The following is a 57,671-nucleotide window of genomic DNA, read 5'->3' as shown; positions in this document are numbered from 1 at the left end:
TGCGCTCTAAGGTATACTTCTGCTTCCGTATACGCTTGCTCACGGGTGTGTGCCAGCAAGTACTCTTGTGCACCTACCCAGGTCTGTTGCTGTGCTGTCTTATCCATCAGGAAGGTCGTTACCTCATCGACTCTTCGTCTGTTCTCATCCAAACTGATGGGTTCGTTCCAGTCAATCTTGCACACCATCGCTACCTCAGAGGTTTCTGGCATTTGTCTTTTCTCCAACACATTAATCAGGAGATAATCTACTCCGATCAATGAGATAAATACCAAGAAGGCTGCTGCCTTATGACGAAATACCCAATAGTATACCTTCTCGTACAGTCCTTCATAATCTGGCAGCCAGATCATTTTTTTCAGGTTGGCACTTAGCCAACGGATGGCAAAGCGCACGCCATATTTCATCCACGATAGTCCAAAAGCAACCCATCGGTATACCCATACAAACGGCAAGAATACCTTCTTGGCTTTCGCTGGCTTTTTTGTTGGTGTCAATAACTCTTTACCTCTGCTCTTATGCGTCAAGCGATAGTAAACCGGCAATACAATCACCGCTACGGCCAAGGATACAGAAAGACCGATAGTTACCGTCAAGGCCTGATCATAGAACAATGCTCCTGCCATACCACTTAGGAAAATCAAAGGCAAGAATACAGCTGTAGTCGTTAACACGGAACTAATCAATGGACGAATCACTTCATTGGTTCCCCTCACACAAGCTTCTCCCAGACTATACCCTTTTTCTTTATATTGCGTGATATTGTCAATTACAATAATGGAGTTATCCACCATCATACCAGCTCCCAGAATCATTCCGGAAAGAGATATAATATTAATAGAAATATCAGCCCAGAAAATAACGATCAAACTCAATACGATAGAGAAAGGCAACGTGATCCCCATCAGCATAGGTGCACGGAAACTCTTCAGGAAGAAGAACATAACAAAGAATGCCAGGAATCCCCCTACCAATAAGCTGTTCATCAAACTACTCATCGTCACTTCCAGGAAAGTCGCCTGATTGATGCTATAATCGAAAGCGATTCCCTTATGGGTATTTTCCCAATGGTTTACTCTCCCCTCTACCTCTTTCTTCATATTATCCATACGGGCACTACTCTGCTTGATCAGTGCCAAGCTAATGCATCGCTTGCCATTATAGGTGGTGATCCCTTCCGGCTCCTGGTTACGAAATTCCCATTGGCCCAGTTCTTTTAGTTGCAAGGAACGACCATCTACAGAGATATACGTATCTTTCAAGCTTTGCAATCCTTCAATGGACTTGCTCAGTTTCAAGACTTTTTCGTAACGCCCTTCCTTCACTGAAAAGGATGTGGCTGAGATCTCCTGAGCCTCAATTTTCTGTTTTAGATCTGCTAAGGTCAATCTCAAAGAAGCCATGATCTTCTCATCAGGAGTAAAGACAATCTCTGGTTCGTCCATACCACTGACATCTACCATCGCTACCGACTCCAACATCTCCAGCTGACGGCGGTATACATTATCCACCAATTCACTAAGTTGCAAGAAGCCTTCTTCTGTCTGATAAATGGCACTATCCGGGGTTATATTCAAATAGAATACGGGAATGTCCGATGCCTTGGTCTTCATCACAATAGGACGCTCCACCTCATTAGGCATCTCACGAATGGCGCGATCAATCGCTTCATTCACCTCCAGAAAGGCGATATCTACATCCGTATCGTGCTTGAAACGCAAACGTAGTACGCCAGAGCCATCCTTGGTTTCTGAGTACATTTCTTCAATAGCAGCCAGTCGTGACAATCCTACACGCAACTGCTCTGCCATCTGCTCCTCTAGTTGTGCGGCACTTTTATCAGGGTCCTGGTATTGCACCAGAATCTCCGGTACCGCAATATCCGGCATTAGAGATACCGGTATAGAATTAAAGACCACCACTCCGAGCATCAGGAACCCGATGAGCACGGTGGTCACGGCCACTGGCCGGTTGATTAAAAACTTTACCATAATATGGGGATAAATAGTTCTTTTATGGTTTGAATAAGTAACTATCGTACTACCTAACCGCTTTGTTGAATCGTTGAGGTAGCTTACGCTACTTGTTGATTCGTTGATTCGAGTTGAATTGTTGGTTGATATATATGTACTCATACAACATATCAACTCGAATCAAGACGCCATGTAATGGAGCGAAGCTCAATTCAACTCAATACGAAGTATTGAAATTCAACGATTCAACAAAGCGATTTAGCAGTGTGACAGCTATTCATTCAAACTTAATTAGCTTACAGATTGATTAAGTGACTTGAGAACAAAGCAACTGCTTACTGCTGCTCTTCTGTTTTCACTTCCAGTTTTGTGGTAATCACTTCTGTGGTAATCTTGCTGCTATCTCCCAAGTTGAAAAGCCCCTTAACGATCAACTCCTCTCCTTCTGCCAAGCCTTCGGTCACGATATATTCACTGGCATTCTCTTCTCCCAGTTGAATAGGCTTCCACAAAGAAATCGTTTGATCTATACTATCTTTTCCTGCGACAAAAACACCTTGTTTATTGTCTCTAAGTACAATCGTGTTTTTCGGAATGGTAATCTTGTTTGGTAGTTCTTTAGCGATCACAACACTGGCATTCATGCCCTCCATCAGGCGATTTTGCTCATTGACAATAACGGCCGTAACACCTACCATACCCTTTTCAGAAATCACGGGGTTGATTTCCGTAATCTTACCGGAAAAGCCTTGTTTCAAGGCAAATGGGGTCACTTCTACCTTCTGTCCTAAAGCCAAATCTTTCAGTTCAGACTCCATCATCTGGAATTCCACCTTTAGTCGATCACTGTAAATCACATTACAAAAGTCGCCCGAAGGGTAGTTTCCTTCCTCTAGCTTAATATTCGCTACGACACCTGTAAATGGCGCAAACAACTTACAATCTTTAACTCTACGCTTGGCATCGTTATACTCCAGGATAGCATCATCATACCCCTGACGAATCTTTGCGGTACGCAACACCTCCGCTGATACTTTGTTAGTATCCTCTAAGGTCTTGATATCCGGATCAAAGGCGATAAGATAATCCAAAAGGTTCAGTTCTGCCTTTTCCAGATTGCTTTTGGCTCTTTCCAAGGCCAGGTTTGCTTGTGTCGCATCTAGCTCAGCAATTAACTGTCCTTTGGCTACGCGCTGTCCATTGCGTACATGTACCTTTGTGATGGGTTCTGTTTCCTTAAAGCGCAAGGCCACATTACGGTAAGCCTTTAATTTGCCATTGCTCAATAGCTGTCGCTCAAACACAGATAATTGCACAGGGGATAACTCCACCTGAAATACTTTATCCTCTACGACTTCCTTTTTTTCTTCCTCTTGCTCCTTACCTGCTCTTCCTTTCATTCCCTCTTTATTGCAAGAGGTAGTTGTTGACACTAGGGTTGCTCCCAATAATAACGGAAACAACGCTTTCTTATTAAAATCCATAGAATTGGTGTAAAAATTAGCTTGTTTATTGAGATACGATTGATTTATTCTGAATTAGATCCAAAAATTAAAATAAATAATCCTTTTTAGCTATAAAAAGTCTAATCAGCTATCCATAAGACTACCAAGTTACTGATATACAATCAAATAACCATTATTTTAATTTTAAAAAATTGAACTTTGGGGGTATTGATGAAAATTAGAGTTTGTTCATTTCCGTACAAATCACTCAGTATGGTTATTAATGCTTTACTTTAAGAGCTTGTTTGGAATACTGATTCAGAAAGAAAATTCCTCTAATCACTGCTCAAATCAACTCATATTTTACTACGTACGTCATCAAATAGAACCACTATTATCACTGCGTGCGCCTTAAATCTGACTTGATTTGAACAGGTTATAGAAATTTTCTCTATCTAAATCAGTATTCCAAACAAGCTCTAATTACAACGCTATATTCTTCATATGTGTCTTTTAAAAAGATAATCCACCTATAATCGCTTATGAACATGAACTATTCTATCAAATCTCTTTTTACTTCCACAACTATTACTTCATTATTATTTCTTTGCGCTTGCGATTCCTCTACTGAGCCCTACACACTGCCAGACCTCAGCAGTAATCAACGGATTGTACTCGAAGGGTCCAACACTTTTGCCTTAGACTTGCTCAAGACAGTGATTCAAGAGGAAAATCAAAATGTCTTGATCTCTCCTTACAGTGCTGCTGTTGCGTTGGGAATGACAGCTAATGGAGCCATCAATGAAACGCAGCAACAAATCCTCAATACCATCGGTACAAACAACCTTTCCATTGAAACCTCCAATGAAAGCCAGCAATCACTCGCGAACCTATTAAAAGATGCTGACCCATCCATTGATTTCCTGCAAGCCAACAGCATATGGTCTAATGATCAGTATACGATCAACCCCTCTTTTCACACTACGGTACAGCATTACTTTGATGCTGAGGCAAAAGCGCTGGACTTTAGCGATGGAGAGAAAGCCAAGAGGGAGATCAACCGTTGGGTGGAAAATAAGACAAACGATAAAATCAAAGATCTTATTAAGGACGTAACGACTGACCATGTAATGTTTCTGGTCAATGCAATCTATTTCAAGGCAGATTGGACTACGGAATTTGATAAAGACGCTACCTATATGGGGACTTTTTATAAAGAAGATGGAAGTACTTCCTCTACCAAAATGCTCACCGCAGACAATTATCCGTTCTACGTAAGCCATAAAGAAGGTATGATGTATTATCAACTGCCTTATGGCAACGAGCAATACCGCTTAAGCATCTTGATGCCCACAGATGGAAAAAGTTTACAGGAACTTGCTGAAATGCTCACCAAGGAAGATCTGGAATATCTTAACAACAACGTAACTATGCAATCACAAACGTTGCACCTGCCTCTCTTTGAAATTGAATATGAAAAGCAACTGAATAAGGTATTGAGTAAACTGGGTATGCCATTGCCTTTTTCTCAAGATGCTGCTGAATTTGACCAACTTGTACTTGGTAACCATCAACTCTTTATTTCTGAGGTCATCCAAAAAACCTATATGAAAGTTGATGAGGTAGGCACTGAAGCCGCCGCCGCTACTGCCGTTGAAATTTGGACATTATCAGCCACCGAGCCAACTACCGCGATTAACCGCCCTTTCTTGTTTTTCATTTCTGAGCAGCATACGGGGGCTATTCTTTTTGAAGGAATGTTGCAAGATCCTTCTTTGTGATTGTTTTGAGCGTGGACGCTCAAATGATGCTTGGGGTCGGAGCGTGGACGCTCCGACCAGTGCTAGAATTCTTCACTTTTCATTCTTCATTCTTCATTAAAAGCTCCCGCTGCGGTACCTGCCAGGTACCCTGTCGTCCAAGCGGCCTGGAAGTTAAATCCGCCCGTAATTCCGTCAATATCCAATACCTCTCCGGCAAAAAATAAGCCCGGAAGTTGTTTACTTTCCATGCGCTTGACGTTAATTTCCTGAAGGGACACGCCTCCACAGGTTACAAACTCCTCTTTGAAAGTTGTCTTTCCTTTGACTTCATATTCATCAGCCAATAGGGTATTGATTAGACGGTTAAGGCTTTTCTTGGAAAGGTCATTCCAGCGAGCCTCCGCATCCAGTTCTATTTTTTCTAATAAATGGTTCCACAAACGAGACGGTAATTGGAAGGGGTTTTTATTCACCACCTTACGATTCCCCATTTCCTGTTTTACTTGCTGAATATAGGTTCTTAGTTCTTCTTCCTTACGGTCAGTGACCCAACTGACCGCCACTTGAAAATGATATTGTCGATCAGACAACTCTCTTGCCCCCCAGGCAGACAATCGCAATACAGCCGGTCCACTCATCCCCCAATGGGTAATCAACAACGGGCCTTCCGCTGCCAATTTGGAACCAATCACCTTTACGCGGGCTTGGGGAACGGATAAGCCCATCAACCCACGGATAGGGTCTCCTGGCATATTAAAAGTAAATAAGGAAGGTACTGGCGACTCCACAGCCAACCCTAGATTCTTCAACCATTGTAAACCTGTAATCTTAGGACTTCCTCCTGTTGTGATGATTACACGATCGAAATAAGCTTCCTCCCCAGCCTTGAACTGCAATTGGTATCCTCCGCCTTCTTGGGGTGTCAATTTTGTCACTTCGTATTTATGGCGGATCATAACTCCTAGCTTTTTGGCTTCTGCCATCAAACAATTGATAATTGTTTGAGAATCATCTGTCGTAGGAAACATACGTCCATCTTCCTCAGTTTTAAGTTCCACTCCCCTATCCTCAAAGAACTTTATGGTATCCTTGGTCATAAAGTGCCCGAATGCTTTCTTAAGAAACTTCTCTCCCCTAGGATAGTGCTTACTCAATGCTGAAGCCTGAAAACATGCATGCGTCACATTACAACGCCCTCCTCCAGAGACTTTTACCTTTGCCAGTAACTGTGATGACTTTTCAAAAATCGTCACTTGTGTTCCTTCTTGATAGGCTGCATGTATCCCCGCAAAGAACCCAGCTGCTCCCCCTCCGATAATTGCTACTTTCATATATGATTATGATGCTATTTCTTGTCTTATTCCAGTATAACCTGTACTTTATTATATCTCACAAAAGTACTAAAAAGAGGGAAAAGGTATAAGGTATAAAGTAAAAGGTTAAAGGGAAAAGGTAAGAGCGCCCCTCGTGGTCGCCTCCAAGAAACTTAATTCTTCATTCTTCATTAAAACTGCCCATGGGTGACTTACACATCAACAGCATCGATCTAAAACAACATAGAAGTAGCTTTACCCGTCATCTCCTGGAAGACCTTCAAGCACTGGAGCGTATGCTGTCGGAGGGGTTGATTGAAGAAGGTGTTCGCCGTATAGGTGCGGAGCAAGAGTTTTGCTTAACCAAGTCGGACTTCCGTCCTTCCCTGAAAGCGCCCGAGATTCTCAAAGCCATCGATGACCCACATTTCACGACTGAACTGGCCAAATTCAATTTAGAAATTAATTTAGATCCTTTACCTCTTGAGGGAGATTGTTTTTCCCGAATGGAAGAGCAATTATACCTATACCTTCAGCATGCCCGAAATATCGCCCAGCAGCATGACAATAAGATTATCTTAACGGGTATCCTTCCTTCGATTACCAAAAAGGAACTGGTGATGGATTACATGACTCCTAACCCAAGGTATTGGGCGCTCAACAAGGTGATGAGCGATCGGAAGGGAGGACATTTTGATCTACATATCATGGGGGTAGATGAATTGAGTGTACAGCATGACTCTGTGTTATTTGAGGCTTGTAACACCAGTTTTCAAATGCACCTGCAAATAAGCCCATCCGACTTTGTGCAAAGTTACAACTGGGCACAAGCCATCACTGCTCCATTGATGGGAATCTGTACAAACTCCCCTTTACTCTTGGGCAAGGAGTTGTGGCATGAGACCCGTATTGCCTTATTTAGGCAGAGTATTGATACGCGCACCTCCTCTATGGCTGTGAAAAACCAACATGCCCGTGTTACCTTTGGGAATGACTGGGTTAGAGGTAATGCGGCTAGTCTCTTTCAGGAAGACATTAGTAACTACCCTATTATCCTTGGAAAGGAAATTTCAGAAGATACCTTGGACATATTGAATAAGGGAGGTACTCCAAAACTCAAGGCTTTGAGCTTGCACAACGGGACCATCTATCGATGGAATCGCCCTTGTTATGGCGTTAATGAAGGAAAGACACACCTTAGAATTGAAAATCGATACATTCCTTCAGGGCCAACCGTACTGGATGAAATGGCTAATTTCGCCTTTTGGGTAGGACTAATGGTAGGGCGTCCCAAACTATACGACAATATCGCTGAGCGAATGGACTTTCGGGATGTGAAAGCTAATTTCACCAAAACAGCCCGCTATGGTATTGACACCACTATCCTATGGATGGATAAAGCGATCAATTGCCGAGAACTTATCGAAAAAGAATTATTGCCTATTGCCTATCAAGGACTAGAAAGTATGGGAGTCGCACCTGAAGATATTCAGCGTCTTTTACAAGTAGTTGAAGGCAGAACCTCCTTGCATACTGCTTCCCAGTGGATGGTAAAAAGCTATCGTCACCTGGGCGATACACTTCCTACAGATGCTGCCTTAATTACCTTAACCAAATCCATACACGACAATCAGCAAACAGGTCTTCCGATACACCAATGGCCTCTTCCCTTGGCAGAGACCATGGAAGAATATCAACCTAAACGGGTAAGTCATTTAATGTCTACTGAACTCCTCACAGTCAATGAATACGATTTACTGGATATGGCTATGGAGATTATGCGATGGAAAAACATTCGTCATCTTCCTGTAGAGAATCACAAGGGAGAACTGGTAGGCTTACTCTCCTCCCGACATATAGAAAAGGTATTAACGACAAAAAATACTCAAGACGCTGCATGGAATATCTGCGATATAATGGAAAAAGACCCTATCACAATTTCTCCAGATACCCTATTACCTGAAGCAAGGAAAGTAATGCAGCAAAATGGATTTAGTTGCCTGCCTGTAGTAAAGGATGGGCAATTGGTAGGGATTATTACGGAAAAAGATTTTTAAGGTAAAAGGTAAAAGGGAATAGGTAAAAAGTATAAGTCTATAGTAACCATGGAATGGATTTATAGTCATGCGTTTCAACAAAGCCTTCCGGCCAAACGGATTATCGGCGAGGTAGGTGACCCAACCCAAGGCCCTGCCCTCTTGTTTTTTGGAGGGATACATGGGAATGAGCTTTCTGGTCTATTTGCCTTGCAGCAAGTATTTAAACAACTAGAAAGTCAGGCTATCTCTTTTAATGGATATGCAGTGGGGATTACTGGAAACCTTGCCGCAATAAGAAAGACAAAGCGATTTGAGGATGAAGATCTCAATAGAATTTGGACGAAAGAAAAAATAGAGCAACTTAACTCCCCTACTTACCAACCCATCAGTGAGGAAGAAAAGGAGCAAAAAGAAATCTACGAAGTTATTCAAGAAGTACTTCAGAACAACCCCGGCCCATTCTACTTCTTTGACTTGCATACCACTTCCAGTGACACGATTCCTTTTATTACGGTCAATGATAATTTACTCAATCGCTCGTTCACCCAACATTATCCTGTTCCTATTATACTGGGTATTGAAGAGTACTTGGAGGGGCCATTATTGAGTTATATCAACCGGCTTGGATATGTCGCTTTTGGGTATGAAGGAGGGCAGCATACCTCTGAGATAGCATTAGACAATCATATAGCCTTTATCTATCTGTCGATAATCCTGACAGGGAGTATTACGAACAAAGAATTCTTTTCCTCCACCTATTATCAACATCTATTGAAGCAAACAGCTTCTTTTGCAGGCTTCTATGAAATCACCCATCGACATGCCTTACTGCCTACTGATCTATTTCAAATGCAAGAAGGGTTTGTCAACTTTGAACGGATACGTAAAAATACTCCTTTGGCCCTACATAATCAGCGAAAGGTTACAGCGCCCAAGTCAGGGTATTTATTTATGCCCCTATATCAACCACAAGGAGAAGATGGCTTTTTTGTGATACAAAAAATAAATCCTTTTTTCCTGAGACTCTCCGCCAAACTTAGAAAATGGAAGCTAGACCAATGGATTGTCCAACTACCTGGAATTGAATGGGATCAAAAAGATCCCGAAACGCTGATTGTCCATCAAAAAACAGCTCATTTTCTAACCAAAAAAATCTTTCACCTACTAGGGTATAGACGTCGAAAGGTTAATCAAAACACCTTGCATATCCATAACCGGGAAAAGAGGGCCAGGTACGGGGATTATGAGGGGGCTTCCTGGTTAAACATTTGACACAGGGCGATGCCCTGTGCTATTTTGGCGATACTCCTGTGCTATTGTGGCGATGCCCTCTGCTATTGTGGCGGTGCCCTGTGCTATTGTGCTATTATATTCGTATACCAATCACTGTAATATCGTCCCGCTGAGGAGCCTCCTCTCCTTTGTAATCCTCAATAAATTGCTCTAGATAAACCTTTTGCTCCTGCATGGACTGACTGTTAATTGAAGAAAGCAAGGTCTTGATTTTAGCTGTTCCTATTTTCTTTCTTGCCCCATTATGTTGATCAGCCATTCCGTCTGTGAGGATATAAATCGTATCTCCAGGGGATAATAATAACTCATGGCTTACAAAAGGATCTTTATTCTTCTTTTGCTTTCCTCCAATGGAACGCCTAGTGCCTTTAATCTCCAGGAATTCCCCTTGTTGTATATAGTACAGTGGTGTTTTGGCTCCTGAAAAAGTTAGCTTACAGCTTCCATCATCCTGATACTCAAACTTACATAATCCCATATCCATACCATCCGTATTTCTCGCTTCATCCTGTCTGAGTTTCATACGAATCATATCGTTCATTTGCTCTAAAATCTCTTCGGGTGCTGACAGCTCATTGACATAGATTAAGTTGTTCAAAGTAGAGATTCCAATCATGGACATGAACGCTCCCGGCACTCCATGCCCTGTACAATCTACTACTGCCAGATATCCTACACGATCCACCACATTAAACCAATAGAAATCACCAGAGACGATATCTTTAGGTTTCCAAAGGACGAAAAAGTCCTTCAGGATATTTCTCATTAACTCAGAGGAAGGTAATCCTGCTTTCTGAATGGTCTCAGCATAACGAATACTATCCGTCATCTGCAGGTTCTTTTCCTTCAAGGTTTTATAAGTTCCCGCATTAGAAAGAGCTATCGTTACATAAGGCACTAACGTATTGAGTACTTGTAATTCGATATCCCCAAAGGCAAAAGGTTCAAAACTCTGCAAGGTCATCACCCCTAGCTTCTTGCCTTCCATCACAATCGGCAAGAATACCATTGACTTGGCCTTTTCAATTGTATATTGTTTTATTTCAACTCCCTCTTTTTCTTTTTCCTTAATATCACGAATTAATATTACGGTATTTTCATTCAAGCACTCTCCTGCTATACTGTCTGACGATGTTACGATATCTGTGAAAGAGCGTGGTGACTGATCAACCTCTATAAATCCAGAATAACTTAATCGGCTATACATCTCATCATATACCCCTATACCAAAAGCTTCTACATTCATAAACTCCTTCAACTGATAATAAAGGCGCTCGACCAAATCTTCTTTTTCCAGGGCTGCCATTACTTTCTTACCCATATCCCCTATTTGTTGCACATCCCGGTAGGCTTTTTCTATGGTATTCTTCTGGCTGGCAAGTTCGGCAGTTCGTTGCTCTACTTCCTCTTCAAGTTTCTGGTTACGACTCTTCAGTAAATAAGTATTCCACCTTACGACAGCAAACATTCCTCCACCTAAAAGAAACACATAAAGAAAATAGGCTGCATAGCTTTCATACCAAGCTCCTTGTACATGAAAACGATACACCGCTTCCTGTCCTATATTCCCGTACAGATCCTTTGCTCTTACATAAAAAGCGTATCCTCCTGCCTTAAGGTTAGCATAAGTATGTTTAGAAGAAGAGGTCCATTCCGACCAACTATTATCATGTCCCTTCAACTGATACTGAAACTCCGTTTGCCCTTGTCCACTATAAACGGGAGCGGCAAAGGAGAACGTAATATCATTGTTTTCCATTTTTAGCTCAGGCTCTTGTCCTTTTAATTGCCCCACTAGAATGTTTCCATTACGTTCTGTACCTGGAACACGGTAAGCACCATTGAACAGTTCCTTTCCATCAACGGCCACTTGTCGTATCAATGTTTTAAAGGTACCCGAAAATAGCCCTTCTTGTGTTCGATTATAGAAAAACACTCCTTCTGCACCTGCAATCAAAATTCCCTCATCAACAAACTGAGCGTCATTGATGTGCATCGCAGGCAATAAACGCATTTGCTCGTCTTTCACCTCCCACGTCTTACTTTCCTGATGGTAATCCACCAACACAATAGGATGCTCTACCGTGTTATAGGGCACTAGTAAGTAATCTTCCTCTGTTGACAATATTTGTTTTGGGCGATAATTCTTCTCTTGAATAATCTTTGACAAAAGATGTTGGGAAGGTGTTAATGTTTTATTTTGCGCATCTACATCAAACAAGTACCCTTTAGCACTTACCAGTACCTCATCTCCAAACTCATGTACTGTAATCTTTCCAACCTCTTGTCCCAAGGACGCTACAATTGGAGAGTGCAACAAAAATGAATTATCTTCTTGTTCAACCTTAATATACCTGATCCCACTAAAAGAAGATGATACCCACAAGTCCCCCTCTCGGTCTTCTGCCATTCCTGTAACCTCCTCTAGCCCTGTATCTACAGCATCAACTACTTTCCATTTTTTATGATTGGAGATATCCAAAAAGTATATTCTTCCTCCTTGATCAATCCCATATACCTTATTTTCATAATAACGAGAAGGGTGTAAGGAAATAATTCTGTCATTAGCAAAGCACTTTTCTGCTTTCATTCTATTTAACCAATACACTCCATCCTCTGTATTCACATAAAGACGGTTGACTCCCCCAGAGGTGATGCGCTCCATCCCCCAAACCTTCACCAAACGATCGATCCCCTTTATTTGGATATTGTCTCCGTTATCATAGTATTCCACACCATAGGACGCAGTATATACCCCCCCTTCCTCAAAGGTCAAGGCTACCACTTCTTCACCTTCCTGATTTTTCCAATTAAGAAAAGGGGAGCTTAACTCTATTCTGGTCAATCCATTAAACTGCATCGCCCACAATCCTCCTTGTTGGTCCTGATACAATTGGTTAATATCATCACTAAGCAACCCTGTCGTCTTCTGTAAACGCACCATGATATCCCCCTCTTCATCCAAGATGAATAATCCCGCTGTTTTGGTGGCTACCGCATAATTATAAACTCCTTTCAAGGGTATAATCGCATTCATTCCTCCTTTGACTACTTCTGAAGGAAGCCTAAATCTTTTCACCTTGCCTTTATGATCCCAATACCAATTTCCTGAACTGCTCACATATAGCAAGTCCTCTCCTTCTGCCGGTAAAATATCACGAATCACTTCCCGTACTGGCAATTGAAAAAGGTCTGTAAACTGTCCATCTAGTAACTCCTTCCACAACAACTCTCCATCTTCCCTGTAACGAACAAACATACGATCATGGGCCACCGCATATCGATCTACTATAATATCCTGATCACCAAGAGACTTCACTTGTGAGAGTACTCCATTCTGATAATAAAGAATCCTTTTATTACTGAAAAAATAGATCCCTTTTCCTGCTGCATCAACGCCAGTAATACGCTCTCCCCTATGCGTAGCCATCTTAAACTCATCCGCCTGCAATGAACGGTAGTATAATTCATTGTCGCTAGAGGTAGACAATACTCCAAAATCCCAAGCCGAAGCAGCGTAGATAGCACCATCCCTTCCCTTGCTCATTCCCAATACGGCCTCCTGTCGCTTCATAGGAATCAGGCTCCATATTTTGCCATCAAACTCCAGTATCCCCATCTCATTGGCAAAATACATCACGCCTCGTTCATCCTGCACGGCATCATAATTCAGTCCATCAGCATGATACTCTACGGGTGAAATATTACGTAAGATAGGTTGCCCCTGTTGTGACCAGGCAGTGGTAGTAAATAATAAAACAGTTAGAAAGATAAATACTCTCATCCTTAAATAGTTATGCGTTTGGGAATTGCATGAGAAACGAATAGTCGCTCCCTTTTAACGTAATGCTTTAAAAAAATGATATTCTCAACAAGGAAAAATAATAGTCTAATGTACAAATATTACACAAGGAATACGTCATCAAAAAACAAAACACTGTGTACACTTAGATTCTTTTTTATATGCCTGTGTAGAGACCTTCCCTTTAGTATTGCTAAAAACAGGAAAAAATTATGATTAATGAATATTTATTTAGATAATTATCTAATTATTAAATTAACTAAATATCTACAGGAGATGATATGAATAACATTTTCAAGGCATTGAATGATGCTACCCGAAGGGAAATACTCGAAATGCTGAAGGAAAGGGATATGACTGCCGGTGAAATTGCTGAACAATTTTCTATTTCCAAGCCCAGTATTTCCCACCACTTGGATATCCTGAAACGGGCCGATCTGGTCTATAGTGAGAAGAAAGGTCAATTTGTGTATTACTCTATCAACACGAGTATTGTCGAAGATCTACTACAGTGGGTTATCAATTTAAAATCATCCAAATCATGAAACATTTTATCAAGAAAGAGCTACCACTCATTATCATAGCACTTATACCATTGGTATATTTATTGGTTATTTGGGAAAAACTGCCAGAAAAAGTGCCTTTGCATTGGAATATATCTGGAGAGATTGATCGGTGGGGAAGCAAAATGACCTTGGCAGGACTGGTACTATTACTCAATCCCTTTATGTATCTATTACTCTGGGTAGTTCCTAAAATAGATCCAAAACGAAAAGTCAATAACATGGGTGGAAAGTATTATCAGCTCCGTGTATTGATGGGCTTGTTTTTCTCAGCATTGGCAATATTCATTCTTATCGCATCCCAAAAGCAAGAAATGAATGACGGAGGTTTATTGGCTCTAATCGGACTACTATTTGTAGGAATGGGCAACTATATGAAGACCATTCGTCACAATTACTTTATTGGCATACGAACCCCCTGGACACTGGAGAGCGAAGAAGTTTGGAAGAAAACCCATGCCCTAGGAGGCAGAATATGGTTTATAGGAGGTTTATTGATTTTTGTGAGTTGCTTACTGATTCAAGACAAGCAAACTCGTTTTACTATATTTCTTGGACTTACTTTAATCATTAGTTTTATCCCCATGATCTATTCATATTTTTTGTATAAAAAAGGGTAGTTAGAAGGGAAATACATTGATAGTATTTATGTCTCCCAAACAAAAATGAAGAATGAAGGACGATTCTTCATTCTTCATTCTTCATTCTTCATTCTTCATTAAATCAAAACTTCCTCCTGCTCTCCTCCTACCACACGCACGTAGAAATTCGCCAAGAAAGCATATGCAAATGGGCCAAACAGTAAGCCTACTAGCATACTGAACGCCATGTAAGGTCCCATAGCCATATAACCTCCAATAATATCTCCGTTCATCATCTGCTGCTGTACCGCCTCCTGATCCAACAGGATAAGGTTAAATGGTAGAAGCACCGCATACAAAGCAATATACCCCAGGAAGGCATAAAGGAAAAGCTTGCGTTTTTTCCCTTTCATGATCTCGTGACTTTCCTTCAAGGTATCCATTACGCCCAACTCTGGTTTGTCCAGCATCACAAAGTATACTTGAGAGAATGCCAAAGCTGCAATGATTCCAGGAATGAAAAACAGGACCATTCCTACCATAATTACCATAATCATAATAAGGGTGACACCTAAAGCCTTACCAAATTGGTTAAACCCATTAAACAGTTGAGAAACACTAGCCTCTTTACCTCTGGCTAGGGTTAGGAAAAAATCTGACATTCCTAGATAAATCGCTCCTATAATGAATAAAGGACCAATAATTGTCATCGCTGAGACCATATACAGCATTCCTGCCAATAGTAGCATTCCAATTGCCTTCAACCAGTTTCCTGATAAAGAACTCAAAGTTTGTGAAAGTAGCATTTTTAATGTGCTCATAGTCAAAAGTATTAAATGAAAAAATGGATATGATTATTAAATTCTCATCATTCAATATACAATTTTTCCTAAGAATAATCTCATGCAATGACAAAAGTCAATCCCTTAATGAACCCTCACATACTTCTCAATGATCTTTCGATTTATACCTTCCTCCTCTACCACTTCCTCTCCTGATTGAATCAACGTATCGCCTTTTACTTCCATCTGAAAAGTAAAGCTTAGCCCTTCCCAGCTTTTAGCAGAACAATAGTCTAATTTCTCTTCGTAGGTATTCCCCTTCAACGTATAAGGCCCCGATCCTGCCGTAAAAAAGCGTACACTGTCAGGAATATGCCCTTTACTATGATTAAAGAAAGCAAAATGATCCTCGTTAAACATCTTGATCATCTCATTGTCTTCTAGTGAATGTACTTTTACCTCTTCTCCTTGGATGATAGTATTGCTCACCAATTTCCAGGTACCCTTCAACAACACCTGATCTGTTTGTTGGGTATTTTTCGACACATCACAAGCGATAGTAGCCATAAAAAGTGTCAATGCTGTAATCAATCTTAATATTCTCTTCATGTTCATTTTAGTTGTTTTTTTCAATTGACAAGAAATTCAATCAGAAAACAAAAAATATAGCTGAACACTGTACCCAATGCCCTGAACGGCAGAAAACTATCGTTTGTTACCGGTTATCGGTTATCCAAATGGAGAAAGGATAAAGGAATAGGATCCTATGGATAATAATCCTTTATCCTTCCTCCTTAAACCCCTTAAAATTAGCACTTAACTATAAGTTTACTTGGCGTTCAGTTCACTAGTAATACCTTCCCATTAAACTTTTTAGTACCTTAACAAGAAATAATAATAACTTAAACCATATCTATCATGCTAAAGCTTTGGAAACCCTGTATAGGTATATTACTGACGACAGGCGTATTCTCCTGTTCAGGAGAGCAACAGAAAAAACTGGATTATCCCGAAAGTAAAAAAGAAATGATTACAGACACCTACTTTGGTACGGAAGTACAAGACCCCTACCGTTGGCTGGAAGATGACCGATCAGAAGAGACGGCAGCATGGGTCAAAGCACAAAATGAAGTCACCGATCAATACCTCAGCCAGATTACCTTTAAAAAGGAAATCGTAGATCGAATGACGGAGCTATGGAACTATGAAAAAGTCTCTGCGCCTACGCGTTATGGTGATTGGCTTTACTATTACAAAAATGATGGCCTTCAAAATCAATTTGTTCTCTATCGTAAAAAAGAAGGTAGTAGCAAAGAAGAAGTATTTCTGGATCCTAATGCATTTTCTGAAGATGGCACCACTTCCCTTTCTGATATCAGCTTTACCAAGGACGGTAAGTTAGCCGCTTACTCTACCTCAGAAGGAGGCTCGGACTGGAGAAGCATTTATGTGATTGATACAGAAACGAAGAAGATGGTAGGAGACCCTATCAAGGATGCTAAGTTTACCGCTATTGCCTGGAAAGACAAAGAAGGTTTTTTCTATAGCAGCTATGACAAACCTAAGGAAGGCTCTGCCTTATCAGGAATGACACAGCACCATAAGTTGATGTATCACAAATTAGGTACACCTCAGTCTACCGATGTGCTGGTATTTGGTGGTGAAAAGATACCTAGAAGATATATCGGTGGAAGCGTTACAGAGGATGGGCACTACCTGATTATCTCTGCCGCAGAGGCGACCTCTGGCAATGAGCTGTACTTGAAAGACCTTAAAAAAGAAGATAGTCCTATCGTTCCTATTGTAGAAGGGTTTGACAACAATCACGGAGTGGTCTATGCCAAGGGAGGCACCCTGTACATAGAAACCAATTACAAAGCACCAAACGGACGCTTGATCAAAGTGAAAGCGAAAAAGCCTACACAAGAACACTGGAAAGAAGTGATCCCTGAAACAGAGAATGTTTTGAGTGCTTCCTCTGCCGGTGGAAAGCTATTTGCCAACTATATCGTAGACGCAGTCTCCAAAGTATATCAGTATTCTCTTGATGGGGAACAAGAAAACGAAATCCAATTGCCAGGTTTTGGGTCGGCCAGCGGATTCTATGCCAAGGAAGAAGATAAAGTTCTTTACTATACCTTTACTTCGTATATCTATCCTCCTACGATCTTCGAATATAATATTGAGGAAAAATCCTCTAAAGAGTATATGGCTTCCAAGGCACAATTCAATCCTGAAGATTATGTGTCAGAGCAGGTATTCTATACCTCCAAAGACGGCACGAAGGTTCCGATGATTATCACCTACAAGAAAGGCCTTAAGAAAGACGGAAGCAACCCTACTATTCTATACGGATATGGAGGATTCAATATCAGCTTACTTCCAAGCTTCCGTATTTCCAATGCCGTGTGGCTAGAAAATGGCGGAATCTATGCTGTTCCAAATATTAGAGGAGGTGGTGAATATGGAGAGAAATGGCACGTAGCCGGTACCAAAATGCAAAAGCAAAATGTATTTAATGACTTTATTGCTGCCGGCGAGTACTTGATCAAGGAAGGGTATACCTCCTCTGAAAAACTGGCCTTAAGAGGTGGTTCCAATGGTGGATTATTGGTAGGAGCTGTAATGACACAGCGCCCTGATCTTGCCAAAGTAGCCTTACCGGCTGTAGGCGTACTAGATATGCTACGTTACCATAAGTTCACTGCTGGTGCAGGATGGGCTTTTGATTACGGTACAGCCGATGATTCCAAGGACATGTTTGAGTACCTATTGGGTTATTCTCCAGTACATAACGTAAAGGAAGGCATTGCTTACCCTGCGACTATGATTACTACTGCAGACCATGACGACCGTGTAGTCCCTGCCCACTCCTTTAAGTTTGCCGCAGAGCTACAAGCGAAGAATGCGGGCAATAACCCTATGTTGATTCGTATCGATACCAAGGCCGGACATGGTGCCGGAAAACCTACGGATATGATCATCGATGAATATGCTGACATTTATGCCTTTACTTGGTATAATATGGGGGTAAAAAGCCTTCAATAGTTGTTGAACCGTTGAATCGTTGAATTGAGCTTCGCTCGTTGATTCGAGTTGATATGTTGTATGAGGATCAATATAGATCAATCAACAGTTCAACTCGAATCAACGAGCGAAGCTCAATTCAACTCACCGAAGGTGAAATTCAACGATTCAACAATACGATTAAGCAGAGTAGAACATCCGTTCGTGATCCGCTACTTTTCCATATTGATTCTTATAAGGCGATTTTACCTTATACTTCACCTTGAAGCCTTTTCTGCTATAAAGCGCTTTTGCCCTCGGGTTCTCTACAGAAACGTCCAAGCCAATCGGATGATGTACTTTTAGACGTCTTAATAGCTGCTCAATCATCCACCCTCCTACTCCTTTTCCACGGTGATCAGGATGCACACCTAAATGTACCAATAATTGCTCCTCACCTTTAGGAGGTTTGATTACGGTTTCAGTACGAAGACCTCTTAACATGACCTTTAAGCCTGTCCATATCCCGTAAAATGATATAATCTGAAAAATAGCAGTTTGTGTCATTTGTGCAGTCTCTGCTCCCGTGAGAACAGCGGCACTACCAATTACTTTTCCACGCTGCTCCACCGCATAATGATTTCGATAACCAAACTCTCCCTTTCCACTCTCAAAGGCATATTTCAAAAAATCCTGGGCAGCATACTTATTTGTTTTAAAAACATAGTCAAAGGAATCAGGTCCTGAACTATAAATCAGGGGGATCATTTCATGGACATCTCCCTTTGTAGCTTGTCTTAGTTGTACGTTTAGCATTGGTTATATGGTATAATGGTTGAGATTGAAACTGTCGAATGATAAATATTTAGAGATGCCATGTAATGGCTTATTGTTTAATTAAGTTTGAAAAATAACCGACACAATAGTTATCTCCATCCTCGCCTAGCATTACATGCGTGGTAAAACCCCAGGCTCTTTTAGAAATACCGCTACGCGGTGATCTATACTACTGTTTTTCTATCTAATAAATAATATACGTTGATATAATAGATCGCCACAACGTGGCAATTCTAAAAGAGCCTGGGATTTTAATCCTAGGCGGAGTTGAGGGAAGCATTTATGACGCTTAATTATTCAACCTTAATTAAACAATAAACAATAAACGGCATATAATTCCGTAGACAGCGACAGGATTACTTCTAAAATATATCCTATAAATTTCATCAAATGTAATGAAAAAAGGTTCGTCACCCATAGGCAACGAACCTCAAAACTATTACATATCACTCTTTCTTAGTCCTCAGAAAGTACGGCTACTTTCCCTACGATTTTTTTCCAGGCAGTAAATCCACCGGCGATGTTACGTAGCGTAGAGAAGCCATTGTGCTCCAGTATTCTGGTTGCCAGGTATCCTCTAAGCCCTTTTGCACAGTACACAAAAGTCTCTTTAGAAGAATCCAGCTCATCCAAACGGTCTCTCAACTGATCCAATGGAATATTGATCGCTCCTTCTACCATACCTTGCATTTCCAGCTCCTTAGGATTACGAACATCCAGAATCACATAGTCTTTATTTTCTTCTGCCGTAAAATAAGCCTCCGCTTGAGCGACATTCCACTCCTCATAGCCATTGTTCATGCTATTGCCAGCGACATATCCTGCGACCACCACGGGGTCTTTCGCCGGAGAGAATGGAGGTGCATAAGCCAAGTCCAGACGAGGCAAATCATCAATCGTCAACTTCGCATAGATCGCTGTCGCCAGAACATCCACCCTTTTATCGACTCCTCTTTCACCAAACAACTCTGCTCCCAGTAGTTGCCCCGTTTCAGGATTATAATAAATCTCTATAAAGATATCTTTTTGGTCGGGATAGAATCCCGGTGTTGTTCCTGCAATGATAAAGGTCGAGGCATAAGCAATCCCCTCTCTATCCATTTGCTTCGTACCTAATCCAGTACGGGCAATCGTATAATTAAAGGCTTGCATAATTGCCGTTCCATACCCACCATCGAAGGTCTCATTTCCTCCGGCAGCATTTGCTCCGGCAGCACGGCCACCTTTATTGGAGTGTGTTCCCATTGGGAACCAAGCCGTTTCCTTGGTTACTACGTTTGGAATGGCAGCACAGTCACCGGCTGCATAAATATCAGGCAAGGAAGTCTCCATTTTCTCATTCACTACCAACGCACCATTTCCGATATGCTCTGCTCCTTTAGCCGTCAGCATCTCCGTATTTGGCTTTACACTGATACCAATCAAGGTATAATCAGTCGTCATGGTAGAACCATCTGTTAAGGTCAACACATTGGTCGCTGGATCCATCGACTTCACTGCTACTCCCAGACGAAGCTCAATACCATTTTCTTTCAGTACCTCAGCTGTCATGCGAGCAAATTTCTCGTCCCAAGGCGTTAGGATTTGTGGCGCCAACTCTACGACAGTCACCTTCAATCCTTTTGCTACCAGGTTCTCAGCCGTTTCCAAGCCTATCAGCCCAGCACCTACGATCGTAATATGCTTAGCCGTATCCAGGATACCACTGTTCATTACTTGGTCAAAATCCTCAATAGTTTTGGCATACGCCCATTTATCGGAAGCATCCAGGTTTTCAATCGGTGGCTTCACCGCTCTACCTCCTGTTGCAAAAACTAATTTATCATAAGAATAAACATCTTTTGGGGTATAAACTACATGAGCATCCGGATCAATATCCGTTACCGGCTCATTAAGGTGTACATCAATACCAAAGCGAGTCTCTAACAACTCCGGCTTTACCACCATTAGTTTATCTCTTGATTGTATTTTTCCTCCCATAGCGTATGGGATACCACAAGTCGCATAACTAATGTTCTCAGTTTTTTCAAAAAGGATAATTTCAGCTTGTTCGTTAGTTCTTCTTGCTTTAGCAGCAGCTGATGGGCCTGCAGAAAGTCCACCGACAATAATGATTCTTTCTTTATTCATAATGCTAATTCTAGTGTTTATCTGTTCCAGTTTATACAGATGTGACTATTTGTTCAATTGCTACACTGCAAAGATGCAGGATTGTAGCAGAACAGAATGTGACTGTGATCACATGGATTATAGAAAAGGAAAGGAACTATTTGGAGGTAAGAGGTAAAAAGTAACTGGTCGTAGCGTCCTCGCTACGACCTAAAAGCATTTTGGAGGCTCCAGCCTCCAGTCATAAAACAACTAATATGTCTCCTGCAGAAAGTAATGATGAATATACGCACAAGCTGCCGCTTCTGTCGAAAACTGCTGCTCATCGTGCTTATGTCCTTTTTCATCCAAGTAAAAAACTTTCCAATAGCCCTTATCCTTGGTTAGAATAATTGCATCCGGTATAAGCTCTCCCTGAAGGGAGTAGTGTGTAAATGGAACGGCTAAAACCCTCAACCGCTCTTGTAAAGCAAATCTGTCCATAGTCATTAGGAAAAAAGTTAATATTAGGGAACATTGATTAATACAAGTGTGTTATCTAAGTACAATATGGAAGGCTTTGCACCTAAGACTTAGCGAGAGTAGAGTTTTAGAGTTGTTGCTAAGATTTTAAGGGGTAAGCGCTTCTATTTATAGAGGTCCAAAGGGTTACTAGTTGGTCAGAGTTTCTTTTGTAAAGCTGATCAATGAATGTTCTTTGGGCTTCCTTTTTGCGTTTATTGTTTATCGTTTATAACCGATAACCGATAAATAAACCTTTCTCACCTTATATCCGCAAGGGTACATTTAAAAATTGGGCGACTTTGCTGTATTATCCTCCACCTGCTCTACTGCTTCCTCAATCGGAATCCCATCCACCATCACTCCTTTTAATACATAATCGCCTTCTTTTATTCCTACGGAGGCATAGACCTGATGCTTACCAGCATTACTTTCTCGGTACATTTTCTCCGCTTTTAAGGCTTTACTTTCTTCCATAAAATATTTACGGAAAGGATAATGAATACGCACCGCACTGCTATCATGCGTAAACCAGGCAATCTCGGCTTTTATATAGTCTTCTGGAACACTTGGCTCATAGGCTGTCATATCCTTTGGGATAGCAAATCCTTCAGCATCCTCTTGCAAAGTAAGGTATACCTCCATTCCTCGTTCCCATACCGTAGGGTCACTTACGGGTACCTCTGCATCCCTAAAGTTCAAGGTGATATACTTACCTCTAAAAGGGTCATAAGGATCAACCGGTGCCGTTCGGAATTTATATACCTTTCCCGAAAAAATGATTCCTTCCTTTTTTAGTATCATTTGAGCTGGCACGGCTATTTGAACAATAACCATGATCGCAAAAGCTATCCATAACCATTTTTTATTTTCCTTCATGTCCTGTACGTTTTTTAAGCATCCAATAATTAGCCATAAAAAATCCTACTCCCATGACCACAAATAGTATCCCTCTACTGACAAAGCTCAGGTCGGAGTCAAAAAAGCGACAAGAAATTAAGGCCGCTAATAAAAGCATTCCAAAATTGAGTTCTCCCAGTGCCTGTCGTTTACTGCCATTAATCACTACCCAAACTCCTACAAGCAACAGCAATGTATTTACCAATAATGAAGCGGCCACTGCATGTTCTGTTCCTACTAAAAAGATGAGGACAAAAACCAACGAAATATAGGCTAAGGGATCTATAGTGTCCTTCTTATCCTTTGGCCAATATAAATACAGCATGCCCATATTCAACAAAACAAACGCTATTGGTAGAAACACTTCCCCACTCATATAAAACGTATGTCTACTCACCTCACGCCAGGGTTCATCAAAGCTCCATATCAGCAGCATAAACATCATCCCAGCCACTCCTATGACCTGATAACCATTCTGTCGCTTAAGTAACGTACTGAAATAAGGGAGCTTTCCCATCAGGTATAATACACCAAAAAGACTAAAGTAAGCGAGTAACATTAACTCCTCCTGACGTTCTGCCATACCTCCCAATACCGTTATCAAGGACAACGGGAAGAACCAATGATGGAAAAAAGTGAAGTTACTGTTTTTGGCCTGAAGGCATAAACGGTAATAAAAAGGAACTGCTCCTCCTAACAACAACCAATACAACGTAGGAGGTGTAGATGGATAATTATAGCCTTCATGACAAGCGTAAGCGGTAATCCCTATCAGGTATAATAAAGACGCCATCGATGAACGAAGAATATAGACGATCGGCAGTACTAATAAGGACCATACCAACAGGAAGCTGCTCAGATCACCCATGATATGGTAAATCTGACTTACCAAGGAAATACTTGCCCCTATCGCAAAGGTTAGAAAAACAGCACTTCCTTCTCTCCAGGCAGATTGTCCTGATTTTCTAAGAAGCGTATACAAAGCAATTCCCTGAGCAATCAACAACGGTAAAAAAGCGAATAATAACTTGACGGGACGCTGCAGCTTATCCCAGTTATGAGCTATAATCAAGATCACTCCCAACCCTACCAGTAATGCTCCCAAGACTCCAAATGCCAAGATCAAACGGTGTGGTGACCGTCCACCTTTCCGCTCCATATAGTAAGCACGAATACGGTTAGCCATCTCATCTGTGATGACTTCAGCATCCAATAGTTCATCCAAATCTTTCTTTAAACTCATCCTTGAAGTTATTATTGTTGATCATGTTTAATTGAGCTTCGCTCGTTCATGATGTTTAGATCTAAAAGGTATTCAAACCCACACTATCCTTTCCCCTACTTTCAATCTTACAATACACATACGCAGCAAGAGTGTATTTTTACGAAAAAAAATTCTATGCAGTTACGAAAATTACAAATTTTCAAGAAAAAATCACAAAATTGAAAAGGAAATCACGATTGTTTTATATTCATCAAATTAGTTATACTTGTTCCTTTCTTATTTTTAAATCATCTATAAAACCAATTCATGGTTCCTCTCCATAAAGAGGGAGCTATACTAAATATCATTTATGAGACATTTTTTACGAAAGCACTCCCCACTATTCATTCTTAGTATTCTGTTTCTTTTTTCTTGTTCTTCTACCACTGAAAAACAGCAGATCAAACAGCATACTTCCCTGCCCATTGATCGATTGACACTACCGGAAGGTTTTCAGGTTTCTGTTTTTGCAGAAGGTATTAAAAACGCCCGTTCCATGGCATTAGGGGATAAAGGGACGGTCTTTGTCGGTAACCGTAAAGAGGATAAAGTATGGGCCTTGGTGGATAAGGACGAAGATGGTATTGCAGAGCGTGTATACCTACTTGCCAAAGACCTTAAAATGCCTAATGGTGTCGCTTTCAAAGATGGTGACCTATATGTGGCTGAGGTTAGTCGTATCCTGAAGTTCAGCAATATAGAGGAAAACCTGAATAACCCTCCTGCGCCAGAAGTCATCTACGACCAATACCCTACAGAAACACATCATGGATGGAAATACATCGCCTTTGGTCCTGACGGTAAGCTATACGTTCCAGTAGGTGCTCCTTGTAACATTTGCCTTTCAGAAGATCCTCAATATGCTTCCATTACCCGCATGGACCCGGACGGCTCCAATATGGAGGTTTACGTACATGGTGTTAGAAATACCGTAGGATTTGCCTGGCATCCTGAAACAGGCAATTTATGGTTTACTGATAACGGGCGTGATATGATGGGCGATGATATTCCTGACTGTGAAGTCAACGTAGCCACGGAAGCAGGACAGCACTTTGGATACCCTTTCTGGCATGCCGGAGATGTCAAAGACCCTGAGTTTGGAAAAGATACCAACGCTGAGGACTATATCGCTCCTATTCAAAAAATGGGCGCACATGTAGCTCCACTAGGGATGTCCTTCTATAGTGGAAAGATGTTTCCTGAGGCTTATAAGAAGAAGGTATTTGTCGCAGAGCACGGTTCATGGAACCGCAGCAAGAAATCTGGATATAAGGTATCCATGATCACCTATGAGGGAGATAAAGCCATCAAAAAAGAACCTTTTATAGAGGGATGGCTAAATGATAAAACGCAGAAGATATGGGGGCGTCCCGTGGATGTATTGGAACTAAAGGATGGCTCTATCCTTATTTCTGATGATTATGCGGGAGTAATCTACCGAGTAACCCATTAAACCCATGGCGGTGCCATGGGCTATGGGTACCGCCGTGGACTATTGGCTCCAACGTAGATATTATATATAATGGCGTTGCCATGAATAGCCCATGGCAACGCCATGGGTTTATAAAAAGGAGGGTTTACCAGAGGTAATCACCATTTTTTTTCGGGTAACCGGATGCAAAAACTCCAACTGCTCCGCATGCAGGTGCAGTCGTTGCTCACGGGTGCCATATAGGTCATCCCCAACAATAGGAGCATTCAATCCCTTGGGATGTGCGGCATGTACCCTCAACTGATGTGTCCTTCCGGTTACTGGGAAGAAGTGAACCAATGTTCTATCAGCAGAGCGATCGATGACTTTCCAATGAGTCGTCGCAGGTTTCCCGTGTTCATAGCATACAAGCTGTTGAGGACGGTTATCCAAATCTACTCTCAGGGGCAACTCTATCGTGCCACGCTCACCCTCTACCCTGCCTTCTAGTTGAGCAATATAGCGCTTCTTTACTTGTCGCTTTTCAAACTGATCCTGCAAAACTTCATGAGCCATCTTGGTTTTAGCAATCAGCATCAGCCCTGATGTAGACATATCCAAACGATGTACCACTAAAGGCCCTGTCGCCTTAGGGTACTTGGCGAGCATACGTTCATACACGGAATCTGTAATCGTCTTTCCAGGAACAGAAAGAAACTCCTCCGGCTTATTCACGATCACGATCACCTCATCCTCATACACTATTTCCAGTTCTTTTCCCTCTGCAGGGTTCTTGAGCATGGGATTTTCATCTACCGGCATTCCTTGCAACATATGTCCCAAGATAGGCTCACATTTTCCTCTGCAGGCTGGATAAAAGTGTCCATGCTTACGGATCTCAGAGGCCGGAGATTTCCCCCACCAGAATTCCGCCATAGCGATAGGTTTCAACCCATTCATAAATGCATATTGTAAAAGCTTTGGAGCCGCACATTCCCCTGCCCCTGATGGAGGTTGTCCTAAAGGAGTATGCTTAAAAATATCCCACAAGCTTTTCTCTTCCTGTGCCTGATTTAAGAAGGTATATTGATTGAACAACTGCTTTTGCAGGTCAGCACTTTTCTGCTTTCTAAGGTCCTTTAACGCTTTAATTTGCTTTTGATGAATAGCAATTTGTTCTTTCAGGTCTTCCAAACGAATCTTCCACTCTTTCGCCATTCTTTTGTAGTGACGTTGATGGTCCTGGCTTTCCTTACTAAATTGCTTTTGCAATTCCTCAAAAGCTTCTGCTGTCAGTTCTTCTTTTGCTTCCTTTCTTTTTTGGTCCCTTTCTTTTTTCTGGGCTTTAATAAAAACCCTTTGATTGGCTAGCTCCTCCTCACTTCTTGTCGTTTCTACTGTTAAGGTTTGCTGCAACTCTTTATAGCGATCATCTTGCTGTAATTGCTCTACTTCTCGATTAATGGCATTTAACTCTTCTTCTCCTCTTCGATAAAAGCCTTCCTCTTTTAACATATCAAAGACTGGAGGGACAAATTGACTATGGTGATTACTATTTGCAAGCTTGCCAGAAAATGCTGACAGATACCCCAACTCTCCTGTAGGTTTCTGTACAATCAAAACCCCAAACATCTTTCCGATGGCCGTCTCCTCATCTTGTCCATGCAGCCCAAAATTATGAACCCATTCGGTTTGCTCAACCAAATGGGTTTGTAGTTCCTTCGCTGCTTGAATACATAAAGGGTGAGGTTCGTAATTAAAAGGAAAGGTGAAACGCTCTGGTAACGTTACTGTATCTTTCAGGTCCGTTCCAAACGGAATAAAACAATCTCTCTTCATCTTCTTTTCTCCTTGTTGAATCGTTGATTCGTTGAATTGAGCTTCGCTCGTTGATTCGAGTTGATATGTTGATTGATACAAGTATTACAAATTATCGAAAAACAGTTCAACTCGAATCAACGAGCGAAGCTCAATTCAACTCACCGAAGGTGAAATTCAACGATTCAACATTAATTATTTTAATAGCCGCTACGAGCGATATCTCTTTTGGCATCCTTTGTCTTAATATCCTGACGTTTATCGTACAATTTTTTACCTTTTGCCAAAGCAATTCCTACCTTGATCAATCCTCTCTCGTTAACCATGACATGGGTAACTACAATCGTCAGCCCTTGTTCTTTAAGGCTTTCTTGTAGTTTGTTCAACTCTTTTCGCTTCAATAACAGCTTACGATCACGTTTCGCTTCATGGTTGGCATGACCTCCCATTTCATAAGGAGAAATGTGCATTCCCCTTACGTAAAGTTCTTTCCCTATAAAAAGACAATAAGAGTCCTGTAAGGTTACATTCTGTAAACGAACAGATTTCACTTCACTGCCTTTCAAAGCAATTCCCGCATGAAACTTCTCCAGAAACTGATAGTCAAAGGAAGCCCTACGGTTTTTAATAAAAATATCTTTCTTTATTTCTAATTTCTTACCCATTATCTCTATTTACAAAAAGTAATTCAATTTCTCGTGTTATGGGCATATAACCCACCTTCCCTTAAAATAGGGATAGTCTCAAATTTATCATGCTCAAAGCAAAAAGCAAGATCTTTTTCCGCATTTAATCCACTCAAACGCTTAACGTGAGAGGCTTGTTGCATAAAACCCAAGATATTTCCCTCTACAGAACGATAAAGTGTACTAGCTGCCAAAGCCGCATCATCCATCTCCCAATCACTTCCCAAAGCATCTACCAAAGCTCCTGCAAAAAGAGTATCTTCCATACTGTACAGGTTTTTCCAACCCGCACAAACCACCACCACATCTTCTGTTTTACTGATAAGGTATTCCTTAATCGCTGATAAATTAAGAAAAGCTCCGATGATCACCTCTTCTGCTTCTGCAGCATCATTGATCGCACGTGTTCCATTTGTAGTGGTCATAACGATGGCTTTCCCCACTTGGTTCATATGCTCAAAAGGTGAGTTCCCCAGATCGAACCCTTGCAGTTTCGCACCTCCTCTTTCTCCCGCAATCAAAGGTCCTCTCCCTTGATAGGCTAACGCTTCCTCTACCTTACTGACTGGAATAACCTTCTCCACACCAGTTGCCAAGGAAGTCACCATACAGGAAGTGGCTCTTAATATATCAACCACGACTGCTATTTTCCCTTTCAGGTCAAACAAAGGCAACATTTGTGGGGAATGACAGACTGCAATACTTCTCTTCATATTGTAAATTGGTTATCGCTTATCGTTTAATAGACTTTATCACAGTTTACTTTGTATGAGTGAATTGTAGAGTTTAAAACTTTACACTAAAAGCTTAACCGATGTGGTAAACCGCTTGGTCCAAGAGCAATTCCTTACTCGTACCTCGTCCGGAATTTGAACTCTTGAACCAGTTTAGTGGTAGCCCTCTGGGCTGTTGAGAAAGAGCAGTACTACAAAATCTCAACAGTCCATAGGGCTACTCAACGGCACGCAGTGCCACTCAACAAGCGGCGTAACCGACGCCATGTAATGGACTCAACTGTCAGTTATTTATTCAACCTTAATGTAAGGCGTCTCTACGAATTATTTTACGGTTTAATTTTTTAATTGGAAGGCAATAAAATACGTCGTCTTTCACTGGCAATCGCCAAGGCCTCCATATTCATCTCAGGCAATGCATCAATAGACATCAAGTACTCTACCAAGGTCTCTGTCGAAATATTTCCAGTTAGGGAATCTTTTGCCATAGGACATCCACCCAATCCCCCCATAGCGGAATCAAAACGACGACAGCCTGCTTCATAAGCTGCCTTCACTAACGCATAGGCATCCTGAGGTGTAGCATGTAGATGAGCACCTATTTCCATTTCAGGGAATGCTGGCAATACCATTTCAAAAACCTCTTTGACCATAGACGGCGTTGCCGTTCCTACAGTATCTGCCAAAGCAACACGCTGTACCCCTATCTCCTGTAGTTTTTCTGTAAACTCTGTTAATAACTCAGGAGAGTAAGCATCCCCATATGGATTGCCAAACCCCATGGAAAGATAGACGACTAATTTGCGGTAACTCTGCTCGCATAAATCATTGATACGATCGACCACTTTTATGGCCTCCTCAATAGACTTGTTGGTATTGCGCTGCTGAAAGGTTTCAGACAACGACAGTGGAAAACCCAAAGTAGCGACTTCGTCAAAATCGAGCGCATCCAATGCTCCCCTCACGTTTGCTACAATGACCAATAACTTAGAATTTGCCTGATGAAGATCCAATCCCCTCAACACCTCTGCAGTGTCCCTCATCTGTGGAATTGCCTTAGGAGACACAAAGCTTCCTACGTCGATGGTATCAAACCCGATTTTAATCAACTGATTGATATAACTGATTTTTGTTTCTGTGGGAATAAATTCGGCAATTCCCTGCATGGCGTCTCTAGGGCACTCAATTATCTTCATGTAATGGTCTTTGATTGCGTTAATCGTCAAAAAATGGATGTAACGATAAATTTAATAAGATCCTGCACCATGACCAAAAAAAATGCCACAGGGGGCATTAAGGTTGAATATTTATAGAATTATGTTGAATCGTTGAATTGAGCTTCGCTCGTTGATTCGAGTTGATTTGTTGTATGATATGAGCATTAGCATACATTTCAATCAACATTTCAACTCGAATCAACTCACCGAAGGTGAAATTCAACGAGCGAAGCTCAATTCAACGATTCAACAAGGCTTGTCTCTTTTATTCAACCTTAATATCCCTGTGACTTTTATTGAGAGTTAGTATTTACTAAAGTACTCCGTAAGCCAACATCGCATCCGCTACTTTTACGAAACCTCCAATATTAGCTCCCTTTACGTAGTCTACCCAATCGTCCTCATCACCGTACTCCACACATTTATCATGAATCTTTTTCATAATCTGCTGCAGTCTTTCATCCACCTCTTCAAAAGTCCATTGCAAACGCATAGAGTTCTGTGTCATCTCCAAACCTGAGATAGCTACACCACCCGCATTGGCTGCTTTACCAGGACCAAATAATATTTTTGCTTTCTCAAATACCTTTAATGCCTCGTTTGTGGAAGGCATATTTGCTCCTTCACACACCAAGATACAGCCATTTTTGATCAGAGTTTTAGCCGCTTCACCGTCTAGCTCATTTTGAGTTGCTGAAGGGAATGCTAATTGTGCTTTTACTCCCCAAGGGTGCTCATTAGGGAAGAACTTCGCATCTGGATAGTCCTCTACATAACTAGACAGATCCCCTCTTTTCACCGTTTTCAGATGAATGATATATTGTAGCTTCTCGGCATCAATACCGTCTTGATCATAAATATACCCACTACGGTCGGACATCGTGACTACCTTGGCGCCCAGATGAATCAGTTTCTCAACCGTATATTGCGCCACATTACCTGCTCCTGATACGATTGCCGTTTTACCGTCTAACGTATGTCCTTTTCTAGCCAACATTTCTCTGGCAAAGTACACACTACCATATCCTGTTGCTTCTTTACGAACATTGGAACCACCAAAGGCTAATCCTTTACCCGTCAATACCCCTGTAAACTTATTGGTAATACGGCGGTACTGCCCGAACATATAACTAATTTCTCTTGCTCCTACTCCAATATCACCTGCAGGAACGTCCGTATCTTTACCGATATGGTGATACAACTCTGTCATATAAGCCTGACAAAAACGCATTACTTCATTATCGGACTTCCCTTTAGGATTGAAATCAGAGCCCCCTTTGGCACCACCCATAGGAAGAGTCGTCAAACTATTTTTGAATACCTGCTCAAAACCCAAGAACTTTAGCGTACCCAAGGTCACAGACTTATCAAATCGCAAACCTCCTTTATATGGTCCGATCGCACCATTAAACTGCACGCGGAATCCACGGTTTACCCGTACATTTCCTTTATCATCCTGCCAAGTTACCCTGAAACTAACTACCCTATCTGGCTCAGTCATTCTCTCCAGAATACTTGCATTCAAATACTTAGGGTTATCGTTAATAAATGGAATCAGTTTTTCAGCTACTTCTTCTACTGCCTGATGGAATTCTGGTTGTCCAGGATTACGGCGCTTCAAGCCGTGCATGAAGCCTTTTAGATCTAATTTTGTCATAGGGTATATTTATTCCGTGGTATGATATATATGTTTACTATACTGATACTATTGATTGCTCATGGCTATCTTGCTGAAAACAACAAGTTCACGTTACAGGAACAAGCAATAGTACTATTTGGTTACTTATTTCTTAATGGTAAGGCAAGGTAGTTGTTCCAATTGTGTAAAATCAATGACGGAGATTATCAATTATCAATAAGTAAGCTACTTGGGCAACTCAACTAAACAACATGAACGAGCGAAGCTCAATTAAACATCATCAACAGAACGATTCAACACTCTGGAAGAAAGAAGGGTAATATCATCTACATACTCCTGGTGTTCCTTAAAGGCATCCAATTGTTTCATTAGTTTACGGTGCAATGCTTTCTGGTCTAATTGCCAGTTTTCTTGCAAAAACTCCAGCAAGCGTTTATCCCCAAACTCTTCATCCTGATCATTCGCTGTTTCAGTAATGCCATCGGTATAGCAGAACAAGAAGAACTCTTTAACTCCTTGCAGTTCTCCCACTTCCAATAGTGGTAATTCTTTAAAGGTTCCTAAAATGGTTGTTCCTGTGAGTAAATGAGAAGGCTTCCCATCCATAAACAAGATAGGCGGATTATGTCCGGCATTCACGTAAGTGATCTTATGAGAAGAGCGATGGTAGATCATTAAAAATGCCGTGATAAAGTTCTCTCCTTGTGCATTTTCCATAATCAGGCGATTCAGTTCCTTGACCATATCCTTAAGGTTACTCTCCTTCTTCACCAAGGTTCGTACTCCCCCCTGGAAATTGGACATCAGAATCGCTGCAGGAAGTCCCTTTCCTGACACATCTGCAATACAAAATAACAATCGATCCTCGTCAATAGGAATAAAGTCATAGTAGTCTCCTCCGATAGAATGGTGAGGGAAATAACTTGCTTCCACAAAGAGGTCTTCCTCATTAGGCAAAGACTTTGGAAATAGTAAAGCCTGTACATTTCCAGCAATCTCCAATTGTCGCTTATACTCCCTCTGACGGGCTTCTTTTCGAGCAAATCGCTTATTCTCTACTGCAACGATAATGATGTTGGCCAAGGCCTCGATAAAAGCCACTGACAGTTTTTTATCTTCCTCATTATTATCCAATCGTTCCAATACTACATAGGCCAAAGGTACATCTTTGTGCTTGATTGGAATCAATAGATCCAAGGAAGTGAAACGAGGATCTTTCTCATAATGAAAAGACCCTACCGTATCGATATTCGTTAATTCTAACGGAAAATACCATTCCTTATCGCCTACTACGATTTGATGGGATACCATCTGTTTCCAGCGCCCCTCATCATCCGACACAAAGAGGGCAAACTTCCCCACCAAGGGGTTGGATGCTACGGTAAATTTAAATATTCTATAAAGATCCGACTCGGAAGCATTGGTATTGATTGCCTCAATCGTCTCAAACAAAGCACTGAGCTCCAGCTCTTTGATTTTTAGTTTACTTTCTATGGATAAGGCCATATTCATCATTCCTATTTCACGCTAGCTTTTGGGTCAAATACATCTCTCAATCCGCTTCCTATTAGGTTAAGCGCCAACACCGTTATACTCAAACTGATACAAGGGTATAATATCAAGTGCCAATATCCTCCCGGTGTCAGTTCATTAATTCCATCATAAATCATCTTACCCCAAGAGGGCATCTCCGCAGGGCCACCAATACCTAAGAAGCTGAACCCTGCTTCTATAAGAATCGCCGCTCCAAAGTTAGAAGCGGAGATCACTACCAGTGAGCCTGTCAGGTTAGGTAGTATATGCCTAAAAATAATTCTGGCATCAGAATACCCTAAGGCTCTGGCTGCCTCTATAAATAATTTTTCTTTGATGGATTTCATTTCTCCACGTACCACCCTTGCCACCTCTACCCACATGGTCAGTCCTACTGCCATAAAGGTAATCCACACCTTATCACTATCCAGCATCAGGCGAATGGCAATCACCAACATCAGTGAAGGCAAAGACCAGACCACGGTCATTAACCACTCCAATATGGCATCCAGTTTCCCTCCGAAGTATCCTGCCAAGGCACCTACTGTCGTCCCTATTACTAAAGAAATAATCAAAGACATAACACCAATCATCAGAGAGATTCGGGCACCGTACATCAATCGGCTCAGTACATCCCTACCCAAACGATCACTTCCCAAATAGAAAACCCTTTCCTCTACATTATTTTCCCAAAACTCCTTCTCCAAACGTTCATATGTCACGGTACGCACGACCTCATTGACATCTAAATAAGCATATCCATCCTCAATAGGTGTATAGTTATTGGGCACATAGCGTCCTAGTTTTTCTGACTTGGGCACGTAAATGGATTTCACACATTGGATCAACGGTAATGATAGTTCCAGTCGGGTCATCGAGCGGCGGCTGACTTTCTCTTTACCTGGATAAATAACAAAATACACCGAATCCCCTACAATACGGGGAGGCTCTGCTAAGGGCTTGATTTCATAAGGATTCTCTTGTCCATACAACATCTTGCCTATAAACCCACGTTGCTCTACCTCAATATCTTTTTTAATTTTCAATACCTGTACTCGAAAGCCCGAAGGTTTGTTCTTTACCTCCGGCATCATATCATTGGCATAGGGCGTACTATCAGGCATAATCAAATATCCCAACAAAGCCACTACGGTCATCAGCAATAATACACTTCCTCCCAGCAACAGAAAACGGCTCCGGAAAACATTTTTCCAAATAGCTTTTGATGACCCTATGATTCTATATTCCTCGTACATATATGCTTTAGTGATAACAGTCGTTCTACAGTCAAAAAAATATATTAATCGGTACTCGTTTATAGCGTATTATGTGCCATCAAACCTTTCTTGGTGGCCAAATAGTAATACTGTTGGAAATGCGCATTCATATCTACCTCACTCTCCTCCAATTCATCATCAATGGAAGCCATGCATTTCACCCATTTCTTTTCCAGCAACTGTTGCAGACACTCTTTCAAAGCGCTTTGCTCAATACCTGTTGCCTCTTGTAACTGTGAAAAGGAAACTACAAAATACAGCTCATCCAATACCTCAAACTCTAAATCATTCATATGCTAAAAATATAAATTATATAAGAACAAATATATTAGAAATGGAAAAAACACTACGCACCTGCTATACAGTATATTTTCTTTGCTTCCACTGATAACTAGCAAAAGTACCCATAAGTCCCACAAGCACAACATAATAAGAATACCACAACACTACGAAAGGAGTATAGTAGTAAACTTTAGATTTCGTCATACTTTTGAGCACGTCCCTAAGAAAGAAAAATTCCGTTCCTCCCCTTAGTAACCACGCCAAAAACAAAGCGTTTGAAGACAATAATCCTCCCATCCATAATAAAGGAGATGCCGCATAAGTCAAATGCAAAAAAAACATATATACTGCCAGTAGTTTAGCCGACACTCCATTCTGCAAACGCCATTTCCCTGCCCAACGTATCCGCTGCTGTAATAAAGCTTTCCAGCCCGAAGGTGCTAACGTTCGAACAACATGAGCCGGGGCTTTTATAAAGGTAATACTTGTTGGCCACTGCTGTACAAACTTTTTAAGCAAGAACTCATCGTCCCCAGAGGCGATATGTTCATTTCCCTGATAGCCATTCACCTCCCAAAAAGCCTTGCGTTCAAAGGCAAGGTTGGCCCCACTACACATCAAAGGGTGCTTCCACCCTATACAAGCCGCTCCTGTTCCGATCGCACTGCTAAACTCCACAGCCATCATCTTTTCAAACAAGCTATTAAAAGGACTAAACAACACGCTGCCACAAACCATCTTATTAGTACTTCCCTGAAGGTGATGCGCCAATACCTTTAACCAATCAAGAGAAACCCTGCAATCGCCATCCGTGGTGACAATCCATTGCCCTTGTCCCTGATGGATACCTTCCGTTAACGCCGCTTTTTTTCCCTTTTTACTCTCTGGAAGCTGTAAGTAATGGAAGTAATCGTAAGACTGCACGATACCCTTTACGATAGAAGCTGTTTGGTCTTCAGAATGATCATCCACCACGATTACTTCAAAATTTTGATACGATTGTTGTGATAAATCTTCCAATAAGAGGCCTATCGAAACTTCCTCGTTTCGGACAGGAATGACAACGGTGAACTTCAAAGAATCACTCCCTACTAACTGCTCCCCTACGGCGGCTTCAGGAATTTTGCGCCATCCCCAGTAAAGTCCTATTAATAATAGGCTATACGAAATTGAAAAAATAATCAGTGCTCCCTCCAAGGTTTTATATAATTGGTCATTAGCTATGTGTAAATATACTGATTTGTATTTTCAGCATAGAATAAAACAAACTTATACAAAAATAGTACAAAAACGATTAGAGGATATCATTTTCACCTCTCCTGATGTGTCAAGTACTTCCCAATAATAATAGCCGTAAGTACCGCCAAATATAACTGCCCTATTAAACCAACAAAGATCGTTGCTTTCTGTGCCATATCTGTTTCGGGAACAATCTCCCCGTAACCAATGGTCAATAAAGTAATAAAACTAAAATACATCACCCTTTCGGTGCGCTCATAATCTGTCAGACTCCCCATACCTGAAAAAGAATCGGCATTGACCAACTCAATACTTAGGAAAATAAAGAACCCTACTAGTCCAAGATTAATAAAGCCAGCAATCAGTCCAAGGATTGTTTTGGTAGTAACCTGCTCAGATCGCCACACCTGCCTAATCAGCACCCATGTTACGATAATATAGAATGCAAACATGGTAATAAACTTCAAGTACTGTATCGGACTTTGAGACGGATAGAAAGAAGTAAGAATAAATATCGTGGTGATCAAAATACTAGTGACTAATGCTTTAAAAAGACCTCTATTGGTCTCAGCAAAAAGGATTAAACTTCCGCTACCCACATTCAAACAAAAAAGCAATAAAGAAATCCACTTGCCATAATTCCCTGACGGCACCAATAGGGTTCCAAACAAAATGCTCAATTGTCCCACCAGAAACAATTCGTATTTATAAGATAATATTCGCTGCTTTATCGTCATTGGGTTAGGGGTGTTTTATCAAACTTATGACTTTACCAAGATGGCAGAAACTAAACATATTGTTTTTTTTGGTTAAACATTGTTCCAACTGGAATATCTTGCGTGGTCGCCCCCTAACAGCCTTGTATTTATAGAAGAAAACCATAGTACTTTACCGCCATCCTTCGTAACTTATGGAAAATTGCTACCCTTCCACTGTAGATTACATTAACCATCAGGGACAAGCGACATCATCAGTCGCCCAAGCCCATTTACGGATTTAATCGCAGGGAAGTACTTCTGGTGCATGCTCACATAAAGAGTGGTGTCCCTGAGATTTCCTCAAACACATTAACGGGCTAAGGACGCCATGTAATGGTCAACTAGAGGTATACTATCTGCAGTAATCTTTATAAAATACCACAGTGATGTAATCAGAGTTAGAAGAAAGCAATTGAACTCCCTTGACAGAAAAGCATTATTTTTCTGCTCGGGTCTTTATGTGTCTGACTTTTTGAAGGTAGTTTAATTCGTTCTTTTTTTGATGATTTTTGGGAGTTCATAAAGAGTCCCTATGGCGGTAACATAACATCTCTTGCTGGCAGTGTGCCTTCGGATGCGTTTAAGTATACTTATAATGGGAAGGAGGAGCAATCTGAGTTGGGTTGGCTTGATTACGGCGCCAGGATGTATGACCCGAGTGTGGGGAGATGGTTTGGGGTGGATCCGCTGGCGGAGCAAGGTAGAAGATGGTCGCCTTATACTTATGCTTTTAACAACCCTATAAGATTTATTGACCCAGATGGAATGTGGGCTACGGACCCTAATAAGCAGGTTACTAAGGATAATTTTAGACCATCTAGTTCTATGGCGAACACAATGGTAAATAAAATGACTAAGGCTTCTTCAAAGGTAAAAAATGTCATTAGCACTGTTGAACAAAAAGTAACGAGTGTGTTTCAGGCTGTGGGTAACAAATTATCTCAAATAGATTTAAGCTTTGAAATTAGTGGTGGAGGATTTGAAATTTTTGGGTCAAATACCGATGTAGAAGGAGGGCCATCTAGTGATATTAAAGGAAATGGAAACCCTACTAGAATCTCAGAAAGCTACGTTAATGATATAGCAGGACCTTTGCTTGGAGCGGCTTCACACTATGGTCCTATAAAAGATGGAAGTATGCCTCAAAATGAAAGTACTACATTTCAAAGAAAAAGCTTAACAGAATCCTTACCCAAGGATGGATCAGGTATGGGTGGCGCAGCTAACCTATTGCTATCCGATACTCCAAATCCAGTGGTAGCAACAGATACTCTCTCCGAACCTAGAGGAGGTTATGCATATGGGAATGGTAAATATGGAACGGAAGTTCAAAGAACTTTTGCGAATGGTTATACAGATACAATTAATGTTGAAATTGATTCAAACTCCCTTTACTATAATGGCTTTTAATACGAAAAAATACGTTAAATTATTTTTTATACTATGGACTTTGGCAGCTTGCCAAAAGGAAGTTGAAGTGCAAAGTCTAGAATACGAAAAAAAAATGTTTAACAACTTTAAAGTCCTGCATTCAAAGACATATCGGCAGCAAGGTGACAAATACTTAAAAGTACAGACAAAATTAGAAAGATATGATTCCGAGAAAAAAGAATATCAGTTTAGGGTTTATAATGCTTGGGATGGTTACTCCAACCCAAAAGAATATGTTATTAAATATGATAGTAACATCATCAATAATAAAGAATACTTATTAGAAGGTGATTCATTAATTTATATGCAGACAAGGTCTCTATTAGACTTTGATAAATCTAATGGAAAGCAATTATCTTATAAGATAGACTTAGCATCTGGACATGTAAACATTTATAACTTTGAGTATATTGATAATGGTTTGCTAATTCAAGTAACGAATGCTAATGGAAAGATACTCTCAGAAGAAAAACTAATTTACGATTCTTTGGGTAGGATAATTTCTGCATATAAAAAAAATACTCTAAATGGAAATGTAGAAATCTATCAATCTAACCATGAATATGATGATGAAAATAAAGATGGCTTTTGGGATATTAGACACAGCAAGATAAAGGCCATTGTAAATGGCGAAAGATTTGAGCATATAGAAAAAACAGAGAGAACTTATACATTATTAGACTCGACTAAACGCAGTGCCGTTATTGACTAATTTCTGTAACTCACTCGAAGACAGTTCCTGTTCGCACACAGTGTATATGAATGGGGATAGGAAGGCTAGCTATATTTGCTGGCCTTCCATTTTTCATACAAGTATGTTGGTGTAAGGAATACTGTTCTACAAATCCTTTTCAATCTAATACCAAATCCCATTCATGGGATAATTAATCTTAGCGGTGGGTTTTTAACCCATCGTCTGCGTGAGAATCGTTGTTGCGAAAGGAACGAACACTACTCATACGTAGACCGTGGGTTAAAGACTTACCGTCCCTACCCACGGTTAATATATGTCACCCCTAAAGGGGTCGTATGCTACCTAAACCCTGAAAGGGTGACATCACATAGGGGCGGGTTTCAACCCGTCACTATACGGAATATGACGGATAAATATTCAACCTTAATCAATCCGTCACTTTACGAAACACGGCTATTTTTTATTCGATCTATCAATCCATCACCAACCTCATTTTTCCACTCATACCATCCGAGCGTGGACGCTCGCCGAAAGCGCTTTTAGGTCGTAGCGTGGACGCTACGACCAGTGCAGTGGTAAAAATATTACACCTCCACCAACCCTCTTACCTATTCCTTTTTACCTATTACCTCTAAAAGATGGTTATGGTCTCCTCCTACCTCTCGAAAAAATAAAAAAATAGTCCCCCTCCCCCCAAACTTTTTTAGCTTTGTAGAATTATTATAGAAGTACTAACGATTCTAAGATTAATTATCATCATAAAAACGTAAGCAACATGTTAGAAATTGGACAGAAGGCACCAGAGTTTACCGCCAAAGACCAGAATGGTAATGACATCTCTTTAAGTGATTATAAAGGGAAAAAAGTGGTTTTGTATTTTTATCCAAAAGATAGCACACCGGGATGTACTGCTCAAGCTTGTAACCTGAAAGACAACTATGAACTGTTACAAAGCAAAGGATATGAAGTCCTTGGTGTTAGTACGGATACAGAAAAAAGGCATCAGAACTTCATCAATAAATACGAGCTTCCATTTACCTTGATTGCTGATGTTGATCAAGCAGTACATGACCTATATGGCACTTGGCAGTTGAAAAAGAACTATGGCAGGGAGTACATGGGAACGGTTAGAACGACTTTCATCATTGATGAGGAAGGGAATATAGAAGACATTATTCAAAAAGTGAAAACCAAAGAGCATACGGCTCAAATTATAAAATAGTCTGGAGTCTGGAGTCTGGAGTCTGGAGTCTGGAGTCTGGAGTCTGGAGTCTGGAGTCTGGAGTCTGGAGTCTGGAGTCTGGAGTCTGGAGTCTGGAGTCTGGAGTCTGGAATGAAATTTAAGATTACTAACTGATATATTACTAAACTACTTATGAAAAAGTTATTGTCACTAGCAATTGGCGTACTAACGCCCCTACTTATTTTTGCTCAAAACCAACCATTACCCGTTAAAGTAGGTGATAAGGCACCGGCTTTTACCGAAAAAGATGAAAATGGTCAAGCAATTTCTTTGAGTGACTTTGAAGGTAAAAAGGTGGTGCTTTATTTCTATCCTAAAGATGATACTCCGGGGTGTACGGCACAAGCTTGTAACTTAAGAGACAACTATAAGACGCTGCAGGAAAAAGGATATGTTATCTTAGGTATTAGCGCGGACTCTGAAGCAGATCACCAGAAATTTAAAGAGAAATATAACTTGCCATTTCCATTGCTAGCCGATACAGATCGTTCTATGCATGAGAAGTATGGTACTTGGCAAACACGTATGTATAAAGGCAAGTCATACGAAGGCACGGCCCGTATTACCTTTATCATTAATGAGAAAGGGGTAATTGAAGATATTATTGAGAAAGTAGATACGAAGGAGCATACGTTCCAGATTCTCAATTAAATCGCAAAATGTTGAGGCGGCGCAAGCCGCCTCAATAAAAAGCTATCGTCTTTCCAGCAACACTACGTTCTCCACGTGCTGTGTGTGAGGGAACATATCTACTGGACGAATCTTCGTCACTTTATAATCCTCATCCATCAAAGCAATATCTCTTGCCTGAGTTGCAGGGTTACAGCTTACATAGACTACTCGCTTAGGAGCAACCTTCAAGATCTGCTTCACTACATCCGGATGCATACCCGCTCTTGGAGGGTCAGTAATAATCACATCGGCCTCTCCATGTTCTTTTACAAAGGTTGGCGTCAGGATATCTTTCATGTCACCCGCATAGAACTTACAGTTCTCAATTCCATTGTAAGAAGCATTTTCCTTGGCATCCTCAATGGCAGACTCTACATATTCAATACCAATCACCTCTTTTGCTTCCTTGGACACAAACTGTGCAATGGTACCTGTACCTGTATATAAGTCATATACCTTCTCTTCTCCAGTCAACTGAGCAAACTCCCTGGTTACCTTGTATAACTCATAAGCCTGCTTGGAGTTAGTCTGATAGAACGATTTTGGTCCAACACGGAACTTCAAGCCTTCCATTTCTTCTGTGATAAATGGCTCTCCGTGGTAGTTCACAACCTCTAGGTCTCCAAACGTATCATTCTGTTTCGTATTGATCACATAGTTCAGAGAAGTGATCTCTGGGAAGTTTTCCTTCAAAAACTCCATTACTCCATTGATTGGGCCCATATCCTTGTACCCTACTTGAACAATTACCATCAAGTCACCCGTGATGGAAGTACGCATGATCAACCCTCTTAGGAATCCAGTGTGATCTTTATAGCTATAGCTGCTTAGATTATTTTCTCTGGCGTAATCCAGCAGTTGGTTTCTAATCTTGTTTGACGAGCCTTCCATCAAATGACAGTGATCGATATCAATGATACGGTTCCAGTGTCCCGGAAGGTGAAAACCACAGGCTTTTCTATCCAACTCCTTACCCTCGCTCTCTTGTAGTTCCTCCATGGTCAACCAACGGGAATCAGAGAAGGTATAATCCATCTTATTACGGTAGTTGGTAGTCTCCGCAGAACCCAAGATACGCATTGGCTCGGGAAGCTCGACTTTTCCAATACGTGTCAACTGATCCATCACCTGCTGCTGCTTGTAGTCCAACTGCTTTTCATAAGGAAGCATTTGCCACTTACAACCACCACAAAGACCGAAGTGCTCACAGAAAGGCTCTACCCTATCCTCAGAATACTTGTGAAACTTCATTGGATATGCCTCTATGAAAGACTTTTTCTTTTTCACTTCTTTGGCATCCACGATATCTCCAGGAACAGTTCCTGCTACAAAAAGGACCAGAGAGTCCACTTTAGCTACGCTTTTCCCCTCACTACCAATATTGAGAATCTCCACATTCTCAAACACTCTTAGCGGTTTTCTTTTTCTACCCATGTCTATATCTTAATGATGTAATTATATAACAATATCTTTTCACAGGGCGTTGCCCTGTGCTATTGGCGTTGCCCTGTGCTATTTGTGTTGCCCTGTGTTATTGGTACTTCTCTTTATTACCCTTCTACCAACATCACTGGCAATGTATCCTGGCACTCCTCTAATAACGTCTTCAGCGTTTTATCAAATACGGGGTGTACCCAGTCCTTGTCCAGTTCACACAATGGCTCCAGCGTAAAACGTCTTTCCTGAATAAATGGATGAGGAATTTTCAGATGCTCCTGATCAACTTGCTGATTATCATAGAAAAGAATATCGATATCAATTAACCTTGCACCCCACTTTTCCAAACGCTCACGACCCAAAGCTTGCTCCACACCCAAAACGGTTTCCAATAACGCTTGAGGAGACAAAGCCGTTTCCATAAATAGTACCTGATTATAAAAGCTGGGCTGATCTGTTTTTCCCCAGGCAGCTGTTTCGTACACTGAGGAGGCTTTTAAAAGGCTTCCAACTTCTTTTTCGAGGGTTTCCTTGGCACGTTGTAACATTTGTAGGCGATCCCCCATATTGCCGCCTAGCAATAGAAATACTTTAACCATTTTCTTTCTTTAAAAATACAGCTTCTTCGGGAGGCAATCCACCCAAAGAAGCCGCAAATTTAATCCTTTTATCTAAAATGGATAGCCTATTGCAATATTAAATTCAGCTTTGGTAGGATCGAGGAAATTTTGCTTTAACAAAAAACGATCTCCCATAGATAGTGAAGGATCATACATCTTGAATCCTACGTCAAAACGAAGTAATACATAGGTAAAGTCCAAGCGTAAACCAGCACCATATCCTATGGCAAACTCTTTCCAGAAATCACTAAACTCAAAATGCGCTCCTTCTTTCAGGTTATTATCCTCATCGTACTGCTTCTGATAAAACCAGACATTGGAGGCATCCAGGAAAAGTGCTCCATGTATAAATCCAAACATCTTACTCCTCCACTCCAGGTTACCTTCAATAATGACTTCCCCTGGCTGCTCAAAGTTGGTATCTTCATCTGTTTGCTGATACGCTCCCGGACCAATACGTCTTGGTCTCCAAGCCCGGTTACTATTACTACCCCCTGAGAAAAAGTATTTTTCATAAGGTAATGAGGACTCTTCTCCTCCCAATGACCTTGCCACACCGATATATAACCTGGAAGCTAATTGTTGATTTAAGTACCCTAGTCGAATCGCCTTTCTTAGTTCAGCGGAGAATTTCAGAAATCGGTAGTAAGGTAATCCCAAGATTTGCTCATCATCTCCTAGAAATTGTTGATCGATAAAATCCAGTGTATTACCTCCCAGTTCAGCAAATAGTTTAATAAAAGAAGTATTTTCCAACTGCCCCATTCCAAACTGTCCTGTTGCTTTGGTGTAATAAGCGTTCGTACTGGAGACTAAACCACTATCAAAGTTCCTTACTAAAGGCTCTCCTCCAATTTCTCTCAAACGATCCAGAAACGCCTCATCTACTTCAGGTGTACTGGTCACCCCTATATCAAATAAGTTGACGTTGAAATTGGCTTGATGCTGATTTCTCCATTGATAACCAAAAACTCCTTGTAAGTTTAATCGCTTATACTCAGGTCGTTCAACAAAAGTGGCTCCTGTCAAAAACAATGTTTGGGTATTTTTGACAAATAACCTTTCCTTAAGGCTTTCTGACATAGGAAAGACCACCCTTGGAAATAAAAGACTAGTATTTACCCCCAATTCTTGTCCCGTATATAGCTGATCTTCTACGTCCAACGTACTAGCCTGCGCCTCCAAAGAAAAGCGTCCCTGTAACTGCAATACCTCTCCTCCATTAAAAACATTTCGATTCGTCAAGGTGAAAGAAGTGAAAGGACCAGGGAAACGGTCATTCATGTTCAAGCCTGTCTCAAAAGAGTACTGATACTTATCCAGAGAGTTCGTAATCACATGAGCTGTAAGGGTCGTGCTATCTTTTTTAGCCACCTGTACATCGACAAACTTAAATACGTCCATCGCTCCTAATGCAGCTCTGGTGTCCTGTACATCTTTCTGACTATAGACTCCATCAGTCAAATGAATTTTCGGTGTTAAGGCCTTGGGTTTATAAAAACGATCTCCTTGATAAAAAAGCACTCCCTGATGCTTCACGGTATCCATCACCGTGCGTTTACTCATGTCATTTTCAAAAGAAACCCCTTGAAGGGTATAACGTTGATGAGGCACATTGCCTGAGCGGTTGTTCAGAATAACATTGATATCTACCCGATGGTCATCCTTGGCTGTATCCAGTTCAAAATAAATATAGTCAATGGTTAAATCATAATACCCATTATTCTTCATCAAGGTGGCTATACGCCTACGCTCTTCTGAAAAATATTGACGATCCAAGGCTATCCCCGCTTCTAGAACACTCTCATTCCGAGTATCCTCCAGGTACTGTAACAAGGAGGGATCTTGTGCAGTATAAGAAACCGTTGCTACTTTTGATAAAGGGCCCGGGGTCACAGTATAGACTTGTTGCACAAACTTACCTGTTGTATCGACTTCCACTGCCACTTCTCCATTCAGGTACCCTTTGGAATGCAAATAACTTTCCATGGAATTTAAAGAATACCTTGTTTTCGTACTATCATACAAGACAGGCTTCTCTCCCATTAAACGCATACGCCAGTTGCCTTTAGCCAACCGCGTACGTAGCTTACTGCCTTTATCAAATTGCTTCTCCTGCAGCTTCTGAATTTTTGATAAATATCTTAGAGAATCTTTTTCCATGTTCTTGGCTAATTTAAACAGCTTATCATAAAGCTGTTCTTCTGTCATGGATGATTCTTTCTCAAAGAGTCGATCTTTCTTATCAAGGTAGGCATGTTGGTTTTTAGATAATCGGGTTTGGACCTTGGTGATCTTCTCCTCATAATGCCTATTGAGTTCTTCCAATTTCAAGGAATCGATAGCCCTTTTGTTCTTATAGCTTTTTTCCCCCTGATAATAAAGGTATAGATAAGGTTCCCTAGAAATCCCAAACCATTTACGATTAGGCTTTTGTTTCAACGCCGCGTACAGTCCTTCCTCCAAGGCCAAGTTATCGACCTCCACATCGACATCATACAAAAGATACTCTCCTTTCTCCAGGTAACGAGAAGAAAGGCAGGAGGTCAACTGCATGACGACAAAAAAAACTAATATTATATTTCTATTGATCAATCTCATTCTTGATTATTCGACCCTCTTATGTTTCCTACTGAACAATGTCCGTTCATCTAATAAAAAGATGTCATACGATGTAAAGCAAACCGTCAAAAAAGTTATGCTTCCTCTATTTATATTATGACATAGCCTTTCAAATTAAGGAATCTTGCCTATAACACAGACGAAGGGAAACAAATATAATAGTTGAATAGCACAAATCTATCTTAATATAAACCAACTATTAAAAATCTTTTCATAGTAGAAGCTTAAAACATCCTAAATTTAATCTTACCTCATCACAATAAAATTCAATTTCAAACAATAAATTATTAGAAATGTCTTAAATTTGTTTTCCTATGAAGTATGCGATAGTTGATATAGAGACCACTGGAGGCAACGCTAAGACAGGTAAAATTACTGAAGTTGCATTTTTTATACATGACGGGCAAAAGGTCATTGATGAGTACAGTACACTTATCAATCCAGAACAGCCAATTCCTCCCTTTGTTGCATCTCTTACAGGTATATCCAACAAAATGGTTGCCAAAGCACCTCGTTTCTTTGAGGTAGCCAAAGAAATTGTCACAAGAACAGAAGACTGTATCCTAGTGGCACACAACAGTGAGTTTGACTATAGCTTTCTGAAAGAAGAATTTGCCCAACTCGGCTATTCTTATCAAAAAGACACCCTTTGTACCGTAGAAATGGCTAAGCGCCTACTTCCCGGAGAAGAATCCTACAGCCTTGGTAAACTATGTAAATCACTGGGTATTCCCATGAATGCACGCCATCGTGCCAAGGGAGATGCAGAGGCTACCGTACAGCTTTTTGAAATGATGCTTCAAAAAGAATACTTTCAAGCTGTTAAGGAAGATATCTATACCTACGACACCTTTAACCACAAGGTGCACGGACATATCGGTAAAGAGGTGATTGATGCCCTGCCGGAAGTTACAGGAGTATACTACCTCTATAATCAAGAGAATGAGCTTATTTATATAGGAAAAAGTAAGAATATACGTAAGCGTATATTGCAACACCTTTCCAATAAGCAAACCAAAAGAGCCGAAAAGATGGCTCGATTTATCCATCATATCGACTACGTACATACTGGTAGTGAATTGGTTGCACTACTCTTGGAGTCAGATGAGATCAAAAAACATCTTCCTGTATACAATCGAGCACAGCGAAAAAGCAAAGTATTCTTTGGCATCTTTGTCAAAAAAGACAATAATGGCTACCTGAACTTTGACATTGCACCACTGACACAAGATCCCGATCAGGAAACACCTATCACCACTGCTTTTTCTAAAAAAGAAGCTACCCGTATTCTGGAAAGAATGTGTGAAAGGCACCAACTTTGCCTCAAGTTAAGTGGATTAGACAACAGTCCGAACAGTTGCTTTGGCTATCAGATTAAAACCTGTAAGGGCGCTTGTATTCAACAAGAGTCAGCAGATCAATACAATAAAAGAGCGCTAAAAGCAAGTCGCTACTTTAGCTATGGAGCCTCTAACCTGATGCTCATTGATCAAGGGAGAGACCTTAATGAAAAAGCTGTCGTGCAAATTGAAAATGGCGTTTATAAAGGCTTTGGCTTCATCCCTAAAGAACAAGGTACTAAGGATATCAATATCTTGAAGGCGGCTATTAAGCAATACCCCAACAATAAGGATGTGAATACCATTATCCGTGGGTTCTTAAGGAAAAAAGCTTTAGAAAAAACGATCCGTTACTAAATTGTTGAGCGCTTCGCTGTTGAGAAGCACTTTGTGCTGTTGAGTTTCACCTTCGGTGTGTTGAGAAAAGTAAACATTAATGTGAGCGTGGACGCTCACTTTTTTTTGTTCGTTGCGTAGACACAACACGCAACGAACAGTACTGCGAACACTACTCAGCAATACAACATAACTCTCAACAGTGCGAAGCACTACTCAACAGCACGAAGTGCTTCTCAACAGCGAAGCGCTCAACGTCAAAGGGGAGCTTGGAAGCCCATAATAAGGATATCATCTATCTGATCTCCCCTTCCTTTCCAACGAATAAGAAAGTCTTCCAATTTACTGCCTTGCTCATTTAATGGAACATCCTGTATTTTTTCCAATACTTTAATACACCCTGTACGCATTAACTTCTTTCCACGCTTTCCTCCAAACTGATCCGGAAAACCATCCGAAAACATATAAAAGTGGGTATTGTCTTCAAAAGGAATTTCTTCATCATAATAAGCTCCATTTTGTGTTAGCCCTCCTATCCCTACTCTACTGCCTTTATATACTGTTGTTTGATTAGAGGTGATCGCCACCAAGGGAATATGCGCTCCTGAAAATATCAAACGTTGATGGGTATAATCGTAACGGCAAAGCCCCATATCCATTCCATCAGTTACTTTGGTTTGCTCCCAGTGTAGCTTTCTTTTTAACTCCTGATGCATCTCTTTCATGATCTCAGCTGGAGAAGTAATTCCTTTGAGATGAATTATTTCTGTCAATAAACTTTCTGCAATCACACTAAGAAAAGCCGCCGACACGCCATGGCCTGTACAATCAATACAAGCTAAATAAGCATACCCATTAAAGCGTGTCACCCAATAGAAATCTCCACTCACTTCATCCAAGGGCTGAAATAACACAAAGGCATCTGGAAAAGCCGAGAAAAAGGTTTGATCATCGGGCAACAAGGCCATTTGAATCCTTTTGGCATAACGCATGGAGGCTTCTTTCTCATGGAGAAATCGTTCCAGCTCCTGACGTTGATCACTCTGTATCATCATCATACGATGATTCCTCCTACTTTGTCGAATCACCACGAGGGTCAGGATAGAAACAATCAGTAAAGCTAACATGGCCACTGCCAATTTCTGATATAAACGCTCTCGATCCTCCGAAGAGGTTTGCTCCAATTGACGCATTTCCCTCTTAATATTGGATACGGAGTTTTTTATGATCAAGTCATGTAAAACAGCTGCATCATAATGGTACTGCACACTATCCTTACTGGCTACATACTTCTCAAATAAGTTCAACGCTCTCTCGGAGGTCCCTTGTAGTTTTTCTACACTATAGAGAATAAAATAGGCTTGTTGTTGTATTTCATAGTTCCTCAAGTTCTTTCCCATAATCAGTACCCTCCAGGCCAAACGTTCTGCCTGATGATAATCCGTCATCAAAAAGCGCGTATTGGCCATCTGCAAAAGCATGGGCACCAAGTCAATATCTTCAATGGAAGAGGTGTTCAACAACTTATAGGCTTGCTCAAAATAACGATTGGCTTCAGAGAACTCATTCAATTTTATTTTCAACTTAGCTTGCGCCATCACTACCTTGGCTTCTAGCCAAGGGTCCATTTGTTCTCTGGCCATCAGTAGTGCTTCGTTCAATCTTTCCGAGGCATCCTGTATCAATCCTTCTTGCATAAGGTACTCCCCCCAATAGAGGGCAACACGAATACTGGCTTGAAAATCCTCTTCCTGCAAAGATTCTTCCGCCCTAAGTAGTGCATTACGCATATCCTGACGCATACCTTTTTCTCCATAGATTTTCGCCAGCTCAATCAAGGCCATAGACAAATAATGGGGTCTACCTAATTCTTCTCCGTACTCCAATACAAAGGAGGCTTGTTTAAATGCCTCATCCAATTGTCCAAGCTTGAAGTAGGCATTCGCTAAATTAAGGGAGCCTTCCAAAACCCCTTTACTATAATGCAACTTACTGGCAAGGGAAACTGCCTGGGAAGAATAACGTAATGTTTGCCGTATAGAGGTATGCCGGTATCGCCAGGCGATATCGTTTAGCATATTCACCTTAGAGGTATCTTGTTGTGCTATATTTAATGAATCTTCATCATGGACCACAGTACCTTTTACGATATTCATGGGTGCTCCCAGAAAGAGATAACAGAATAATAGGAAAGAAAAGTATCCATTTGTAGGAGTACCTATTGTCCTTTTAATAGGCATGAATGGTTTTGTTAGTTTGGGTTATGAGAAATAATAGTATAAGTGTTCAGATAAATCTACAACACTGTAGTAATCAAAGATTTCTTTATGATTAAATATAGAAACAAACCGATAATAAAAAAAGCCTGACGCGATGTCAGGCTTTTCTTTCATTTTTTCAAAGTAATAGGTTACGATGAAAAAATTATATACTATATGAATTTGGCTAGTGAGTTCCCCTAGGAATTACTTGCGCTTCATTACTTTCTCTGCAGCAGCTACGATGTTCTCTGCTGTCAAACCATACTTCTGCATCAATTCTGCAGGTGTACCGCTTTCTCCAAATACATCATTGATTCCTACAAACTCAATTGGAGCTGGGAAGTTTCTTGACAATGTACCTGCAACGCTTTCACCTAATCCACCATTTACCTGGTGCTCTTCAGCAGTCACGACACATCCTGTTTTCTTTACCGACTTAAGGATAGCCTCTTCGTCCAATGGCTTAATCGTGTGGATATTGATGATTTCTGCATCGATTCCTTTTTCAGCCAATGCTTCTCCTGCCTGGATCGCTTCCCATACCAAGTGACCTGTAGCGATAATTGTTACATCAGATCCTTCATTCAGCATCATTGCCTTACCAATCACAAAATCCTCTTCTTTTGTGAAGTTAGGTACCGCTGGACGTCCAAAGCGAAGGTAAACTGGTCCTTCGTGCTCAGCAATAGCAATCGTTGCTGCTTTTGTCTGGTTGAAATCACAAGTATTGATGACTGTCATATGAGGAAGCATTTTCATCATACCGATGTCCTCCAATACCTGGTGTGTTGCACCATCCTCACCTAGTGTAATACCTGAGTGCGAAGCACAAACCTTAACATTCTTCTTAGAGTAAGCTACCGATTGTCTGATTTGGTCATACACACGGCTAGTAGAGAAGTTGGCAAATGTACCCGTGAAAGGGATTTTTCCTCCGATAGTCATACCAGCAGCCAAACCAATCATATTGGCTTCCGCGATACCTACCTGGAAGAAACGCTCTGGACACTCCTTCTGGAAGTCGCCCATTTTCAACGAACCTGTCAAATCAGCACAAAGTGCTACAACATTTTCGTTCGTCTTACCTAGCTCCAACAAACCGGCTCCAAAACCTGAACGAGTATCTTTCTTCTCTGTATACGTATATTTTTTCATGATGAGCAGTGCAATAAAGCAATTTATGTGTCTTCGTTAAAATTCTGCGCACAAAAGTAACACTTGTATTTATCTAAGCCAAAATTTCATTGAACAAACCTCCAAAGAATATCGTAATTTTAAGAAAAATTTAAGATCTCCTCTATTATGCACACATTTAGGACTCCTATTCAAATTGAGAGCAGTCAGCAAAAAATCAATATAAAACAGCAAATATTTTCCATGGGCTCTTGTTTCTCGGAAAATATTGGACAGCGTTTAACGGATAGTAAGTTTGATATTCTCACCAATCCCTTTGGAGTATTGTACAACCCTGTTTCCATTTTCACCCTAATGGAAGCATCCTTGAAGAGAGCCCCATTACCATCCAATAGTATTGTTCAAAACGAGGGGGTTTTTCGATCGCTGTATTGTCATTCCGATATCTCAGCACCTACCCTTGAGGATTTTGAATCTTTGCTTGATCAAACTTTAAGTAGTTGCAAAAATAGATTAAATAATGCCTCATGGCTCCTGCTGACTTTTGGAAGTAGCTTTGTTTTTGATCATCTAGAAACAGGTATTCTCGCTGGTAACTGCCATAAAATTCCTCAAAAGGAATTTCAGGAGCGTATGCTCACCCTGGAAGAAATTAAACACGCTTTTAACCGCTTATACCCTCACCTTCCCAAAGACTGCCAGATTATCCTAACCGTAAGCCCTGTAAGACACCTAAGGAATGGCCTTTCCAAGAATAACCTTAGTAAATCCTTATTGCGTTTAGCTTGCGAAGCTCTTAGTGCTGCCTATAATAATGTTCATTACTTTCCCTCCTATGAAATCATGCTAGATGATCTCAGAGATTACCGTTTCTATACTTCCGATATGATACATCCCTCTGAAATAGCTATTGATTATATATGGGAACAGTTTCAGCAAACTTATCTGGATGAGGAGAGTAAGCAGTTTTTAAAAAAATGGGAGAAATTAAAGAGAGCCATCACACACCGGCCTTTTAATCCTCATACGGAAGCTCATCAGTCCTTCATTAGAAATACTATAAAAAAATTAGAGGGAATTAAGGAGGTTAATGTAGAGGAGGAAATACAGTATATGCAAGAGCAGTTAACGCCATAAAAAAAGCACAGACGTTTAGTCTGTGCTTTTTTTATGGCGTTACTATAAGACAAATACTATTCCTCATCAGGCGTAGGGTTTCCGTATCCCTGAGGAATCGCCATTAGTTCATAATCCTCTGATTTAACAGACATATCGGCATCTCCTAACTCCTTCACTTTCATACTACTCACTTCTCCATTCCTTTTGTCTACTGCCTGCATTTCCATCATGATCAGGTTCTTATTGACTGGGATATCCCCCATCACTTCTGCCAATCGCTTGCTCTGTCCCTGAAAGCTTCCGGGCATAAATGGCGCTGCCTGATCTACCTCTCCCAACCACAATTCTATTTCATGATCTTCGCCTTCTCCTACGTATTTCTCACAAGAAATACCATTGATTTCTTTGGTTTCCCCCGTTTTCTTGAACTTGGGAGCTTCTTCCTGATTAGCATCCTCTGCTGCCTCATCTTCGTAAGCCTGTGCCTGAATTTCATCCAAGTCCAGTTTCATGGCAATGGCTTGACGATTCCCTTTTTTCTTATCTTCTGTGAAGTTTACCATTACCTTTTCTGAACGGTCAAATACTGAGATGACCTCCATATCCTCGTCCTCTATAATAGGCTTAACACCTAAATAATCATTCTCCGTATTGGTATAGAAAATCACTTCCGTTTGATCTTCCTTACCATTTTTTTTCTTGGTGGCCATCACATAGTGAATCTGGTAGTCAAAGTTATAACTCCCCCTCACAGCTTCCTTAATTTCTTCTGCACTTCCTCCCCTAGAGGCCATTTTCTCCCACATTTTGTAGGTTTCTTCGTCGGTTTTCTGATCAGCCTTATCCAAGGCCTCTTTCATTTTTTTGAAAGGATTTTTCTTTTGCTTGGGTTCTGGTTCCTGTGCATTAATGCACAGACAGCAAAACAGGGAGAGTATTAAGGTAATACCTCCTCTGAGCAGTTTTTGGGTACTGTACTTCATAATTCATCAGTATTGATTCTACCCGTAGAACAGATCCTTTGAAAAAATCATCCCTGCCTACTGTGAAAAAAGGGGATGAGAAAAGTTAGGTTTCTCTTTTTATAGCACACACTAATAAATATAATTTATACTTTAAACTAAATAATTAAATGATAACTTATCATTAATACTCCCGATATTTGCATGAAATTATACCATCATCTAATAAACACGATATAAACCAGAAGCAAATGAGCACAACAACATTAAGTGAAGCAGTAGAAACTAAAGCAACCAATACTCCTGTTAAAATTGCCGTAGCGAATGGAGACGGTATTGGTCCAGAGATTATGGGCGCAACTTTAAAAATTCTCAACGCTGCTGGTGCCAACATTGAAACGGAATTTATCGACCTGGGAGAGAAAGTATATCTTTCAGGAAATACTTCCGGTATAGCACCCGATGCATGGGAGGCTATTCGTAAAAACAAGATTATTTTTAAAGCTCCTATCACGACTCCTCAGGGAAAAGGGTACAAGAGTTTGAACGTCACCTTAAGAAAATCCTTGGGACTCTTCGCCAATATTCGACCTGTAGAAGCATTGGTCCCTTATGTACCAAGTCATTTCCCTGATTTGGATGTCGTCATTATCCGTGAAAATGAAGAAGACTTATATGCCGGCATCGAGCACAGGCAAACACAAGATGTCTATCAGTGCCTAAAACTAATCACTCGTCCTGGCTGTGAGCGTATCGTACGCTATGCGTTTGAATATGCCCGTGCCTATGGAAGAAAGAAAGTTACCTGCATGGTGAAGGATAATATTATGAAAATCACCGATGGGCTATTCCATAAAGTGTTTGACGAAATTGCAGTGGAGTATCCTGATATTCAAAACGAGACACAAATCATCGATATAGGATCTGCACGTCTAGCTGCCAAGCCAGAAAATTATGATGTGATCGTTACAGCCAATCTATACGGGGATATTATCTCAGATATTGCTGCAGAGATTGGAGGTTCAGTCGGAATGTGTGGTTCTGCAAACATTGGTAATAATGTTGCCATGTTTGAAGCCATTCATGGCTCTGCTCCTGATATTGCCGGACAAGACATTGCCAATCCATCTGGTCTTTTGAATGCCGCTGTATCGATGCTGGCACATATTGGTCAATCAGCCATTGGTGATAAAGTAAAGAATGCCTGGCTACGTACACTGGAACAAGGTTATCATACTGCCGACATTTATAAAGAGGGAATCAGCGTACAAAAGGTAGGCACACAGGCTTTTGCAGATCAAGTGATTGCCAATTTAGGCAAGACTCCGGAGAAGCTCCCTATCAGCCACTTATCAGAAGGAAAGGGAAGTATTCAGATACCTGCTTATAAACGTCAAAGCGTAGCGAAGGAATTAGTTGGCGTTGATGTGTTTTTGGATTGGCAAGGGGATAATCCAAATGAGCTAGGAGACGCTCTAAGCAAGTTAAACTCTGATGAGTTACGCCTAAAAATGATCACCAACCGAGGGGTTAAGGTTTATCCAGAAGGTATAGAAGAAACGTATTGTACAGACCATTGGCGTTGCCGATTCGTAGGTGTAGATACAAAGAGACAACAAGATGGTACTTATGCGTCTATCAATTACGAAGAAGTTGTTTCCCTTCTTTTTAAGCTACACAATTTGGGGTTTGATGTTATCAAGACTGAAAACCTCTACCAATTTGATGGACAACGTGGGTTTTCTTTAGGGCAAGGAGAATAAAGAAGAAGCCTTACTAACGTTGAATATTTATCTGTCATACTGCTAGTTCGCTCTGTTGAGTGACACTGCGTGTCGTTGAGGCGGCTAGCGCCGCTAGTTGAGTATGCTTCGCACGTTGAGAAAGAGTCCTACTGAAAATCTCAACGTGCGAAGCATACTCAACTAGCGGCGCTAGCCGCCTCAACTGTCAGTTAATTATTCAACCTTAATAAGGCTTCCTTTTTTATTATATCTTAAGAGGCAGTGTGTAAACTACGATCCACTAAATAGTGGGCGTACTCATCGGACATATCCAAGTCATGCCCTACCTGATAAATTCTTTCCAAAGAGTCCGGATCTATATGACCCGTAGCAATCGCTGCCCCAATAATTTTTTTCAATACACTAGCCTTGAAAGGCTCACTAAGATACCCTGAAATGGTCTTCCAATCCGAATCTTGAGGCATGCCAATGATTTGGTCTAGCTGCGCCATATTAATAGTATCTGTACCAATGGTATTGATCACACCCAAGATTTCTTCCTTCGCTTGATAAGAAGATTCTTCTTCCAAAAGTACTGACAGTAACGAGCGTTTAAGCGCATAGTCGTATTTGTTCAAAAACTCTTGGTCTGTTTCGGTAAGCTGGTACGTTTTTACGATTGTGTTCATAATTCAGAAGCTTTTAATAGTGACTACTATAGCCTGTGCAACTTACTGTCCATATGAATCAACCTCTACCCTATGATGGACTTAAGCTCATAGACCTTTTATTGTTTAAAAGTAAAAGTATGAATATTCATTCATTTATATAGTATACGTTTACAATGGTTAAAAAGTTTCCTTTTTTTCTAGGGAAATTGATGATACATATCACTCTCCTACCATGATAAAAGCTCTACTCTATACACCGGATACCTACGATGCGCACGCTCATAATGAGGTGTCTGCTGATAAACAAACTGTAACTGTGCATAGGCATTTTTAGCGAAAGCAGGGTCGGCTGCCTTCTTACGTTCTAATGCTTCTCTTATCTCTGGATACTTTTGAAGATACTCCGCCGCTTTGTCTTCAAATACATAGGAAGAGAATCCTTCTTTCTGCTGCAAAATGGCATCAAAGAAGTTCCAGGCGAAAAAGGAATCCGTAGCATGTGGCTCCAGGGTCTCTATGATGTAACGGTTACTTGCCTGATTGGCTTCTACAAAATAATCTCCCTTCCGCGCTCTTAGCTGCTCCTTTTGTGTCGTGACCTTGATATCATAGTGCAAGTAATGTCCTTCATAGGCTTGCCTTGTCTTAAAGTCATCGATGTGGTATACCGTCACATCCATTACGGTATCTTCAGAAAGGGTTTGTACTGCTACCCCATTACGCTTTAGCTTATCGACTACGGTATACCACCCTGCCGGAATAAGATAGCCCTTAGGTCGCTTGACCGTGGTTTTTGGTTTAAAATGATTGTAAAAATCAATCTCTTTTTCAAATGGCTGTGTCCTATCATAATATAGTCTAGGTAAACCACTCACTTCACTTGGCTTGTAGATCCCTTTGTATCCTTTAAAAAGTAGCCTTGACTTTTGAGTGTCATCCAGCTCCCAGGCAATTGGAAAGTCTTCTTGCTGCTTTACTTGTTCGGCGGTTTGTGCACGCAAAGATTTTAATTCCTTTCCATGCTCCTTCATAAAGATCATTGCTTCCTTCAGGAAATTATAGGTAGCCTCTGTTCTCTGTTTGAAAGGCTTCAACATATGAGTCTCCGTAACATAAGAAAGCGTATGGAATAATGTCGTATACCCTGAGGAGTACCTTGGGGAATCCATAAACTGCACATATCCTGAGTCCGGCACGGTACCCCATACGTTGACATAAGGCGTCATTTCAAAAGAAGCCTCACGCATTTTATCTTTCATAAAAGGCGTTACCGTATGACGACTAAACTCTCCCAACTTACCTCCTAGCTTATCCTCCTGAGTTGCCAAGTACGTCATGACATATTGATAATCGGCACCATTGCTCACGTGTGTATCAATAAACAAATCAGGATCAAGTTGATGGAAAATAGAAGCAAACGTCTCCATATTACGGGAATTCATCTTGATAAAATCTCTGTTCAGGTCAAGGTTCTGCGCATTCCCTCTAAACCCATAAGCCACAGGTCCTTCCTGGTTGGCTCGGGTATGGCTGTTACGGTTTAAGGCTCCCCCTACATTATAGAAGGGAATCACCGCCACAACAACATCTTCCCATTCTCCATAACTGGCTTTATCTTGCAGTATATCCCTTAGGAGCATCAAAGAGGCATCTACCCCATCCGGCTCTCCCGGGTGGATACCATTATTGATCAACAGTACTCGCTTTTCTTTGATTCGCTCCAAATCAAAAGATTGATCTGTGGATAGTATCCCTAAATGCAAAGGAAGTCCTGCATCAGTAGTTCCTATTTCCTTTAATTGAAACGCCTCAAATAAGTCATCCAATTGCTGTAGGTAAGCAATCCCTTCTTGATACGTTACAGTCTCTTCTCCTTTGGAATCCTCAAACTTAGTGGATAGATTCTGGTTGCTCACCTCTACCGTTTGTGTACAAGCCGTTACCAGAAATAGTACGAATAAGTTGAAAAAAAATAATTTCATTGGTTGTTAAAGTTGTTTATTCCTATGTTTTGCCCCTTAATTTGGAATAGTCCTCTAGGATTTAATTATTGATCCCCTTATCTTATTATCATTGACTATTAACCCTTTAACCCATAAATACCCTCATGGAAGGAACTTTAAAAAAGAAAGATAAAAAAAAGTTCATAGAAGTCTTGAACAAGGTTCTGGAACTTGAACTGGCTGGTGTGGTACGCTACACCCATTATTCCTTAATGATCTTCGGATATAATCGTATCCCTATTGTCTCTTGGCTTAAGGGCAATGCCCAAGAAGGGCTGCTACATGCACAAAGGGCTGGTGAGATGATTACGATGCTTGGTGGTCACCCCTCTCTGAAGATCGGTGATTTGCTGGAAACACAAGAACATGATATCGGAAATATCCTGAGAGAAAGTCTGGAGCACGAGAAAGCCGCATTGGTGGTATACTATGAATTGCTGGAACTAGCTGAAGGGAAGTCAGTGGTTTTGGAAGAGTACGCTCGGGCACAAATCCTGGAAGAGGAAACACACCTGGATGAAGTGGATAAGATGCTTCGCAAGCCAGGGGATGTTCAGCCTTTTGAGGAGTAAATTAATCGAGTAGGAAGGTAGGGATTAGTTCCCTACCTGTCCTCTCACACCACCCTGCGTACGGA

44 protein-coding genes (1 of these 44 running past the window's edge) are annotated in these 57,671 nt (G+C 40.9%); 15 read left to right on the top strand and 29 right to left on the bottom strand.

From position 1 onward, the window contains the following. On the bottom strand, positions 1-1,991 hold the 5' portion of the coding sequence (locus ABD985_RS16230; protein ID WP_345373549.1) for an efflux RND transporter permease subunit. The gene continues 1,240 nt to the left of window position 1, outside the view; only the first 1,991 of its 3,231 coding nucleotides appear in the window; the start codon lies at positions 1,989-1,991; the stop codon falls past the left edge of the window. Positions 1,992-2,308: 317 nt separating this feature from the next. Beyond that, entirely contained in the window at positions 2,309-3,457 is a 1,149-nt protein-coding gene (locus ABD985_RS16225; protein WP_345373547.1) for an efflux RND transporter periplasmic adaptor subunit, read from the bottom strand. A gap of 509 nt (positions 3,458-3,966) precedes the next feature. On the opposite strand from ABD985_RS16225, the gene ABD985_RS16220 reads away from it, so the two are divergent. After that, a complete protein-coding gene (locus ABD985_RS16220; protein ID WP_345373545.1) occupies positions 3,967-5,199 on the top strand; it encodes a serpin family protein in 1,233 nt (410 codons plus the stop codon). Between the two features lie 86 nt (positions 5,200-5,285). Here ABD985_RS16220 and ABD985_RS16215 read toward each other — a convergent pair whose 3' ends face one another. After that, the gene (locus tag ABD985_RS16215; protein WP_345373543.1) at positions 5,286-6,512 is read right to left on the bottom strand and encodes a BaiN/RdsA family NAD(P)/FAD-dependent oxidoreductase; all 1,227 of its coding nucleotides are present in this window, start codon (positions 6,510-6,512) and stop codon (positions 5,286-5,288) included. A gap of 185 nt (positions 6,513-6,697) precedes the next feature. Between ABD985_RS16215 and ABD985_RS16210 the strand changes: the two genes are divergently transcribed. Together ABD985_RS16210 and ABD985_RS16205 are read left to right on the top strand one after the other, a co-directional pair. Then, the gene (locus ABD985_RS16210; RefSeq protein ID WP_345373541.1) at positions 6,698-8,551 is read left to right on the top strand and encodes a glutamate-cysteine ligase family protein; all 1,854 of its coding nucleotides are present in this window, start codon (positions 6,698-6,700) and stop codon (positions 8,549-8,551) included. Between the two features lie 48 nt (positions 8,552-8,599). Further along, positions 8,600-9,805 (top strand): succinylglutamate desuccinylase/aspartoacylase family protein, encoded by a 1,206-nt coding sequence (locus tag ABD985_RS16205; protein ID WP_345373539.1) that lies wholly within the window; start codon positions 8,600-8,602, stop codon positions 9,803-9,805. 94 nt (positions 9,806-9,899) lie between these two features. Here ABD985_RS16205 and ABD985_RS16200 read toward each other — a convergent pair whose 3' ends face one another. Further along, positions 9,900-13,610 (bottom strand): SpoIIE family protein phosphatase, encoded by a 3,711-nt coding sequence (locus ABD985_RS16200; RefSeq protein ID WP_345373537.1) that lies wholly within the window; start codon positions 13,608-13,610, stop codon positions 9,900-9,902. 299 nt (positions 13,611-13,909) lie between these two features. Between ABD985_RS16200 and ABD985_RS16195 the strand changes: the two genes are divergently transcribed. After that, on the top strand, positions 13,910-14,173 hold the full coding sequence (locus ABD985_RS16195) for an autorepressor SdpR family transcription factor (RefSeq protein ID WP_345373535.1): 264 nt from the start codon (positions 13,910-13,912) through the stop codon (positions 14,171-14,173). After that, on the top strand, positions 14,170-14,811 hold the full coding sequence (locus ABD985_RS16190) for an SdpI family protein (protein WP_345373533.1): 642 nt from the start codon (positions 14,170-14,172) through the stop codon (positions 14,809-14,811). The genes ABD985_RS16195 and ABD985_RS16190 overlap by 4 nt, the downstream gene beginning before the upstream one ends. Before the next feature lie 98 nt (positions 14,812-14,909). Here the strand turns inward: ABD985_RS16190 and ABD985_RS16185 are convergent, their stop codons facing one another. Both ABD985_RS16185 and ABD985_RS16180 read right to left on the bottom strand, forming a co-directional pair. Further along, positions 14,910-15,593 carry a DUF975 family protein gene (locus ABD985_RS16185; protein WP_345373532.1) on the bottom strand — a complete coding sequence of 228 codons (684 nt, stop codon included), beginning with the start codon at positions 15,591-15,593 and terminating at the stop codon, positions 14,910-14,912. Positions 15,594-15,698: 105 nt separating this feature from the next. Then, positions 15,699-16,163: a hypothetical protein gene (locus tag ABD985_RS16180; RefSeq protein ID WP_345373530.1), complete on the bottom strand. Its 465-nt coding sequence runs from the start codon at positions 16,161-16,163 to the stop codon at positions 15,699-15,701. 309 nt (positions 16,164-16,472) lie between these two features. Here ABD985_RS16180 and ABD985_RS16175 point away from each other — a divergent pair, with 309 nt between their 5' ends. Beyond that, positions 16,473-18,602, top strand: coding sequence for a prolyl oligopeptidase family serine peptidase (locus tag ABD985_RS16175; RefSeq protein ID WP_345373528.1), 2,130 nt, complete (start codon positions 16,473-16,475; stop codon positions 18,600-18,602). A gap of 159 nt (positions 18,603-18,761) precedes the next feature. On the opposite strand, the gene ABD985_RS16170 is transcribed toward ABD985_RS16175, so the two are convergent. From ABD985_RS16170 to ABD985_RS16150, 5 genes are all read right to left on the bottom strand, one after another. Next, positions 18,762-19,376, bottom strand: a complete 615-nt coding sequence (locus ABD985_RS16170) for a GNAT family N-acetyltransferase (protein ID WP_345373526.1) — start codon at positions 19,374-19,376, stop codon at positions 18,762-18,764. A gap of 477 nt (positions 19,377-19,853) precedes the next feature. Next, the gene (locus ABD985_RS16165; protein WP_345373524.1) at positions 19,854-21,527 is read right to left on the bottom strand and encodes an FAD-dependent oxidoreductase; all 1,674 of its coding nucleotides are present in this window, start codon (positions 21,525-21,527) and stop codon (positions 19,854-19,856) included. Between the two features lie 231 nt (positions 21,528-21,758). After that, entirely contained in the window at positions 21,759-21,995 is a 237-nt protein-coding gene (locus tag ABD985_RS16160) for a hypothetical protein (RefSeq protein WP_345373522.1), read from the bottom strand. A gap of 297 nt (positions 21,996-22,292) precedes the next feature. Then, positions 22,293-22,886 carry a GDYXXLXY domain-containing protein gene (locus ABD985_RS16155; protein ID WP_345373520.1) on the bottom strand — a complete coding sequence of 198 codons (594 nt, stop codon included), beginning with the start codon at positions 22,884-22,886 and terminating at the stop codon, positions 22,293-22,295. Further along, positions 22,873-24,150 (bottom strand): DUF2157 domain-containing protein, encoded by a 1,278-nt coding sequence (locus ABD985_RS16150; RefSeq protein ID WP_345373518.1) that lies wholly within the window; start codon positions 24,148-24,150, stop codon positions 22,873-22,875. Before ABD985_RS16150 ends, ABD985_RS16155 begins: the two co-directional genes overlap by 14 nt. Positions 24,151-24,481: 331 nt before the next feature. Between ABD985_RS16150 and ABD985_RS16145 the strand changes: the two genes are divergently transcribed. Next, positions 24,482-25,624: a PQQ-dependent sugar dehydrogenase gene (locus ABD985_RS16145; protein WP_345373516.1), complete on the top strand. Its 1,143-nt coding sequence runs from the start codon at positions 24,482-24,484 to the stop codon at positions 25,622-25,624. A 108-nt stretch (positions 25,625-25,732) separates the two neighbouring features. On the opposite strand, the gene ABD985_RS16140 is transcribed toward ABD985_RS16145, so the two are convergent. The 10 genes from ABD985_RS16140 to ABD985_RS16095 all read right to left on the bottom strand — a co-directional run bounded on the left by ABD985_RS16140 (position 25,733) and on the right by ABD985_RS16095 (position 36,744). Next, positions 25,733-27,421, bottom strand: coding sequence for an RluA family pseudouridine synthase (locus ABD985_RS16140; protein ID WP_345373514.1), 1,689 nt, complete (start codon positions 27,419-27,421; stop codon positions 25,733-25,735). A gap of 179 nt (positions 27,422-27,600) precedes the next feature. Beyond that, a complete protein-coding gene (gene smpB, locus ABD985_RS16135) occupies positions 27,601-28,065 on the bottom strand; it encodes an SsrA-binding protein SmpB (RefSeq protein ID WP_345373512.1) in 465 nt (154 codons plus the stop codon). A gap of 23 nt (positions 28,066-28,088) precedes the next feature. Continuing rightward, positions 28,089-28,799, bottom strand: a complete 711-nt coding sequence (locus ABD985_RS16130) for a 2-phosphosulfolactate phosphatase (RefSeq protein ID WP_345373510.1) — start codon at positions 28,797-28,799, stop codon at positions 28,089-28,091. 365 nt (positions 28,800-29,164) lie between these two features. After that, complete coding sequence (locus ABD985_RS16125) at positions 29,165-30,016, bottom strand: hydroxymethylglutaryl-CoA lyase (RefSeq protein WP_345373508.1); 852 nt, start codon at positions 30,014-30,016, stop codon at positions 29,165-29,167. Positions 30,017-30,350: 334 nt separating this feature from the next. Beyond that, positions 30,351-31,694 carry an NADP-specific glutamate dehydrogenase gene (gene gdhA, locus ABD985_RS16120; protein ID WP_345373506.1) on the bottom strand — a complete coding sequence of 448 codons (1,344 nt, stop codon included), beginning with the start codon at positions 31,692-31,694 and terminating at the stop codon, positions 30,351-30,353. A gap of 252 nt (positions 31,695-31,946) precedes the next feature. Continuing rightward, positions 31,947-33,182, bottom strand: a complete 1,236-nt coding sequence (locus ABD985_RS16115) for a PP2C family protein-serine/threonine phosphatase (protein ID WP_345373504.1) — start codon at positions 33,180-33,182, stop codon at positions 31,947-31,949. Positions 33,183-33,193: 11 nt separating this feature from the next. After that, entirely contained in the window at positions 33,194-34,465 is a 1,272-nt protein-coding gene (locus tag ABD985_RS16110) for an ABC transporter permease (RefSeq protein ID WP_345373502.1), read from the bottom strand. A gap of 59 nt (positions 34,466-34,524) precedes the next feature. Further along, positions 34,525-34,779, bottom strand: coding sequence for a hypothetical protein (locus ABD985_RS16105; RefSeq protein WP_345373500.1), 255 nt, complete (start codon positions 34,777-34,779; stop codon positions 34,525-34,527). A gap of 64 nt (positions 34,780-34,843) precedes the next feature. Beyond that, positions 34,844-35,965, bottom strand: a complete 1,122-nt coding sequence (locus ABD985_RS16100) for a glycosyltransferase (RefSeq protein ID WP_345373498.1) — start codon at positions 35,963-35,965, stop codon at positions 34,844-34,846. A gap of 113 nt (positions 35,966-36,078) precedes the next feature. Further along, positions 36,079-36,744, bottom strand: a complete 666-nt coding sequence (locus ABD985_RS16095; RefSeq protein WP_345373496.1) for a potassium channel family protein — start codon at positions 36,742-36,744, stop codon at positions 36,079-36,081. 507 nt (positions 36,745-37,251) lie between these two features. On the opposite strand from ABD985_RS16095, the gene ABD985_RS16090 reads away from it, so the two are divergent. From ABD985_RS16090 to bcp (ABD985_RS16075), 4 genes are all read left to right on the top strand, one after another. After that, complete coding sequence (locus ABD985_RS16090; RefSeq protein WP_345373585.1) at positions 37,252-38,175, top strand: RHS repeat-associated core domain-containing protein; 924 nt, start codon at positions 37,252-37,254, stop codon at positions 38,173-38,175. After that, positions 38,165-38,908 carry a hypothetical protein gene (locus tag ABD985_RS16085; RefSeq protein ID WP_345373494.1) on the top strand — a complete coding sequence of 248 codons (744 nt, stop codon included), beginning with the start codon at positions 38,165-38,167 and terminating at the stop codon, positions 38,906-38,908. Before ABD985_RS16090 ends, ABD985_RS16085 begins: the two co-directional genes overlap by 11 nt. Before the next feature lie 757 nt (positions 38,909-39,665). Further along, positions 39,666-40,112 (top strand): thioredoxin-dependent thiol peroxidase, encoded by a 447-nt coding sequence (gene bcp / locus ABD985_RS16080; protein ID WP_345373493.1) that lies wholly within the window; start codon positions 39,666-39,668, stop codon positions 40,110-40,112. 153 nt (positions 40,113-40,265) lie between these two features. Then, positions 40,266-40,784: a thioredoxin-dependent thiol peroxidase gene (gene bcp, locus ABD985_RS16075; protein WP_345373491.1), complete on the top strand. Its 519-nt coding sequence runs from the start codon at positions 40,266-40,268 to the stop codon at positions 40,782-40,784. 42 nt (positions 40,785-40,826) lie between these two features. Here bcp (ABD985_RS16075) and rlmD read toward each other — a convergent pair whose 3' ends face one another. From rlmD to tamL, 3 genes are all read right to left on the bottom strand, one after another. Continuing rightward, a complete protein-coding gene (gene rlmD / locus ABD985_RS16070) occupies positions 40,827-42,239 on the bottom strand; it encodes a 23S rRNA (uracil(1939)-C(5))-methyltransferase RlmD (RefSeq protein ID WP_345373490.1) in 1,413 nt (470 codons plus the stop codon). Positions 42,240-42,355: 116 nt separating this feature from the next. After that, positions 42,356-42,841 (bottom strand): 2-amino-4-hydroxy-6-hydroxymethyldihydropteridine diphosphokinase, encoded by a 486-nt coding sequence (gene folK / locus ABD985_RS16065; RefSeq protein ID WP_345373488.1) that lies wholly within the window; start codon positions 42,839-42,841, stop codon positions 42,356-42,358. 72 nt (positions 42,842-42,913) lie between these two features. Next, positions 42,914-45,463: a translocation and assembly module lipoprotein TamL gene (gene tamL, locus ABD985_RS16060; protein WP_345373486.1), complete on the bottom strand. Its 2,550-nt coding sequence runs from the start codon at positions 45,461-45,463 to the stop codon at positions 42,914-42,916. A gap of 335 nt (positions 45,464-45,798) precedes the next feature. Here tamL and ABD985_RS16055 point away from each other — a divergent pair, with 335 nt between their 5' ends. Next, on the top strand, positions 45,799-47,181 hold the full coding sequence (locus ABD985_RS16055; RefSeq protein WP_345373484.1) for an exonuclease domain-containing protein: 1,383 nt from the start codon (positions 45,799-45,801) through the stop codon (positions 47,179-47,181). Positions 47,182-47,417: 236 nt separating this feature from the next. Here the strand turns inward: ABD985_RS16055 and ABD985_RS16050 are convergent, their stop codons facing one another. Then, positions 47,418-49,400, bottom strand: a complete 1,983-nt coding sequence (locus ABD985_RS16050; protein ID WP_345373483.1) for a SpoIIE family protein phosphatase — start codon at positions 49,398-49,400, stop codon at positions 47,418-47,420. A gap of 225 nt (positions 49,401-49,625) precedes the next feature. Next, positions 49,626-50,576 (bottom strand): transketolase family protein, encoded by a 951-nt coding sequence (locus ABD985_RS16045; RefSeq protein WP_345373482.1) that lies wholly within the window; start codon positions 50,574-50,576, stop codon positions 49,626-49,628. 147 nt (positions 50,577-50,723) lie between these two features. Here ABD985_RS16045 and ABD985_RS16040 point away from each other — a divergent pair, with 147 nt between their 5' ends. Further along, a complete protein-coding gene (locus tag ABD985_RS16040; protein ID WP_345373480.1) occupies positions 50,724-51,692 on the top strand; it encodes a GSCFA domain-containing protein in 969 nt (322 codons plus the stop codon). Between the two features lie 56 nt (positions 51,693-51,748). On the opposite strand, the gene ABD985_RS16035 is transcribed toward ABD985_RS16040, so the two are convergent. Next, on the bottom strand, positions 51,749-52,657 hold the full coding sequence (locus ABD985_RS16035; protein ID WP_345373479.1) for a DUF4412 domain-containing protein: 909 nt from the start codon (positions 52,655-52,657) through the stop codon (positions 51,749-51,751). Between the two features lie 230 nt (positions 52,658-52,887). Here ABD985_RS16035 and ABD985_RS16030 point away from each other — a divergent pair, with 230 nt between their 5' ends. Further along, positions 52,888-54,399, top strand: coding sequence for an NADP-dependent isocitrate dehydrogenase (locus ABD985_RS16030; RefSeq protein WP_345373478.1), 1,512 nt, complete (start codon positions 52,888-52,890; stop codon positions 54,397-54,399). 233 nt (positions 54,400-54,632) lie between these two features. Here ABD985_RS16030 and ABD985_RS16025 read toward each other — a convergent pair whose 3' ends face one another. Beyond that, the gene (locus ABD985_RS16025) at positions 54,633-55,049 is read right to left on the bottom strand and encodes a tellurite resistance TerB family protein (RefSeq protein WP_345373476.1); all 417 of its coding nucleotides are present in this window, start codon (positions 55,047-55,049) and stop codon (positions 54,633-54,635) included. A gap of 209 nt (positions 55,050-55,258) precedes the next feature. Further along, entirely contained in the window at positions 55,259-57,013 is a 1,755-nt protein-coding gene (locus tag ABD985_RS16020) for a M14 family metallopeptidase (protein ID WP_345373474.1), read from the bottom strand. 125 nt (positions 57,014-57,138) lie between these two features. Here ABD985_RS16020 and ABD985_RS16015 point away from each other — a divergent pair, with 125 nt between their 5' ends. Next, entirely contained in the window at positions 57,139-57,606 is a 468-nt protein-coding gene (locus tag ABD985_RS16015) for a ferritin-like domain-containing protein (protein WP_345373472.1), read from the top strand. The last annotated feature ends 65 nt before the right edge of the window (positions 57,607-57,671 follow it).

The organism is Algivirga pacifica (assembly GCF_039543525.1).
Lineage (GTDB): Bacteria > Bacteroidota > Bacteroidia > Cytophagales > Flammeovirgaceae > Algivirga > Algivirga pacifica.
This window is presented reverse-complemented; position numbering and strand designations above follow the sequence as displayed.

Excerpts from the sequence above, each read along its gene's own strand:
- ABD985_RS16225 (WP_345373547.1), bottom strand. The coding sequence starts at position 3,457 with ATGGATTTTAATAAGAAAGCGTTGTTTCCGTTATTATTGGGAGCAACC.
- ABD985_RS16220 (WP_345373545.1), top strand. The coding sequence starts at position 3,967 with ATGAACTATTCTATCAAATCTCTTTTTACTTCCACAACTATTACTTCA.
- ABD985_RS16215 (WP_345373543.1), bottom strand. The coding sequence starts at position 6,512 with ATGAAAGTAGCAATTATCGGAGGGGGAGCAGCTGGGTTCTTTGCGGGG.
- ABD985_RS16210 (WP_345373541.1), top strand. The coding sequence starts at position 6,698 with ATGGGTGACTTACACATCAACAGCATCGATCTAAAACAACATAGAAGT.
- ABD985_RS16205 (WP_345373539.1), top strand. The coding sequence starts at position 8,600 with ATGGAATGGATTTATAGTCATGCGTTTCAACAAAGCCTTCCGGCCAAA.
- ABD985_RS16200 (WP_345373537.1), bottom strand. The coding sequence starts at position 13,610 with ATGAGAGTATTTATCTTTCTAACTGTTTTATTATTTACTACCACTGCC.
- ABD985_RS16195 (WP_345373535.1), top strand. The coding sequence starts at position 13,910 with ATGAATAACATTTTCAAGGCATTGAATGATGCTACCCGAAGGGAAATA.
- ABD985_RS16190 (WP_345373533.1), top strand. The coding sequence starts at position 14,170 with ATGAAACATTTTATCAAGAAAGAGCTACCACTCATTATCATAGCACTT.
- ABD985_RS16185 (WP_345373532.1), bottom strand. The coding sequence starts at position 15,593 with ATGAGCACATTAAAAATGCTACTTTCACAAACTTTGAGTTCTTTATCA.
- ABD985_RS16180 (WP_345373530.1), bottom strand. The coding sequence starts at position 16,163 with ATGAAGAGAATATTAAGATTGATTACAGCATTGACACTTTTTATGGCT.
- ABD985_RS16175 (WP_345373528.1), top strand. The coding sequence starts at position 16,473 with ATGCTAAAGCTTTGGAAACCCTGTATAGGTATATTACTGACGACAGGC.
- ABD985_RS16170 (WP_345373526.1), bottom strand. The coding sequence starts at position 19,376 with ATGCTAAACGTACAACTAAGACAAGCTACAAAGGGAGATGTCCATGAA.
- ABD985_RS16165 (WP_345373524.1), bottom strand. The coding sequence starts at position 21,527 with ATGAATAAAGAAAGAATCATTATTGTCGGTGGACTTTCTGCAGGCCCA.
- ABD985_RS16160 (WP_345373522.1), bottom strand. The coding sequence starts at position 21,995 with ATGACTATGGACAGATTTGCTTTACAAGAGCGGTTGAGGGTTTTAGCC.
- ABD985_RS16155 (WP_345373520.1), bottom strand. The coding sequence starts at position 22,886 with ATGAAGGAAAATAAAAAATGGTTATGGATAGCTTTTGCGATCATGGTT.
- ABD985_RS16150 (WP_345373518.1), bottom strand. The coding sequence starts at position 24,150 with ATGAGTTTAAAGAAAGATTTGGATGAACTATTGGATGCTGAAGTCATC.
- ABD985_RS16145 (WP_345373516.1), top strand. The coding sequence starts at position 24,482 with ATGAGACATTTTTTACGAAAGCACTCCCCACTATTCATTCTTAGTATT.
- ABD985_RS16140 (WP_345373514.1), bottom strand. The coding sequence starts at position 27,421 with ATGAAGAGAGATTGTTTTATTCCGTTTGGAACGGACCTGAAAGATACA.
- smpB (WP_345373512.1), bottom strand. The coding sequence starts at position 28,065 with ATGGGTAAGAAATTAGAAATAAAGAAAGATATTTTTATTAAAAACCGT.
- ABD985_RS16130 (WP_345373510.1), bottom strand. The coding sequence starts at position 28,799 with ATGAAGAGAAGTATTGCAGTCTGTCATTCCCCACAAATGTTGCCTTTG.
- ABD985_RS16125 (WP_345373508.1), bottom strand. The coding sequence starts at position 30,016 with ATGAAGATAATTGAGTGCCCTAGAGACGCCATGCAGGGAATTGCCGAA.
- gdhA (WP_345373506.1), bottom strand. The coding sequence starts at position 31,694 with ATGACAAAATTAGATCTAAAAGGCTTCATGCACGGCTTGAAGCGCCGT.
- ABD985_RS16115 (WP_345373504.1), bottom strand. The coding sequence starts at position 33,182 with ATGGCCTTATCCATAGAAAGTAAACTAAAAATCAAAGAGCTGGAGCTC.
- ABD985_RS16110 (WP_345373502.1), bottom strand. The coding sequence starts at position 34,465 with ATGTACGAGGAATATAGAATCATAGGGTCATCAAAAGCTATTTGGAAA.
- ABD985_RS16105 (WP_345373500.1), bottom strand. The coding sequence starts at position 34,779 with ATGAATGATTTAGAGTTTGAGGTATTGGATGAGCTGTATTTTGTAGTT.
- ABD985_RS16095 (WP_345373496.1), bottom strand. The coding sequence starts at position 36,744 with ATGACGATAAAGCAGCGAATATTATCTTATAAATACGAATTGTTTCTG.
- ABD985_RS16085 (WP_345373494.1), top strand. The coding sequence starts at position 38,165 with ATGGCTTTTAATACGAAAAAATACGTTAAATTATTTTTTATACTATGG.
- bcp (WP_345373493.1), top strand. The coding sequence starts at position 39,666 with ATGTTAGAAATTGGACAGAAGGCACCAGAGTTTACCGCCAAAGACCAG.
- bcp (WP_345373491.1), top strand. The coding sequence starts at position 40,266 with ATGAAAAAGTTATTGTCACTAGCAATTGGCGTACTAACGCCCCTACTT.
- rlmD (WP_345373490.1), bottom strand. The coding sequence starts at position 42,239 with ATGGGTAGAAAAAGAAAACCGCTAAGAGTGTTTGAGAATGTGGAGATT.
- folK (WP_345373488.1), bottom strand. The coding sequence starts at position 42,841 with ATGGTTAAAGTATTTCTATTGCTAGGCGGCAATATGGGGGATCGCCTA.
- tamL (WP_345373486.1), bottom strand. The coding sequence starts at position 45,463 with ATGAGATTGATCAATAGAAATATAATATTAGTTTTTTTTGTCGTCATG.
- ABD985_RS16055 (WP_345373484.1), top strand. The coding sequence starts at position 45,799 with ATGAAGTATGCGATAGTTGATATAGAGACCACTGGAGGCAACGCTAAG.
- ABD985_RS16050 (WP_345373483.1), bottom strand. The coding sequence starts at position 49,400 with ATGCCTATTAAAAGGACAATAGGTACTCCTACAAATGGATACTTTTCT.
- ABD985_RS16045 (WP_345373482.1), bottom strand. The coding sequence starts at position 50,576 with ATGAAAAAATATACGTATACAGAGAAGAAAGATACTCGTTCAGGTTTT.
- ABD985_RS16040 (WP_345373480.1), top strand. The coding sequence starts at position 50,724 with ATGCACACATTTAGGACTCCTATTCAAATTGAGAGCAGTCAGCAAAAA.
- ABD985_RS16035 (WP_345373479.1), bottom strand. The coding sequence starts at position 52,657 with ATGAAGTACAGTACCCAAAAACTGCTCAGAGGAGGTATTACCTTAATA.
- ABD985_RS16030 (WP_345373478.1), top strand. The coding sequence starts at position 52,888 with ATGAGCACAACAACATTAAGTGAAGCAGTAGAAACTAAAGCAACCAAT.
- ABD985_RS16025 (WP_345373476.1), bottom strand. The coding sequence starts at position 55,049 with ATGAACACAATCGTAAAAACGTACCAGCTTACCGAAACAGACCAAGAG.
- ABD985_RS16020 (WP_345373474.1), bottom strand. The coding sequence starts at position 57,013 with ATGAAATTATTTTTTTTCAACTTATTCGTACTATTTCTGGTAACGGCT.
- ABD985_RS16015 (WP_345373472.1), top strand. The coding sequence starts at position 57,139 with ATGGAAGGAACTTTAAAAAAGAAAGATAAAAAAAAGTTCATAGAAGTC.